This is a genomic window from Microbacterium sp. AC132 (genome assembly GCF_979258525.1).
In genome coordinates this window covers 2,592,084-2,648,745 of record NZ_OZ409862.1, presented here as the reverse complement: position 1 = coordinate 2,648,745, position 56,662 = coordinate 2,592,084, and the positions used below count along the sequence as shown (strand labels likewise).

Here is a 56,662-nt window from a genome sequence, read left to right as displayed (position 1 = left end):
ACCGGATCCCTCCGGGAGGCGCAGCCCCGCTGCACATCGTCGCTCCGCCAGGCTCCGGGAAGACGCTGCTGGGCCTGCTGCTCGCCGCACGCGAAGGTCACCGCACTCTCGTGCTGTCGCCGACGGTGACCATCCGCCATCAGTGGGTGCGCACCGCGTCGGAGCTGGCGCCGGACGCGGCGGCCGTCTCGGATGATCCCGAGCGTCTCGGCGACCTGACGGTGCTCACCTATCAGCTGCTCAGCGTGACGGGAGACGGCTCACCCTTCGACGACCTCGCCAGGGCGATCTGGACGGAGGAACTCGTCGCGAGCGGCCGCAGCGAGGCGGATGCCGCGACGTGGCTCGCCGAGCTGGCGGTGGACAACCCCGCCCGCCACCGCTCCGGCATCCGCAGTCGTGCGCGCCGACTGCGTTCGCGTTTCACCCGCCAGCGCCCTTCGGAGCTCGCTCGCGTGCTGCACCCGAACGCCGTCGCGCTCCTCGACCGACTCGTCGAGGCGGGGGTGCGCACGGTCGTGCTCGACGAGTGCCATCATCTGCTCGACCACTGGGCGATCGTGGTGGCCTATCTGGTCGCCCGCATCCGAGAGAGCGGCGCGGAGCCGACGCTGATCGGCCTCACCGCGACCCTGCCGTCGCCCGACGACGAGACCGAGTACGAGAACTACAGCCACCTGCTCGGCGAGGTCGACTACGAGGTGCCGACACCGGCGGTGGTCAAGGAGGGCCACCTGGCTCCGTATCGCGATCACGTGATGTTCACCGAGCCCCTGCCCGAAGAGGCCGCGTTCATCCGACGGCACGAATCGCTGCTGCACGACCTGATCACGCAGGTGCTGTCGACCCCCGACGCGCTGTCGTACCTCGAGCATCACCTCCAACCCGCGGACCCGCAGGACGCCTCTCTCGCCGAGACTCCGCTCGCCCGCCTCGACCGGGCCTTCGCGACGGACTTCGCCCTCACCCGGTCATGCGCTCTCGTGCTGCGCGAGGTCTCTCCGCAGCATCCGCTCATCGTCTCCGTCCCGCCGGCCCTGCTCGACCGATGCACGACCGACGACCTGCTGACGGTCCTGTCACGGTTCGCCCAGGCACGGCTGCTCTCGGATCCCTCTGCCGTGCGCCAGTGGGAGTACGTGCGGCGCTCGCTCGCGGACTTCGGGTACGCGCTGACCGACCGGGGTATAAGACGCGGTCGGAACCCGATCGAGACCACTCTGGCGTTCTCCGCCGCCAAGGACCACGTGGCCGTCGAGATCCTCCAGCGAGAACTCGCCGGCGCCGACGGCCATCGGATCCGCGCGGTCGTCGTGACCGATTTCGTCGAGCACGGCAACAGCCGCGGTCTGGCCGGTGACGCACCCGCCGGGGCGCTCCGCACGTTCGGCCTCCTCGCCGTCGACGCTGTCACCTCCCGACTGCGCCCCGTGCTGCTGACCTCGCAGCACCTGCGTGTCCGCGCCGACGACGCCGCCGACATCGCGGTCGCGCTCGGCGAACTGCTCGGCGAGCCGGTCGGCATCGCGGAGGGCATCGGTCCCGTGCGCGACCTGCAGGTGCGCGCCGCCGGAAGCGGACGAGTCGTCGCGGCCGTGTCCGAGCTGATCCGCCGAGGCGATGTGCGCCTGCTCGTCGGCACCCGGGGGCTGCTCGGCGAAGGCTGGGACTGCCCGTCGGTGAACACCCTCGTCGATCTCACGACCGTGGCCACCTCATCCGGCACCCAGCAGCTGCGGGGGCGCACCCTGAGGCTCGATCCGGCATGGCCCGAGAAGGTCGCGCACAACTGGTCGGTCGTCTGCCTGATCCCGTCGCACGTCGACCTCGACGATGCGTCCGAGTCCCTGCGACTCCGTCGTCGGCATTCGCATCTGTGGGGGCTGAGCGCCGAGGGCGACGGCCGGATCGTCAGCGGACTGGGTCATGCACTCACCGCACCCGCCGTCGAGGCGTGGACTCGTGTGCTCGACAAGGACCCGTCGACGACGATCGCGGATCTCGGCGCCCTCGTGCGCGCGCAGTGGCCCTCTCGGAGTCGGACGAGGGAGGAGTGGCGGATCGGCGAGCCGTACCGTGCCCACGAAGGGGAGACGGTGTCGATCCGTCGGACGACCCGCGCCCCACTGCTTCGCGCCGCGCAGACGGCGAGGGCGGGAGCGGTCGGCGGCTTCCTCGCCGGCGCCGCGACGACAGGCGTGCTCGTCACCGTGCTCGCGCTCTTCGGGGTCTCCTTCGCCCCTGCCTTCGGGGTCGCGCTCGCGCTGATCGGGGGCGCTGTCGCTGCGACGGCATCCGCTGTGCGCATGCTCGTCCGCTCTCTGCGCGATCGCTCGAGGCCGGCCGAGATCTACCGAGCCGCGGCGGTCGCCGTCGCCCGCACGCTGGAGGAGGCAGGACGCGTCGGGCGGATCGACGAGTCAGCGATCACTGCGCGGCCGGACGACGCCGACCCCACCCGCATCCGCATCGAGCTCGGCGGCTCCGTCTCGGACGCACGCGTGATCGCCGATGCCGTCGAGGAGCTCTTCGCACCGGTGCGCACACCCCGGTTCCTGCTGCGCATCGACGCGGCCGGGCTGCCGCGGGTCCGGGTGCTCGAACGCCTCGCCGACCGCCTCTCCCCCGGACGCACGCTTCTCGCAGTGCCTCGCCTGATCGCCCGGCGGCGCGGAGACGCCGAGCGCTTCTGCGACCATTGGCGGGCCCTGATCGGCACGTGCTCACTGCACGAGCTGAGCGGGGTGCAGGGACTCGCCCTGCTGCGTGTCGCGCGCAGCGCCGACAGCCGGGTGGACCCCGCAGAACCCCGAGCTCGTGTCTGGGGCTGATGCCCGACGCCGGTTCTCACCCCAACCGTAGGCAGCCGGGTTACGATCGGTTCACGCGCACCGCAGCGCCCACGCGAGAGGGAACGCATGCCAGAGAACCCGCCCCTGATCCCGGCCGTCGTCGACGCCGAGCAGTTCGCCGCGCAGACGTCTGCCATCGTCGAGTCCGTCGGACGGGTGATCGACGGCAAGCCGGATGCCGTGCGGAGCGCGCTCGTGTGCCTGCTCGCCGAGGGACACCTGCTGATCGAGGACGTGCCAGGCGTCGGCAAGACGATGCTGGCACGCGCGCTGGCCGCGAGCGTGGATGCGACCGTCCGCCGCATCCAGTTCACTCCCGACCTCCTCCCCGGCGATGTGACGGGCGTGAGCGTCTACAACCCCGTCGATCGCGAGTTCGAGTTCAAACGCGGCGCGGTTTTCGCGCACATCGTGATCGCCGACGAGATCAACCGCTCGTCGCCCAAGACGCAGTCGGCGCTGCTCGAGGCCATGGAGGAGGGGCAGGTGACGGTCGACGGGTCGACCCACATGCTGCCCGATCCGTTCCTGGTCGTCGCGACCCAGAATCCGCTCGAGATGGAGGGGACCTATGCGCTGCCCGAAGCACAGCGCGACCGCTTCATGATGCGCATCTCGATGGGCTACCCGGATGCGGCGGCCGAGGCGCTCATGCTGCGACAGCGAGACACCGTGAACCCGCTCGCCGCGGTGCGAGCGGTCGCCGACGCGGCGTCGATCTCGGGACTGATCGCCTGGGCGCGCTCCGTGCATGTCGCGCCGGCGCTCGAGGAGTACACGGTCGCTCTGGCGCAGGCCACCCGAGCCGACCCCAATCTGCACCTGGGTGCGAGCCCGAGGGCGACTCTTCAGCTGATCCGCGCCGCGAAGGTGTGGGCGGCGCTCGACGGACGCGACTTCGTGATCCCGGACGACGTGACCGCGCTGATCGTCCCGGTCTTCGCCCACCGACTCCTTCCCGCCCGCGGCGCGCACCGCGCCGGAGCCCAGCCGGTCGAGGCGGCCCTGCGGCAGATCGTCGAGCGCGTGCGGGTGCCCGTGACCGCGCGCTCCTGACCCGCCGCTCGCCATGCCTCGCCGTCGAACCCTCACCCTGCGGGGAACGGGTGCGCTCCTCTCCGGTCTCGGCTGCCTGATCGCGGCGAATATGCTGGGCGCGCCGATCCTCCTCTACATCGGCATCCTCCTTCTCGTGCTCACCGTCTTCTCGGTTCTCGTCGTGCGGCTGCCGCGGCGCACGGGCACCGTCACGCGGCAGGTCTCGACCGACCTGCTGACCGTGTCGGAGACCTCGCGAGTGACCCTGCGCTTCACCCTGCGGGCCCTGCGCGTTCCCCGCGGACTCTGGCGCGACGTGCTGCCGCCCGCGGTGAGCGGCGACTCGGCGGGCGAGTACCCGTCCGAGACGGGGCAGCTGACTTATCTGATCACCGGCGTCCGTCGCGGCGTGTGGCCGATCGGCCCCCTGGTGGTGCGCACCGTCGACCCGTTCGGTCTCGCCCAGCGCGAGCAGGCGTTCGGCGAGACGCGCACGGTCACCGTCGTCCCTGAGGTGTACACGCTCGCGCCGCTGACCGTCAAGGTCGGGGCCGCCGGCGGGACCGCGCACACGTCTTCGAGCCGGCTCGGGCAGGGCAGCGACAATCTCTCGCCGCGCCGCTACATCCCGGGCGACTCGATGCGCCGCATCCATTGGCGGGCGACCGCGCATCGCGGACAGCTGATGGTGCGGCAGGAAGAGGAGGAGTCCAGCCCCGACGCTCTCGTGATCCTCGACCGCAGCGCCGCACGCTGGGCGCGCCCGGGTGATGCCGAGGACCCCGCTTTCGAGACCGCGGTGTCGATGTGCGCCTCCGTCGCCGTGCACCTCGTGCAGGAGGGATACGGCGTCGATGTGATCGACAGCGGCGGGACTCTGCTGGGCACGCTGCGCGGCCACGAAGACGATCGGGACGGCCTTCTCGTCGCCCTCGCGCTGGTCGGCCCGCGCGGCGAGCCCCGCGACCTCCCGACTCTGGTCGGTGGCACACCTCCGGGTCCGCTCGTCTACATCACAGGCGAGATCGACGACGAGGATGCCGCCCTGCTGCGCCCGTCCGGAGCGGCAGCGCCGATGCTGTTCGCGACCGCACCGGGCACCGGCGTCGTCGCGGCGGCCGAGCGGAACGGCTGGCGCTTCGCGAGACTCGGCGACGACATCGCAGAGGCGTGGGAGGACGTGCTGCCCGACCGCATCGGCGGCACCGCGGACCACCGGGGAGCGACCGATGTCCCGAGCTGAACGACAGGCCGAACGCGGATCCCGCCTGTCGTGGCACCGCGAGCACGAGCTGCCCGTCGGCACCGTCCTGCCGTCGGTGCTGGCTGCGGCGGCCGGGCTCGTCGCGATGTGGCCGTTCACCTCGGTCATCGAACCCGGCAGCTGGTCGTTCGCGGTCCTCGCCGTGATCGTCGTCACGGCGCTCACGGGCATGACGTGTCGCACGCTGATGCGCGGCCGTCCGGCCTGGGCACGCGACCTCGTCACGATCGCCGTCCAGATCCTGGTGGTGATGGGCACCGTCATCCTGCTCGTCGCGGGAGACACCGCGGTGTTCGGCGTCGTGCCCACCGAAGCGACGTTCTACACCTTCCAGGCTCTCGCCGCCGCCGCCTGGGAGGAGATCGCTTTCGGTTCGGCCCCGCTCGCCGCATCACCGGGGCTCCAGGCGGTGATGGGCCTGGGGTTCGGCGTCGTCGCCATCCTGCTCGACCAGCTCGTCGCCCAGCGCGGCGCGATCCTCGCCAGCCTCCTCACCGCCGTCGTCGGATCCATGCCGATGATCGCCACTCTCGGGGGTGTGAACGTCGTCTGGTTCGTGCTGCTCGGCATCCTGATCCTCGTGCTGCTGCGGTACACGGCGGCGCAGAATCCCGATTCGCCGCGGCGGACATCCGTGGCGGTCGCCGCCGGCGTCGGCGTCGCTGCGCTCGCGGCGACGGTGATCGTCGCACCGGTGCTGCCGGTCTCGGCCACTCTCACGGGCACAGGTACGGGGGTCACCGTCGATGCGTCGCTGCGCCTCGGCGATGACCTGCGACAGCCGAACCCTGTCGAGGTGCTGACGTTGGCGACGACGGCGGACACCGCGCCCTACCTGCGACTCACGACGCTGTCGTCGTTCGACGGGCGCGTGTGGGAGCCCGATCGCGGCGACCTGCAGGCGCAGAGCGAGGGATTCGGCCCCGACGAGTGGGCGGACGACATCGAGACGACCGACCAGAACACCTCCATCCGCGTGATCCGGATGTCGAGTTCATGGCTCCCCGTGCCGTACCCCGCGACCGGCGTGCAGGGACTTTCCGCCGCCTGGCGGGTGAGCCCCGAGAACCGCACTCTCGCGTCTCGCAACGGGGATGCCGTCGGCAACGACTACACGGTGCGGTCGCTCGAGGTCTCACCGACTCTCGAGCAGATCCGCGCGCTTCCCGCCGCTTCGCCGATCGTCGACCCCGACGCCGAGCCGGTCGACCTGCCGGACGTGATCGGCGAGACCGCGGCCGAGGTCACGGCGGACGCCACGAACGACTACGACCGCTTGGTCGCGCTCCAGTCGTGGTTCCGGAGCCAGTTCGCCTACTCTCTCGAGACCCCGGTCGACGAGGGCTTCGACGGCACCGGAGCCGATGCGGTCGCCGAGTTCCTCGAGGTGCGGTCGGGATACTGCATCCACTTCGCCGGGGCGTTCGCACTCATGGCGGAGAGCCTCGACATGGAGGTGCGCATCGTCGTCGGTTACCTTCCCGGTGCGCTGACCGAGACGACGCGCGGCGATGAGGCGGTGTACTCGGTCTCGAGCGACCAGTTGCACTCATGGCCCGAGGTCCTCTTCCCCGGCGTGGGCTGGGTCCCGTTCGAACCGACGGCGTCTCTCGGGGTTCCGACGGCCTTCAGCGCCGCGGCGACGACGGGCGGGGGGACGGGCGGCGCCGCGACGCCCGCTCCGACGGCGGCTCCCAGCACCGAGCAGACCTCGGGACCGGAGCTCGAGCGTGAGGATGCCGGCGACAACGCCGGCGCGACCGGGGAGCGTCGTCAGCTCGACCCCACTCCCGTCGTGCTGACGACGCTCGGGGTGCTGGTGGTGCTGCTGATTCCCGCATTCGCTCGTCTCGCGCTGCGGTTCGCGCGACGCGGGCGCGCCCGGGACGGTGACGCCGGAGCCGCGTGGGCCGAGCTGCGGGCGACCATGCAGGATCTGCGCGTACCCCTGTCGGACGCCGAGACCCCTCGTATGCGCGGCGATGACCTCGTGAGAGACAGCGGCGTGAATGCCGACGCCGTCAGAGTGCTCGTCGCCGCAGTCGAGCAGGCGAGCTATGCGCGCCCCTCGGCGAGCGCGGCCCGAGATCTCGACGCCGCTCTGATCGATGTGACGGCTCAACTGCGCCGCAGCGTCGATCGCTGGACGAGGGTCCACGCGTTCCTGCTGCCGCGATCGCTCTTCGTCAGCCGCCGCACCGACGTGCCGCTGCTCGTCTGAGTAGTACCGCGACTGCCGAAGGTGCTGGCCAGGGGATCAGGCGGCGTGCAGCTCGCAGCGCACCGAGTCGCAGGATTCGCAGACGACGAACTGGGTGCGGCAGGCGGGGTCCGGGCAGTTCGCGGTGCGCTTGGTCGGCACACCGCAGCCGACGCACTCGCCGATGACGGCCGCGTGGTCGGAGAAGTCGACGGAGCCGCGCTTGTCGAACACGTAGAGCGACCCCTCCCAGAGGCCGTCGTCACCGTACTGCTCGCCATAGCGGACGATGCCGCCCTCGAGTTGGTACACCTCGCCGAACCCGCGGGCTGTCATCAGGCTCGAGAGCACCTCGCAGCGGATGCCGCCCGTGCAGTAGGTGACGACCGGCTTGCCTTTGAGGTCGTCGTAGGCACCCGAGTCGAGCAGCTGCACGAAGTCGCGAGTCGTCTCGGTGTCGGGAACGACCGCTCCCCGGAAGCGGCCGATCTGCGCTTCGAGCGCGTTGCGTCCGTCGAAGAACACGACCTCGTCGCCTCGCTCCCCCATCAGCTCGTGCAGCTCTTCCGGTGTGAGCCGAGTGCCGCCGCCGATGACGCCGTTCTCATCGACCCGCAGTTCGCCCGGTGCTCCGAATGACACGATCTCGTCGCGCACCTTGACGCTGAGCTTCGGAAAGTCGACGCTACGACCATCGGCGTCGACGCCGGTGCCTTCGCTCCACTTGATGTCGGCGTTCTTGAAGGGCGCATAAGACCTGAATGACCGCGCCCATTTCTTCAGCGCCAGAAGGTCACCGCCCAACGTGCCGTTGACTCCGTCCTTCGAGATGAGGAGCCGTCCGCGCAGCCCGAGCGCTTCGCCGAGGTCGCGCTGCCACACCCGGATCGCATCCGGATCGGCGAGCGGGGTGAAGACGTAGAAGAGGACGATCTTGGGGGTTGCCACCCAGAGATCCTACGTCGCACGAGCGGGAGCCCGACGCCGCAGCGGCACCCGAGTGCCGAGAAGCCGCCCGACGTGACGATGCACCGCGGGCACGAGTCCGACGTGCTCTCCGGCGTCCGCACGTGTGAGCAGCTTCGTCATCACGTACAGCTGAGAGACGATGCCGCTCTCGGTCTCGAGGTCCCGACGGAATCGCCGCGCGATCTGATCTGCCACGTGCGGAACGGCCAGGGAGTGTCCGAGCAGGAACGCCGGGTCATAGCCGCGCGGCGCCAGACCCCAGGACTCCCAGTCGGCGATCGCGAACGGCTCCCGGTGAAGATTGTTCCAGTGCAGGTCGCCGTGGCTCGCCACCCAGTCGTCCTGGTCGACGTCGAGGTCGATGCCGAAGAACACGCCGATCCTGCGGCGCATGATCTCAGAATCGAGCACGGTGCGCTCCGTCGGCGTCGCCGCGACGGCGTCGAGGTTGCGTTCGAGCGCAGTCCACCACGTCTCGTCCAGCCCGGGCGTCCGCTCGAGCACGGATGTCGGAGCGCACACCCGACCAGGAAGCAGGCTCATGAGGTCGGCCCGATACACCAGCGGCCCTTCCTCCCACGCCCGCGCGTCGATCAGTCGGGGCTTCTCGACCCCGGTGATGGTCATCGCGTCCTGGTTGCCGACCCACCACGAGCTCCTCGCCCACTCGCTTCGAGCCCAGACGACTCGCAACCAGTATGAGGAGCCGGCCCGTTCGACGGCTGAGCCGATCGACCGGTCGCGCCATCCGAAGCGTGAACGGCCGATCGCATCGAGGCCGAGGTCTGCGAGAGCGCGGGAGTGTGCCAGGCGCAACGCGGTGCGCACAGGAGTGCTGGCCACGGTGGGCAAAGGGTCTGTCGCCATGAACGTCCTTCCGAGACGAGTTCGCCGATCGGTGTCGGCTGCGCGGCCGGGCTCACACACCCGGTCCGTGCGCTCTTATATGACCGCATAGTGTCTACGTTCGAGGCTAGAGAGCATCGCTTCGCGGGCGCAAGGCTCGGACAAATCGCATACCGGTGGAGCAGCATCCCGCCGGATGATGCTCCTCACACGAGCTGGTCATGGGCTGCCCACCCGATCGGATAGACTGTTCAGGTTGTTCCTTGGTGACGTGTCCGAGCGGCCGAAGGAGCACGCTTGGAAAGCGTGTGTTGTGCAAGCAACCGCGGGTTCGAATCCCGCCGTCACCGCCAAAAAGCATGAAGGGTCTCCGCGCCAGCGGGGGCCCTTCATGCTTTTTATCGAGCGCTGGGGATTCGGGGAGGCGCGAGCGCAGCGAGCACCGGACCCGCCGCCCGGCCGAGAGCTCAGTCGAACGTCACGCCGAAGCTCTGTCCGCCCGGCTCCGCAGGGAGCGGTGTCATGCCCAGCCGCTTGTAGAAGGCGGCGGCGCCCGTGTTGTTCGGGTCCATGCCCAGATGCAGCCCCCGCACTCCGCGGCGGCGCAGTTCGGTGAAGAGCGTCTCGATCAGCTGGCGCCCGAGTCCCTGACCCTGGGTCTCGGGCAGGAGGTCGATGTGCAGGTGCGCGGGGTACTCCTCCGCGTTCGCGTCCCGGCCCGGGGCCTGCGCATAGCCGTATTCGATCATGCGATCCTCACGGGTGCTCGGCTCGTCGACCCTCGGGTACCGCTCCTGTCGCCTAGGCCACCACTCGTCGCGGAACCAGGTCGCGAAGGCATCCGTGTCGTCCGTCGCCACGATGTAGCCGATCACGCGCTCGTCGTCGGTCTCGACGACCCAGGCGAGGTCGGGGTGGCGTTCGACGTACGGCACGGCGAAGAGATCGCCCCAGAGCGAGTCGTCCGAGAAGATCCCGGTCGCGTCGGCTCCGGCATCCGCAGTCCTGACGCAGACGTCGTAGAGGGCGGCGCGGTCGGACGGACGATACGGACGGATGCGCGACAATGCTGCTCCTCGATGCGATGTGGACGGTGTCAGCCTACCGGCGCGACTGCGGGGTCGTCCCGCTGCGACGTCGACTGCACCCACGGCAGCAGCCAGGCCCCCAGCACGAGAACGACGCCGGCGCCGACCAGCGCACCGCCCAGCGTGTCGGTGGCCCAGTGCACCGACAGGAGAGTACGCGAGAGCGCCATCGCGACCACCCAGAGGATGCCGAGGATCGCGGTCCACACACGAGGGAAGACCAGCCACAGGACCATCGCGATCGTCGCCGCGTTGGCGGCGTGCCCCGAGGGGAACGATCCGTAGTCGCTCACGACGATCATGTCCTCCGGGCGCGCTCGTCCGAACAGGTGCTTCAGCAGCTGCACGGCGCCGGCGCTCGCGAGGAACGCCACAGCGGCGAACACGGCGGCCTGCCATCGCCGAGCCACGAGAAGAGCGGTGATCAGCAGCAGCGGAACGAGCAGGATCGCTATCCACCCGCCGCCGATGCTGTTCAGCACCAACGCGAACGACAGCATGGCGTCGGTGCGGTACGTGCTGATCGTCTCGTTCCACCAGGTGTCGAAGCCGGGAGGCTCGGTGTACCCGAACACGATCGCCGCTCCGAGGAGCGTCGCCGCGACGAGCATCCCTATTCCCCACCACAGCAGCGTTCGTGATCTCATCGAACCATTCTGCCGGTCGGAAGCTGAAAGTCAGGGAGCCAGCATGCCGACAGTCCGTGGGCGCACGATCAGCCACAGTGACAGGACCCCGATGGCCGCGCATCCCACCATCACGGAGGCCATGGTCGTGGCGGTGATCCCCGCACCCTGAGAGACCCAGCCGACGACCGGCGAGATCAGCCCTGCGACGCCGAAGTTCGTGGCTCCGATCACGGACGCCGCGGTGCCCGCCGCCTTGCCGTGCCTGTCGAGAGCGAGCACCTGCACGTTCGGGAAGGTGAAGCCGCAGGCCGTCATGAAGACGAACAGCGGGATGACCGTGCCCCACAGCCCGAGGCCGAGCTGATCGGTCACGATGATGGCGATGCCCGCGAGAAGCAGGACCGCCGTCGAGTAGGCCATGACCCACTGCGGTCCGAAGCGCGCGGCGAGTCGCGAGGCCGTCTGCACGCCGGCGACGACACCGAGCGAGTTGACCGCGAACAGGAGACCGTACTGCTGCGCGTCGAGCCCGTGCGTCTGCTGGAACAGGAACGGCGAGGCCGACAGGTACGAGAACAGACCCGAGAAGGTCATGCCCCCGATGATCAGCACGCCGATGAAGACGCGATCGGAGAACACCGAGCGGTAGCGCTGCATCACTGTCGCGCCGCCCTTCTCCTGGCGGCGTGCGATCGGCAGCGTCTCGGGGATGAAGACGATGGCCGACACGAGCATCACGACGCCGTACAGGGCCAGCACGACGAAGATGCCGCGCCACGGCATCAGCGTGAGCAGCCATGAGCCGATCAGCGGGGCGATCACCGGGGCGACGCCCGACACGAGGGCGAGCCGCGACAGCATCACCACGAGCCTGCGGCCGCCGAACAGATCGCGGACGATGGCCATGGCGACGACGCCGCCCGCGGCCGCTCCCACGCCCATCAAGACTCGCGCGCCGCTGAGCAGCGGAAGGGTGGGCGCGTACGCCGCCGCCGCACTGGCGAGCACGTGCAGCGCTGTCACGACGATCAGCGGGATACGGCGGCCCACTTTGTCACTGAGCGGCCCCACGACGAGCTGGCCGAGCGCGAAGCCGATCATCGTGCCCGTCAGGGTCAGCTGGATCGCTGCCGCGGTGGTCTCGAAGTCCTGCTCCAGCACCGGGAAGGCAGGCAGATACAGGTCGATCGTGAACGGGCCGAGCGCGGTGAGCGCGCCGAGCAGCACGATGTACAGGGCTCGACGGCCGTTCGAGATCGAGTCGCCGGGGTGCAGCATGATCGGCGCGGTGGCCGGGTTCGAGCCGAGCGTGCGGATCGCGCCCGTCGACGACGGGATGCGGATGCTGCCCGTGGCGGTCCGCTCAGGAGCGGGGGCGGTCGGGATGGAGTCAGTGCGTGGAGCGTCGGGCACGACGGTCCTTCCGGAGTTGGAGGGGATCAGGTGAGTCGCGAGGGATCACGTCGCGAGAGCGGCCGAATCCGCGACGGAAGTCGAATCGATTCGATCCGGGCGAAGTCTCCATGCTACAGCCCGCTCGCGCCCACCTGCGTGCGCCATCGACGCTGAGGGGTCAGCCGAGGCGAGCGAGCCCCTGCTCGAGGTCGGCGATCAGGTCGTCGACGCCTTCGATGCCGACGGACAGCCGAACGACGTTCTCGGGCACGGCGAGCGCGGTGCCCCGCACCGAGGCGTGGGTCATGTCCGGCGGGTATCCGATCAGCGACTCGACACCGCCGAGGGACTCCGCGAGCTGGAACAGCTCGGTCGATTCCGCGAACGACTTGGCTGCATCGGCACCGGCGGAGAGACCGAGTGACAGCATCCCGCCGAACCCGCTCATCTGCCGCGTGGCGACGTCGTGCCCCGGGTGAGAGGCGAGCCCCGGGTAGTACACGGTCGCGAACTCCGGGCGGCCGGCTGCCCATTCGGCGATGGCCTGCGCGTTCTCGGAGTGCTGGCGCACCCGCACCGCGAGCGTCTTGATGCCGCGGGTCGTGAGCCAGGCGTCGAGAGGCGCGGAGACCGCACCCACCGCGAACTGCTGGAACTTGACCTGCTCGAAGAAACGGTCGTCGCGGAACACGACAGCACCGCCCAGCACGTCGGAGTGCCCGCCCAGGTACTTCGTGGTGGAGTGCACGACGAGATCGGCGCCGAGCGAGAGCGGCTGCTGCAGTGCCGGTGAGGCGAAGGTGTTGTCGACGACGGCGATCGCCCCGGCCGCGTGGGCGATCTCGGCGATGAGCTCGATGTCGACGATCTTCAGCAGCGGGTTGCTGGGCGTCTCGACCCAGACGATCTTCGTCTCGGGCCGGATCGCCGCGCGCAGCTCGTCGACGTCCGACAGCTCGACCGTCGTGGTCTCGATGCCCCAGGGCGCGAGCACCTTGGTGAGCAGGCGGTAGGTGCCGCCGTAGACGTCGTTTCCGAGCACGATGTGATCGCCGGCCCGGAGGATGCCGCGCAGCAGCGCATCCTCCGCAGCGAGCCCCGACGCGAACGACAGCGCGCTCGCGCCGCCTTCGAGTGCGGCGAGCTGCGTCTCGAGCGATGACCGTGTCGGGTTGCCGGCTCGGTTGTACTCGTACCCGTGTCGGAACCCGCCGATGCCGTCCTGCACATGGGTCGAGGCCTGATAGATCGGCGGGATGATCGACCCGGTGGTCGGGTCAGGCGCCTGACCTGCGTGGATGGCTCTGGTGGCGAAGGCATGCTCGGACATGTCCTCAGCCTACGTCCGCTCCGGCGACCGCATCCGCTCCTGTTACGTCCGGCGTCCGTGCGGGATCAGCGGGAGATGTACGACAGCAGGTCCTGTCGCGTGAGCACCGTGTGCGGCTTGCCGTCGAGGGTGACGAGCAGCGCGTCGACGTCGGCGAGCGCCGCACGTGCCTGCGCGATCGGCGCGTGGATGCCGATGAGGGGCAGCCTGTCCCCCACATGATCGCCCACGGCGTCCGCGGGCTTCGCATCGCCTCGGAACAGCAGGTCCAGCAGCCCCTTCTCGTCGACCGTGCCGACCACCTCGCCCATCATGACCGGCGGCTCGGCGCTCAGCACCACCAGCTGAGAGACGTCGTACTCGGTCATCACGCCGATGGCCTCGAGCACGGTGTCGGTCGGATGCGCGTGCACCAGATCGGGGATGCCCTCCCCTAGACGGGCCGTGCGCGCGGCGAGCACGTCGCCGACGGTCTCGCCCTCCTCCACCTCGCTGAACCCGTACGAGCGCATCCAGCCGTCGTTGAAGATCTTGCCGAGATACCCGCGCCCGCCATCCGGCAGCAGCACCACCATCACGGCGTCCGCCGGAAGGTCACGCGCCACCCGCAGCGCGCCGACCACGGCCATGCCGCTGGAGCCTCCGACGAGGATGCCCTCTTCTCGCGCGAGCCGCCGGGTCATCGCGAACGACTCGGCGTCGTCGACGGCGACGATCTCGTGCGGCACGCTCGGGTCGTAGGCGCCGGGCCAGATGTCCTCGCCGACTCCCTCGACCAGGTACGGGCGCCCGGTGCCGCCGCTGTAGACGCTGCCCTCGGGGTCGATTCCGACGATGCGGACCCGATCGTCCGACACCTCCCGCAGATACCGGCCGGTTCCGGTGATCGTGCCCCCGGTGCCGACCCCGGCGACGAAGTGCGTGACGCGGCCGTCGGTGTCTCGCCAGATCTCGGGGCCGGTGGTCTCGTAGTGGCTGCGCGGCCCGTTGGGGTTCTCATACTGGTTGGGCTTGAACGCCCCGGGGATCTCGCGTGCGAGCCGGTCGCTCACGCTGTAGTACGACTCGGGGCTGTCGGCCGCCACCGAGGTCGGCGTGACGACCACCTCGGCACCATAGGCGCGCAGCACGTCGATCTTGTCCTCGCCGACCTTGTCCGGCAGCACGAAGACGCACTTGTACCCGCGCTGCTGGGCGACCAGCGCGAGTCCGACGCCGGTGTTGCCGCTCGTCGGCTCGACGATCGTGCCGCCCGGCCGCAGGTCGCCCGAGGCCTCGGCCGCGTCGATGATGCGCGAGGCGATGCGGTCCTTCGCGGAGCCGCCGGGGTTGAGGTACTCGAGCTTCACGAGAACCGTGCACTCCACGCCCTCGGTGACGTGCTGGAGCTTCACGAGGGGCGTGTCACCGACGAGGTCGACGATGGAGTCTGCGTACTTCATGTTCACAGCGTACGTGCGACGATGCCGCGACCGGGGCTGTGTTGCGCCCGATCGCGGCATCGTGTGCTCGACCTGTCTCCGAGAGCCGATCAGCCCTTGGTGGACCCCGCCAGGAGTCCTCGCACGAAGTACCGCTGGAGCGAGAAGAAGACGATCAGCGGGACGATGATCGACACGAAGGCTCCTGCGGTGAGCAGGTACCATCCCTCGCCGCGACCGGTGATCTCGGCGAGCACCTTCGTGATCGGCGAGGCGGCGCCGTCGGCGAACACGAGGGCGACGAGCAGGTCGTTCCACACCCACAGGAACTGGAAGATCGCCACCGACGCGATCGCCGGCATCGTCAGCGGAAGCACGATCCGGAAGAAGATCTGTCCGCGGGATGCGCCGTCGACGCGAGCCGCCTCGATGATCTCCCCCGGGATCTCCGACATGAAGTTGTGCAGCAGGTAGATCGCCAGCGGCAGCGCGAACATCGTGTGCGCGATCCACACCTGTGCGTAGCCGCCCGAGGCGTCCAGTCCCTGCGTCACCTGGACGCCGAACAGGTTGATGCCCCGCGAGAACGACGACAGCAGCGGCACCAGAGCCATCTGGATCGGCACGATCTGCAGCGCGAACACGAAGATGAACAGCGCGTTGCGTCCCTTGAAGTCGATCCAGGAAAACGCGTAGGCCGCCATCGCCGCGATCATGAGCGGGATGAGCGTGGCGGGGATCGTGATCACGATGGAGTTGAAGAACGACTCCAGGATCGTCAGCTGCGTCGTTCCGGACTGCAGCACAGCGACATAGTTGTCGAGCGTCAGCTGCGGGTTGGCGAAGACCGTCCACCAGCCGCTCGTCTCGATCGCGTCCCTCTCGCGGAACGACGAGATGAACAGGCCGAGCGTCGGGATCGTCCACACCACGGCGATCACGATCGACGCGACGGTGGCCCACGGACGGCTCAGGCGCTTGCGCGCGCGGCCGGCCGAGGCTTCGAAGCGTCCGGCGGTGGTGATCGCCCTCGTGCTCTGTCCGGTGTCTGAGTTCACGGTGTCGGTCATCGGATCTCCCGCTGCTTCTTGATCTGGCGCGCGTTGTAGATCACGATCGGGAGCACCAGGATGAACAGGATGACGGAGAGCGCAGCGCTGCGTCCCGCCTCGAACTTGGAGAACTGCGTGTACATCTCGTTCGCGAGCACCGAGGTGCCGTAGTTGCCACCGGTCATCGTGCGGACGATGTCGAAGACCTTCAGCGAGGCGATCGAGATGGTGGTGAGGACGACGATCAGCGCGGGGCGGATCGACGGGATCGTCACCGAACGGAATCGCTCCCACGCGTTCGCGCCGTCGAGCTCGGCCGCTTCGAGGAGCTCTGTGGGAACTCCCTTGATCGACGCCGACAGGACGACCATCGCGAAACCGGTCTGCACCCAGATCAGCACGACGATGAGGGCGAGGTTGTTCCACGGTCCGTTGAGCAGGAACTGCTGCGGCTCTCCGCCGAACCAGACCAGGATCTGGTTGAGCAGACCGATCTGCTCGAACTCCGGACCGCGGTAGGCGTAGACGAAGCGCCAGATGATGCTCGCGCCGACGAACGAGATCGCCATCGGCATGAAGACGAGGAGCTTGTAGATCTTCTCGCCGCGGGTCTTGTCGATGAACACCGCGTAGGCCAGACCGACGATGGTCGAGAGCGTCGGGACCAGGAGCACCCAGACGATCGTGTTCACGACCGAGGTGACGCCGTCGGACTGCGTGAAGATCCAGAGGTAGTTCGAGAAGCCGACGAAGTCACTGCCGGTGGAGTTCCAGAACGACGCGTAGACCGTCTGGATGGACGGCAGGATCAGGCCCGCGAGCAGCAGCAGCATGGCCGGGGCCATGAATGCCACGAGCTGGATCAGGTACCCGGCTCCGTCGCGGGAACGGTAGTCGAGGAAGAAGAACAGGGCGCCGACGGCGACCGCTACTCCCATCGCCCAGTAATAGGAGTTGAAGAACCACATCACCGCGAACGGGATGAGCAGGCACATCGCCAGGCGGATGCCGGTGTAGAGCGCGCCCTTGCGGGGCGCGATGTCGACGAGAAGCAGGATGACGACGACGACCACCGCGAACGCGATGACGACGGCGAGAGCCTGGGCGATCGGGGGCAGAGACCCGATCCATTGGAAGAACACAGTCGCGTTCATGGATTCCCCTTCATGAGACGGAGCTGATCAGCGGTCCGCGCGGCGATGCGCGGACCGAGAGGGAGAAGGTGGGCCGCCCGACGGGGCGGCCCACCTCATCCGATCAGCTGGAGGGCCAGCCGGTCTCGATCTGGGTCAGGACCTCGTCGGTCGAGGTGCCGTTGATCCAGGCGACCATGCCCTTCCAGAAGGTTCCCGAGCCGACGGCGCCGGGCATCTGGTCGGATCCGTCGAAGCGGAACGTGACCGAGTCGTCCTGGAGCAGCTTGATCGACTCCTGCAGGATCGGGTTCTCGACGGCCTCGATGTCGACGCCCTTGTTCGCAGACGTCACGCCACCGAGCGCCAGACGGCTGTCAGCCCACTCGGGGCTCGAGAGGTACTCGAGCACCTTCTGCGTCGCCTCGTCGTCGCTGAACGCGCCGACGATCTCGCCACCACCGGTGATGAACGTCTCGTCCTCGCTCTGGCTCGGAAGCAGGAACGCCCACACGTCGCCGTCCTCGGCGATGTTCGTGCCCTCGGGGAAGAAGCCCGACAGGAACGACGCCTGGTGCGTCAGTGCGCACTCGCCGCTCGCGACCGCAGGGGCCACGTCGCCGAATGCCGTGGAGTTGACCGAGCGCACGTCGCCGAAGCCGCCGTTGACGTAGGCCGGGTTGAGCAGGATCTCGCCGGTGGCGTCGAACGCCTCCTTGATCTGCGGGTCGGTGAAGGGGATCTCGTTCTTGACCCACTGGTCGTAGACGTCGGCGCCCGCGTTGCGGAGCACGAGGTCCTCGATCCAGTCGGTGCCGGGCCAGCCGGTCGCCACACCCGACTCGAAGCCGGCGCACCAGGGTGCCTTGCCGCTCTTCTCCTGGATGGTCTGGGTCAGCGTGAGCAGCTCGTCCCAGCTCGTGGGCTCCTGGACTCCCCACTCGGCGAACTTCGTCGGCGAGTACCAGACCCAGCCCTTGACGCTCGCCATGAGCGGCGCGCCGTAGAACTCGTCCTCGTAGGTGCCGAAGTCGACCCACCCCTGCGTCCAGTACTCCTTGGCGTTCGCCTCGACGGCGTCAGGGGCCGGCTTCAGGAAGTCGCGAGCCGCATAGTCCGCGAACAGACCCGGCTGCGGGAAGATCGCGATGTCGGGCGGGTTGCCGCCCTGTGCACGGGTGCCGAGCTGAGTCTCGAAGTCCTGGCTGCCCTCGTACTTGATCGTGATGTCGTTCTCCTTCTCGAAGTCCGCCCAGGACTCTGCGAGAAGTTCTGCCTCTCCTTCGACGATCGTGCCGTAGATCGTGACGGTGTTGTCTCCGCCGCCGCCTTCTCCCCCGCCGTCCGTGCCGCCGGGAGCACCACAACCGGCGAGCGCGATGCCCGCGACTCCCAGCAGTGCGATTGGCGCGTAACGCCGGGAACGCTGTGACAGACCCATGTGAATTCTCCTCTTCGAGTTTCCCGGCTCCCACGACATTCCGCGCCGCCCCTCGGCACAGAATCGGGAACCGATTCCAGGACAACCTATCGGGGTCCGACGCCGCTGCACAATAAGCCAGGATCACAGACTGACAACCATTCGCAGCGCCCTGGCACGAACCATGGGAGCGCTCCCTCACAATTCCTGTGGAACCGGTTCCTTTTCGTCCCTGCGACCCGTTACGCTGTCATCGGCGCAGGGGTGGGGGCTCGCGTCGCAGTCATGGTCGAGGAGGACCGGATGAGCACGATCGCCGACGTCGCGGCGCGCGCTGGCGTGTCGAAGGCGACGGCGAGCCGAGCACTCAGCGGACGCGGTTACGTCTCGGAAGACACCCGCAAGCGGGTCGCCGATGCTGCCGGAGAACTCGCCTATGTCGCACACTCCTCCGCGACGAGTCTCGCCACGGGCCGCACGCAGACCGTCGGAGTCATCATGCCGCCGGTCGACCGCTGGTTCTTCTCGGAGCTGCTCGCCGGCATCCAGGAATCGCTGTTCGCCCTCGACTACGAGCTCGCCCTCTACGGCATCCGCGAAGGCAGCGAGACCCGCGAGCGCCTGTTCGACGTCGTGCTGCCCGGGCGACGGTTCGACGGGATCATCGCGGTCGGCATCCAGCCCAGCGCACAGGAGCTCGAACGTCTGCACCGCTCCGAGCGACCGCTCGTCAGCGTCGGTCCGTACAGTGAGGGATCCAGTGCCGTGTCGATCGACGACATCGCCGCCGCCCGGATCGCCACCGAGCACCTGATCGAACTCGGCCATACCGATATCGCGTTCGTCGGCGGATCCACGGATCCGGACCATCTCAGCTTCGGCGACGCCCAGCGCGTGGAGGGATATCTCGAGGCTCTCGCCGCGGCGGGACTCGAGGCGGTCGCGAGGATCGCGGACAGCCGCCCGACCATGCCCGGCGGCTACGCCGCCGCCGTCGAGCTCCTCGGCGACCGCAGAGGACGCCCCACCGCGATCGTCGGCGTCTGCGACGAGGCGGCGATCGGCGCGATGATCGCGGCACGTCGCCTCGGCATCGCCGTGCCGACCGAGCTCAGCATCGTCGGAGTCGACGACCACCAGCACGCCGAGATGTTCGCGCTCACGACCATCAGGCAGTCACCGCGCGAACAGGGCCACGAGGCAGTGCGCCTGCTGCGGCAGCAGATCGACCACCCGGATTCTCCGCGCGAGCGCACCGTGACGACATCCTCGCTGGTCGTCCGGAGCTCCACCGCCGGACGACGCTGACCGCTCCTCTGCGGATCTGCGCCCCGGACGCACGAAAGCCCCGGGCGGACCCGGGGCTTTCGTGAAGCGTTCAGACGCTTCCAGGGCGAGGCATCACGCCGCGACCTGGAACGGATTACTTGAGGGTAACCGTGGCGCCTGCCTCTTCGAGGGCAGCCTTGGCCTTCTCGGCTGCTTCCTTGTTCGCGCCCTCGAGCACGGCCTTGGGAGCACCGTCGACGACGGCCTTGGCCTCGCCGAGACCGAGCGAGGTGAGCTCGCGGACGGTCTTGATGACCTGGATCTTCTTGTCGCCGGCAGCCTCGAGGATGACGTCGAAGGAGTCCTTCTCCTCAACCTCTTCAGCAGCGCCGCCGCCTGCGCCTGCAACGGCGACGGGGGCAGCAGCGGTGACCTCGAACTTCTCCTCGAACGCCTTGACGAAGTCGTTGAGCTCGACGAGGGTCAGGCCTGCGAACTGCTCGAGCAGCTCCTCAGTGGTGAGCTTAGCCATGATGTATCTCCTAGATAGGTGGGTTTGTTGAACGAGATCGTGGGTCGCTCACGCGGCCTCAGCGGTCTCCAGCTTTTCGCGAAGAGCATCGATGGTGGCAGCAGCCTTGCCCATCGTCGCCTTCATCATGCCCGCAGCCTTCGCCAGCAGAACCTCACGGCTCTCGAGCGCGGCGTACTTGTTGACCTCGTCGGCAGAGAGGGCGTTGCCCTCGAAGATGCCGGACTTGATCACGAGAAGCGGGTTGGCCTTGGCGAAGTCACGAAGAGCCTTGGCAGTGGCGACGAAGTCGCCATGCACGAACGCGACAGCCGACGGACCCTTGAGGTCGTCGTCCAGCGCGGTGATGCCAGCCTTGTTGGCGGCGATCTTGGTCAGCGTGTTCTTCACCACGGCGTACTCAGCGTCCTGACGGATGCTGTTGCGCAGCTCCTTGAGCTGGGCAACCGTCAGACCGCGGTACTCGGTCAGCAGAACGGCAGTCGAGTTCTCGAATGACTTCGTGAGCTCGGCAACCGATGCGTCCTTCTGCGCCATGGTCACTCCTTGGTGTGTACGAGGCGCCTCACGGAGGTGAGGCGCCGACCCCTGACCGCATGCAACAGAAAAGCTCCGGCGCAAGCGCACGGAGCTCTGAAAGTTCGTGTCCTGCGCGGGCCCCTGCTGAGCAGAGCTTCGATCGCCTCGCGTTCTCACGCACGACGATGACCAGCGGTCTTCGGTTGTTCCCAGGCTACCTCATCGACCGCCGACCCTCAAATCGGACGTCAGTCCCGGTGCGCCGCGCGTCCCCGGTGCCCGGCGAGTGCGTCGGCGGCCCGGATGAGACTCAGGTGCGAGAGTGCCTGCGGGGTGTTGCCGGCCTGCCGCTGGTGTCCGACGTCGTACTCCTCCGAGAGCAGGCCGAGATCGTTCGCCATCGCCATCACTCCGGCCATGAGGTTCTGCGCGTCGCCCGTGCGCCCGCTCGCCGCATACTGCTCGACGAGCCAGAAGCTGCAGGCGATGAAGGGATGCTCCCCTCCACCGAGTCCGTCGACCCCGGACTCGGTGCGATAGCGCCGCACGAATCCGTTCACGAGCAGGCGACTCTCGATCTCGGCGACGGTGCGCAGCATGCGCGGATCGTCGGCGGCGCAGTACCCGACCTGCGGCAGCAGCAGCAGCGAGGCATCGACGTCGCCGGATCCGTAGTGCTGGACGAAGTGGCCGCCCTCCGCATCGACACCGCGGTCGTCGATCTCGCGACGCAGGCGATCGCGCACGCCCTCCCACCGCTCGGCATCGCCGGCGAGACCATGCTCCCGCACGGCACGGACTCCCCGGTCGAGCGCGGCCCACATCATGACCCGCGAGTGCGTGAACCACTGCGGCTCGCCCCGGATCTCCCAGATGCCGTTGTCGGGGCGATCGATCGACGCGATCACCTGCTCGACGAGCGCGCGCTGCAAGGGCCAGGAGAAGTCCCCCTCTTCCAGACCCGCGATCCTGGCCGCCTCGAGAGCGACCAGGACCTCGCCGATCACATCACCCTGGTATTGGTCGACGGCCCCGTTGCCGATGCGCACCGGCGCTGAACCGTCATAGCCGGGGAGACTGGTCAGCTCGCGCTCGAGGAGATCGCGCTCCCCGGCGATCCCGTACATGATCTGCACCTCCCGCGGTTCCCCCGCGACGGCCCGGAGCAGCCAGCGACGCCACTGATGCGCTTCGGCGAGGAAGCCATGAGCGATCAGCGCCTCGAGCGTCAGCGCGGCATCCCGCAGCCAGACGAAGCGGTAGTCCCAGTTGCGCGAGCCGCCGAAGTCCTCGGGCAGCGAGGTCGTGGCCGCGGCGACGATGCCTCCGGTGTCCTTGTTGGTGAGCGCACGCAGCACCAGCAGAGAGCGGACGACGGCGTCGCGATGCGGGCCGTCGTGGCGGATCCCGCTCGCCCATCCCTGCCACCAGGCCCGCGTCCCGGCGATCGCCTCTTCGACGTCGAGCGGCTTCGGCGCGTGCTCATATGAGAGGAACCAGCTGAGCGTGAGGTCACGGATCTCGTCGGGGCCGACCGTCACCGTCGCCCGGTGCCGATGGTCCTCGGCGTGGAATCGCACGCCGCGCACGATCACCGACTCGGGGCCGGCCGTCGCATGCAGCGCCGGGTGATCCGGAGTGCCGACCTGCCGCACCCACGGCAGCCGACGGGAGTAGTCGAAGTGCAGGCGCAGCTCGGTGTCGAACTCGACGCTGCCCGAGACGCCGACGACCCTGCGGATGACTTCGGTGCGCGTCGGCTGGATCGGCATGAACTCGTGCACCTCCGCGACGCCCTCCGCCGTCTCCCACCGGGTGACCAGGATGAAGGTGTCCGAGAGGTAGAACCGCGTCGATGTCGCCCCGGCATCGCTCGGGCGCAGCGTCCAGCATCCGTGACCGGGGTCGCCCAGGAGAGCGCCGAACACCGAGGACGAATCGAAACGCGGAAGGCACAGCCAGTCGATGCTGCCGTCTCGCGAGACGAGCGCGCCGGTGCGGCAGTCGCTGAGCAGGGCGTAGTCCTCGATCGGAGCGGGCATCGACCGAGTCTGGCATGTTCACCCGAGGGTCGGAGCGATTACGGTGAGAACATGACCGATGCGACGACGCTGGTGATCCTCGGTGCAGGTGGCGACCTCACCTCTCGGCTCCTCCTGCCCGCTCTGGGCCAGCTGCTGAAGAGAGAACCCGCGCGTTCGGTGCGGATCGTCGGCGCCGATCGCGAGGAGTGGACGGATGCCGAGCTGCGGGCCGTCGTCGACACGGCCTTCGCCTCGATGGACGCCGAGGACGCGGCAGCCCGTGTCGACGTCACCTACGCCCGCACCGACATCACGCGCGCCGACGATCTGCGTGCGCTGTTGGGCGGCCTCACCGGCCGCGTGGCCCTCTACTTCGCAGTGCCTCCGGCCGTGGCGGCGGCGTGCATCGCCGCACTCACGCCCGACATGCTGCCCGCGGGCGCGATGCTCGTGATGGAGAAGCCGTTCGGCACCGACGAGTCGAGCGCCCGCGAGCTGAATCGCGTCCTCACCGCCCTCGTGCCCGAGACCCAGGTGTTCCGCGTCGACCACTTCCTGGGTCGCTCGACCACGCTGAACCTCCTCGGCGCACGGTTCGCGAACCGCATCCTCGAACCGCTCTGGTCTGCGGAGAGCATCGAGTCCATCGACATCGTCTACGACGAAGCGCTGGCGCTCGAGGGGCGTGCGGGTTACTACGACAAGGCCGGCGCACTGGTCGACATGATCCAGAGTCATCTGCTCCAGGTGCTCGCGGTGCTCGCGATGGAAGAGCCCGCCACCCTCGACGAGGTCGACTTCCGCGCCGCGACCGGCGCGGTGCTCCGCGCGACCACCGTGTGGGGCGACGACCCCGCCGGGTCGTCTCGCCGCGCCCGCTACACCGCGGGAGAGATCGACGGCACCGCGAAGCCCTCGTACGTCGACGAACCCGGCGTCGACCCGGGTCGGGAGACCGAGACGCTCGCCGAGGCGACCTTCGAGGTCCGCAACGCGCGCTGGGCGGGAATCCCGTTCCGGCTCCGTTCCGGCAAGGCCCTCGGAGCGCCCGCCAGAGAGATCGTCGTGCGCTTCCGTCCTGTCCGCCATCTGCCCCGCGGGCTCACCGGCACGTCCGACGGAGCGGTTCTGCGCTTCTCGCTCGGTCCCGACCGGATGTCGCTCGAGCTGAACCTGAACGCATCCGAGGACCCGCTCGAGCTGGAACGCGCGATCCTGTCCGCGGAGCTCGGCGAGGGCGCGCTCAAGGCGTACGCCGAGGTGCTGTCCGGCGTCCTCGACGGGGATCCGATGCTCGCCGTGCGGGGAGACGCCGCCGAGCAGTCGTGGCGGATCGTCGCCCCCATCCTCGAGGCGTGGCAGCGGGGCGATGTGCCGCTCGACGACTACGTCGCCGGATCCGCCGGCCCGGAGGCGTGGCCGACGCACAGCTGAGTCTCTGCCGGGGTCGAACGCCCGAGGGAACGGCCCGGGCGGCGTGTGCGGGAGGGAGAGTCGGCGACCGGGGTTACCCTCGATAGGTGACCCCCGAACTCCAAGCTCGCATCGTCGCGGACTCCCGCGACCGCGTCGCCTGGATGCGGGCACGGTCCCGCGGGATCACCGCCACGGATGTCGCCGGACTCACGAGCGAGCGGTCCATCGCCCGCGCCGCCGACTCCAAGCTCGGCGGCGGGCCCCGGTTCGGAGGCAACGCCTACACCGATCACGGACGCCGCCGCGAGCCCGAGATCGCCGCCTGGGTGGCGGCGACGCACGGCATCCTCCCCTCCTCCGCCCTGTTCCGCGCTGAGGTCGAGCACCGCCATCTCGCGACTCCCGACGGTATCGCCGTCGACGCCGACGGTCGCGTGAAGCTCGCGGAGATCAAGACCACGAACAAGGCGTTCCGCGGCATCCCCCGCACCTACCTGCGTCAGGTGTGGTGGCAGCAGCACGTGCTGGGCGCCGAGCGCACGCTCTTCGTCTGGGAGGAGCACGTCGACTTCTCCCCCATCCATGACGAACCCCGCTGCGTCTGGATCGACCGCGACGACCGCGAGATCGCGAAGCTCGTCGGCCTCGCCACAGATCTCATCGACGAGCTCTACCGGCGCACCACCGGTCAGCAGGTGCCGACCCGCATCGCGGATGCCGCGGCGGCCGCCGCCGCCAGCCGGCGCGAGCACCTGCGCGAGCGCGATGCGTTCCGCGCTCTCGCACTCGCCGACTGAGCCGGTCCGCACCGCACGAACTCACGTGCAGGACGCGTTGAGCCCGAGCAGCGCGATCGACAGCTGGCGCGAGGTCCCGGCCGACACCCAGGACGTACCGGCCAGGAGGTTGGTCACCGTCAATGTCGTGGTGCTGCCGAGAAGGTTGGAGATGAGGCTGGCAAGCAGACTCTGAGTGAGGACGGCGGTGTGGGTGTAGAGGCCGCCGGCAGGACCCGTCGTGGTGATGTTCGCCGCCGGGACCACTGCTGTCGTCGCTCCCTGGGTGAGTGTGAGCCTGACCCCGCTGGCGGGATACACCGACGTCCACACGAGCCGGACGTTCTGGAAGACGCCCAGACCGTTGTTCGCCACCGTGCAGGCGATGATCGTGGCGGGGGGAACGCGGAACGCCGTGATCGTGGCTCGACCGTACTCCGGGTCGGTGAATGCCGCGTCGGTGATCTGCGCCGGCGGCGCGAGGGCCACTCCGCAGAGCAGCGCCGCACCGGCGACTCCGGCCAGGACGCGCTGCCGCCGCACGATCACGACTCGCCTCGGTGAGCTCCGGTGCTGCGGCGGCGCCGGGTCGCACTCAGCGCAGCACCACCGGCCACCAGGGCCAGCGCCCCGCCGATCGCCCAGGGAGCGAAGGGCGCACCGCCCGTCGTCGCCAGCCCGCCGTCCGGTCCGACCGTCGCGGACTCTCCGGCGCCGCGTGCATGCACGCGCACCTGGGTGCTGCCGTCGTCCGCGCCGTCCAACGCGATGACGAGCCTGAGGTGGGCCACCTCTGTGTCGGCCATCTCGACGAGCGGCACCTCGAGGCCGTCACGAGGTATCGACCAGCCGGACTCGAGTGTGGTCGCGCCTCCCCGGCATCCGCTCTCATCCCACTCCTGCGCACAGCGGAGCACGTCCATCACCAGCGCCGCACCGCCGCTCGCACTGACTCCGACCGCCACGGTCCCGGGGTCCGGTGCCTCCGCGCTCACCGTCACATCCCACTGCACGGGCTGGCCAGGCAGGAGGCTCGACGCGGCATCCCAGTCGGCGACGGAGACCAGCCGCAGCACCTGCCCCTGCACGACCTCGGTCGAGGGTGCCGCCCACGCGGGACTCACCGCGACGAGCGCTGCGCAGACGACCGCACAGGCACCCGCGACGCACGCCACCCGCCGGTTCATCGGTCGACTCCCGCCGGATCGACCTGCTCGCGACTCTCCTTCCGGGAGCGCGGCCAGAACGCCCAGACGACGAGGACCGTCGCGCCGATCGTGAGTCCGCCCAGCACGTACGGATCGCCCATCGCGACGATCACGGTCGCGATGCCGGGGATCGAGAACAGCACGATCCGAACGGTCTGCACGGTGTACGGATACGGATCGTCGGCCGCGTTCGCGTCTCCGCGCATCGTGATCACCCGTTCGTCCGCACTCGCACCGGGAGCAATCGAGGTGATGCGGTGCGTGACCGGCAGATCGCCTGCTCGATCGACGGTGACGACGTCGCCGACCTGCACCTCGGATGCCGGGACGCTCTGGACCACCGCCACGGAACCGGCGGGAATCGTCGGCGCCATCGATCCCGTGCGGAACATGATGAGGGTGATGTTCGCCGTGAAGGCGACGATCACGAGCACGATGCAGATGACCCCTGCGGCGGCGGCGAGCCAGAGGAGGACATCGGCGAGCGCCCTCCCGAGAGTGCCTCGCGAGGACGCCGCGGCGGGTGCCGGCGACGCGGACGCATCATCGACCGTCGCCTGTTCACGCAGGCTGCGCCTCGTCGGTGCACTCATGTCTCCTCCTCACGTCATCCGATGCTCTGCCCGCAGGTCAGCTCGACACTCCGGCGATCTGCCATGTCTGGATCGCCGTCAGCCCTTGCGCGCCGTTGTCGGTCGCTGCCGGCAACGTCACTGCGAAGCAGTAGTTCACGGTCGTTCCGCCGTTGGCCGCGACCGCCTGGGTGCCGGTGCCGCCGACCGACAGCAGCGAGTTGTCGGGAACGACAGCCGTCCCGGCCGTGTAGGTCGTGCTGTTGCAGGCCGTCCCCGCGATGGCCCTCACCCCGTATCGCAGGTAGGTGCCGAGCCCTGTTCCCGCCGTCGACGTCACGCTGAGCTGCAGCGTGCCGGCCACTGACGGATTCGCGGTCCGCACGCTGAACAGCGCGTACGTGGTGTTGCCGGGAGCCATGGCCGAGAACGGTGCGCTGAACGACAGCGCCGCCGGGGTGCCCACCGGGTGGCTCGAGAACGTGGCACCGTCTGTCGCCCCGACGATGTCGAACCGCCCGGCGGTGAAGGTCGCATTGCCGTATTCGGAATCGTTCCAGGCGGCCAGGGTCATCGTCGCGCCGACGCCGAACACCAGCCCGCCCGCGAGCACAGCGCGTATCCGACGGGAGAGCAGTCGCTTCCCCTCCCGCATGCCTCTGCGGGTGTCGGCCATGATCAGTCCGCAGTCGAGGTGGCCGTGAACTCCCAGGTCGCGGTCGCGGCGGCGCCCTGCGTGAGACCGCCGCCCGCGGTCACCGCGAAGCACAGCTGCACAGGCGTTCCCGCAGTCCCTGCCGGTGCGCCCTCGGCGAGAGGAACCGACGTGGCTCCGGTCTGAGCGCTCAATGTGGTCCCCGTCGCGACGACGGTTCCTGCCGCCGTGGCGTCGCACACGTCGCCCGCGTCGATGGCCGTCACGGTGTATGAGAGATTGGCCTCGTTGCCCCCCGTGCCCGCGGTGATCCCCGACGGCACCAGCGTGGCGCCGTTGGTGGTCGTGCTGTCGAGACGCACCCAGAACGGTGCGTAGACGACATCGCCCGGAGACATCGACGACGCCACGGCGGGCAGCTGGAAGACGAGCGCCGCTGCAGTGTCCCCCAGATCGACGTTGTGATCGTCGTACCCGTCGGTCGCGCTCGTCGTGGATCCCTCCAGATTGAACGAGCCTGCGGTGAAGGTGCCGGTCGCGAACTCGGAGTCGTTCCATGCCGCGAGCGTCACCCCGATACCGACGCCGAGCACCAGCCCACCGGCGAGCACTGCCAGAACCTTGCGTTGCGTGTCCTTCTCAGCCATGACATTCCCCCTCAGGAATCTCACGAGACGCAGATGGCTGGGGATGGTCGCCCTTCGCGGCCTGCATCCGGTACTCGTGTCGTTCCCGACAGCTTTGTCCACTTCCTGCGCCTGTTCAAGGCCTTCCGCGTCACGATTGCGCATTCCGGCTCACGAATTGCGCAGAAACGTCTATCGGTTTCTGTGACCGATCGGATGGTTGCAGTTCGTCCAGAGCTGCAGCTCAGCTCGCGAGAACACGCTGCGCCTCGACGGAGACTTCGGCCGCGATGGTGTCGAGCAGCGCGGAGCGCAGGTTCCACTGCTGCCAGTACAGCCTGACTCGCAGCGGCGGCCCGCCGAGCGGCACGAGCTCGCGCTCCTTCTGCAGGAGCGGCAGCATCCCCCATCCGAGGCCGAGCCGCACGGCGAGCGCGTAGTCGTGCGACGCGGGCACGTAGTGCCGAGGAGCCCCGTGGTGCGCGACCCCCATCCGCTCGAGCCATTCGTGCTGAAGCGTGTCTCGTCTGTCGAAGTCGACGAAGGGCGCCGCGCTCAACGCCTCTCTGGTGACACCGGACGAGAACCAGCGATCAGCGAACGCCGGTTCTGCCATCGCGTGATACTCCAGCACGCCGAGCGGTGCGACGGAGCACCCGGCGACCGGCGCCGCCTCACTCGTGACCGCCGCCATCACCGTGCCGGACTCGAGCAGCCGAGCCGTGAAGTTCTGGTCGTCGCGGTGCAGGTCGAAGTCGAGGTCGTGGGCTGCAGAGAGCCGTGCGAGCGGAGGCAGGAACCACGTCGCCATCGAGTCCGCGTTCACGGCGAGCGGTATGCGGGTGCGGGGCGCCTCGTCGCCCTCGAGGCCGAGTTCTGCGAGGGCATCGTGCTCGAGGAGTGCCAGCTGTCGTGCGAGCCGCACGACAGCCTCGCCCGCCTCGGTGAGACGGGCAGGCTTGGTGCGCACGACGAGGACCCGTCCGAGCTGCTCCTCGAGCGTCTTGAGCCGCTGGCTCACGGCGGAAGGAGTCACACGCAGCACCCGCGACGCCGCGTCGAGGGTTCCCTCGTCGGCCACGGCGGCGACAGTGGCGGCAAGCTCCGGATCGATCTTCACATTAGCCATGCTAATGGCGCACAAGGAATCATCGCTGGTGCTCATGTCCGTGGCATCCGTACCGTGGACTCATGCTCTCCGTCTTCTCGGGTCTCGGACTCGGCCTCTCCCTGATCGTCGCCATCGGCGCGCAGAACGTGTTCGTCCTCCGTCAGGGCATCCGCAGAGAGCACGTCCTGCCGGTCGTCATCATCTGCGCCGCGTCCGACGCCCTGCTCATCGCCGCCGGCGTCGCGGGACTCGGCTTCGTCATCTCCGCAGCCCCGTGGCTCGTGGTCGTCGCGCGCTGGGCGGGGGCCCTGTTCCTCCTGGCCTACGGCATCCTCGCCGCCCGCCGCGCCTGGAGGGGCGGGGAGGAGCTGCGAGTCGACCGGACCGGTGCGGAGGGCTCGGCGCCCGGGTCGGGCGGCGGAGCCACGACGGCGACCCGCACCGCGCTCGCTCCCGTGATCGCGACGGTTCTCGCCCTGACCTGGTTGAACCCGCACGTCTACCTCGACACGGTCCTGATGCTCGGGTCGATCGCCGCGACGCACGGCGACGAGCGCTGGCTGTTCGCCGCCGGAGCGATCGCCGCCAGCATCCTGTGGTTCACCGCGCTGGGGTTCGGCGCCCGCTATCTCGGCCGCTGGTTGCGCACGGAACGAGCGTGGCGCATCCTCGACGCGCTGATCGCCGTCGTCATGATCACCCTGGCTGTCAGCCTGGTGCTGCCGGTGCTCGGCGGCTGACCCTGCGTCGCAGACGTGAGCGGACGCCCGTCAGTCGCCGTCGAGGGGCCGAAGGATGCGAGTGAGGAACCTCTGGGTGCGCTCATGCTGCGGCGCGCCGAAGATATCGGCCGGCGCGCCCTGCTCGACGACCACACCCGCGTCCATGAAGAGCACATGATCCGCCGCCTCGCGCGCGAAGCTCAGCTCATGCGTCACCACGACCATGCTCCACCCCTCGTCGGCGAGCTCCTTGATCACGAGCAGGACCTCCCCCACGAGCTCGGGGTCGAGTGCGCTCGTCGGCTCGTCGAACAGCAGGAGGTCGGGACGCAGCGCGAGAGCGCGGACGATGCCGACCCGCTGCTGCTGACCGCCGGAGAGCTCGTGAGGTCGAGCATCGGCCTTGTCGGCGAGCCCCACGCGGGCGAGCAGGACGCGGGCCTCGGCGACCACCTCGGCCTTGGGTCTGCCCTGCACCCGCCATGGTCCCTCGATCACGTTCTCGAGCACCGAGAAGTGCGGGAAGAGGTTGTGATGCTGGAAGACCATCGCCGACCGATCACGCAGCGCGAGACGCTTCTGCGCGCGCGTGCGCTTCGACACCGGATCCGACGGGGCGAAGTCGATGTCGGGGCCCCCGGCCACGACGATGGTCCCGGCATCCGGCGTCTCGAGCCCGTTGAGCGCACGCAGCACCGTCGTCTTGCCCGATCCGCTCGGACCGATGAGCACGACGACCTCTCCGCGGTGCAGCGTGAGGTCGATGCCGCGGAGCACCTCGTTGTCGCCGAAGCGCTTGTGAAGGCCGCGGGCGGTGAGCAGCGCGTCGGCGGTGGACCTGGAAGAGTGCGCCGGATCAGTGAGCGACATTGCGATCGAGTCTCCTCTCGAGTGCGCTCTGGCCGAACGACAGCACCAGGCAGATCACCCAGTACACGAGCGCGGCAGCCAGGTAGACGACCATGAACTCCAGGGTCGCCGCCGCGATCTGCTGCGCCACCTTGAAGAGCTCGGTGACGAGGATCAGCGAGGCCAGCGACGTGTCCTTCACCAGCGAGATGAACGTGTTGGACAGCGGAGGCACCGAGACCCGCGCTGCCTGGGGAAGGATCACCCGCGTGAGTGTGCGCGTGCGATTCATGCCGACCGTGTACGCCGCCTCCCACTGCCCCTTCGGGACGGAGAGGATGGCGGCGCGCACCACTTCGGCCCCGTACCCGCCGACGTTCAGCGACAGTGCGATGATCGCGCTGGTCCACGGATCGAGCTTGAGTCCGATCGATCCGAGCCCGTAGAAGATCACGAACAGCTGCACGATCATCGGCGTGCCGCGGATGACCGAGATGTAGAACCTGGCGATGCCCGACAGCACGGGATTGACCGAGATCCGCATCAGCGCTGCGCCGATGGCGAGCACGAGACCCAGCGCGAAAGAGATCAGCGCGAGCGGAACCGTCACCGTCACCCCCGCGAGGGCGATCGGTCCGAGCGAGTCGAAGAACAGCTGCCAGGGATTCTCCATGGGTTACTGGGTCACGTCTTCGCCGAAGTACTTGTCGCTGATCTCGGCCAGGGTGCCGTCGGCACGCAGCTCTTCCAGAGCGCCGTCGATCGCCTCGACGAGGTCCGTCTTGTCCTTGGTGAAGACGAATGCCTGCTCACCGGCCTCGTCGGTCTCGGCGGCGATCTTCAGGCCGGACGGGCTGTTGGTGGTCTCATAGTCGAGGAAGGTCAGCTTGTCGTTGACGGTCGCATCGACGCGGCCCTGACGCAGCAGCTCGACGGCCTGCGCCCACCCCTCGACGCCTTCGACGGTGGCACCGGACTCGGTCGCCAGCTCGTACCAGTTGCTGGTGAGAGACTGCGCCGTCGTCTTGCCCTCGAGGTCGTCGAACGACGAGATCGAGTCGTCGTCCTCGGCGACGACGATGACTCCCGGCGAGACGGTGTACGGGGTGCTGAACAGGTACTTCTCCTGGCGCTCCTCGTTGATGCTCACCTGGTTGGCGATCACGTCGAAACGGCCCGCGTCGAGACCGGCGAAGATCGCATCCCACTGGGTCTCCTGGAACTCGACCTCGAGGTCGAGCTTGTCGGCGACCGCCTGGATGATCTCGACGTCGAATCCGGTCAGGTCGCCGGTTCCGCCGTCATCGTGGAAGCTGAACGGACGGTACGTGCCCTCGGTGGCGACCGTCAGCGTGCCGTCCGTGACGAGGCCGAAGCCGGATCCGCTCTCACTCGAGCTGCTGTCGGCAGGCGTGGTGCTTCCGCTGCACGCGGTGAGTGCTGCTGCTGCGACGACCAGTGCGGTGACGGCGATGATGCGACGGGACATGTGACCCTCCTGGGGTGCGGTGAGGCGCGAGTGCTGTGGCGCGGAACTCATTCACAGTACGCGGCATCGGACCGGCATCCCAACATCCGATGACGTCCGATGTCGTACTGCACGCAGAAAGGCCCCCGCAGAATGCGGGGGCCTTTCCGGAATCACACTCAGATGGCGTTGACGTCCAGCGGGATGCCGGGGCCGAACGTGGTCGACACGGCGCCCTTCTGGATGTAACGGCCCTTGGAGCTCGACGGCTTGAGGCGGACGATCTCCTCGAGCGCTGCGCCGATGTTCTCGTCGAGCTGCTCGGCCGAGAACGACGACTTGCCCACGACGAAGTGCACGTTGGCGTGCTTGTCGACGCGGAACTCGATCTTTCCGCCCTTGATCTCCTCGACGGCCTTGGCCGTGTTGGGGGTCACGGTGCCGGTCTTCGGGTTCGGCATGAGTCCACGCGGACCCAGGACCTTTCCGAGACGACCGACCTGGCCCATGAGCTCCGGGGTCGAGACGGCCGCGTCGAACGCGGTCCAGCCTGCGGCGACCTTCTCGATGAGCTCGGCGCCGCCGACCTCATCTGCACCTGCGGCGATCGCTGCCTCGGCCGCGGGGCCGGTGGCGAAGACGATGACGCGGGCGGTCTTACCGGTGCCGTGGGGCAGGATGACGGTGCCGCGCACCATCTGGTCTGCCTTGCGGGGGTCGACGGCGAGCTTCAGCGCGACCTCGACGGTCGAGTCGAACTTCGACGAGCCGGTCTCCTTGGCGAGGGCGACTGCCTCGGTGGGAGTGTAGAAACGGTCTGCCTCGATCTTCTCGGCGGCAGCCTTGTAAGCCTTGGACTTCGTAGCCATGATTATTCTCCTCAGCCCTCGACCGTGATGCCCATGGAACGGGCGGTGCCGGCGATGATCTTCGAGGCAGCCTCGATGTCGTTCGCGTTCAGGTCGGCCTGCTTGGTCTCGGCGATCTGACGGACCTGGTCCTTGGTGATCTTCGCCACCTTGACCGTGTGCGGCGTCGACGAGCCCTTGGGCACGCCGGCGGCCTTCTTGATGAGCTCCGCGGCCGGCGGGGTCTTCAGGATGAACGTGAAGCTGCGGTCCTCGTAGACGGTGATCTCGACGGGGATGACGTTGCCGCGCTGCGACTCGGTCGCGGCGTTGTACGCCTTGCAGAACTCCATGATGTTGACGCCATGCTGACCGAGCGCGGGGCCGATCGGCGGCGCCGGGTTGGCTGCACCGGCGTTGATCTGAAGCTTGATCAGGCCGGTCACCTTCTTCTTCGGTGCCATATCCTCTTCCTTTCATCGAACGGATGCCGGTTGCATCCGCTCTCCCGCGAACCCGGCATCTCCGGGCTGCGGTCGTCTGCGCGCACGCCGAAGCGGCACACAAACCAGACAAGTCTACCTGATGCGGAGCGGGCCCGGGAACGCGAGAACGGCCGCCCCGAATGGGACGGCCGTTCTCGGAGAAGCGTAGGTCAGACCATCTTCGTGACCTGGTCGAACGACAGCTCGACCGGGGTCTCGCGCTCGAAGAGCGACACGAGCACCGTGAGCTTGCCGCTCTCGGGCTTGATCTCGCTGATCGAACCGGGAAGACCCGCGAACGAGCCCTCCTTGATCGTGATGGTCTCGCCGACCTCGAAGTCGACCTCGGCCGGAAGCGGACGAGCGACGGCGAGGCCGCCCTTCGACGCGATGTTCTTGGCGGTCGGGACGTCCTTGACCTCGACGAGCGACTTCAGCATGTTGAAGGCCTCTTCGAAGCGCAGCGGCGTCGGGTTGTGGGCGTTGCCCACGAAGCCGGTGACGCCAGGCGTGTGACGCACGACCGACCAGGTGTCCTCGGTGAGCTCCATGCGCACGAGCACGTAGCCGGGGATGCGCACGCGGGTGACCATCTTGCGCTGGCCGTTCTTGATCTCGACCACGTCTTCCATCGGGACCTCGATCTGATAGATCTCGTCCTCGACCTCGAGCGTCGACTTGCGCTGCTCGATGTTGGCCTTGACCTTGCGCTCGAATCCGGCGTAGGAGTGGATGACGTACCACTTGCCCGGAAGCATCCGCAGGTCGAGGCGGAACGCCTCATACGGGTCTTCCTCGGCGTCGTCGCCCTCTTCGGACTCATCGTCGTCGGACTCGGCCACGGCGTCATCGTCGCCGTTGATGTCGGGTCCGTCGTAAGGGGTAACCTCGTCGGCCTCAGCGGCCTCGAGCTCGGCGGTCTCTTCCGCCACAGAATCGTTCAGGACCTCAGCGGCAGCCTCAGACTCGGCCGCTTCGTCCAGGTTGAGAGCGTCGTTCACGATCGCGTCCGCCTCCGGGTCGTCGATTTCGATGTCGTTGTCGTCGTCCTGCACATCGGCGTCGGCGTCTCCGTCGACGTCCTCGATGTGGAGGGCGACATGTTCGGCCGAGGTGACCGACTGCTCTTCCGCAGCGAGCACGTTGCCCTCCTGGGCCTCGTCCTCTTCGCTGGACTGCTCAGCAGCAGTCGCCCAGTCGGCGTCGTCGGAATATCGTTCAGACACGTTGTTTCTTTCCAATCACTGCGGCCAGGGCCGCGAGGGCGTCAGGCGCCCGGGACCCCGAAGACGATGTGCGTGACCCAGGCGAACAGGGTGTCGAGTCCGTAGACGATGCCCATGACGATGAGAACGAAGACGAGCACCACTGCGGTGAACTTGACCAGTTCCTTGCGGGTCGGCGTGACGACCTTGCGCAGCTCGGCGATGACCTGACGGAAGAACAGGGCGATCCCTGCGAAGAAGCCCGCGATGCCACGCTTCTTCTCGCGGGTGGCGCCGGCCGCGACGACCTCGCCGCGCGGTTCGTCCTGATCCATCCTGAATGTACCTTTCGTGTGTCAGCGTGTGCTGACGCGCAGGGCGGACAGGAATCGAACCTGCAACCTGCGGTTTTGGAGACCGCTGCTCTGCCAATTGAGCTACCGCCCTAGAGACCGGGAGGTCTCGGGGTGTCATCTCCATCCTGCCATCGTTACCCGACCGCAAGGACCGGGGCACGGCGAAAGAATGCAGACAACAACTGCTCGTCAAGCATACGGCATCCGTCGGTCAGCGCCGAACCGGGCCCGCTCTCGTCGTTGTTGTTAGGCTCGGCGGGCGGACGAAACGGGAGGGGGCGCAGTGAGCGCTGACGTGCAGCAGTTCCAGGTGGACCTGCGCGGTGTCGTCGACCTCCTGAGCCGCCACATCTACTCGAGTCCTCGCGTGTATCTGCGCGAACTGCTGCAGAACGCCCGCGATGCGATCACCGCACGGCGCGAGGTCGACGGGCAGGGCGGGAGCATCCGCATCACCGCGCTGACGGACACCACGGGCGAGTTCGTCCTGCGCGACGACGGGATCGGCCTGACCGCCGCCGAGGTGGGGGATCTGCTCGCCACGGTCGGCCGCAGCTCGAAGCGCGACATCTTCGACCTCCCGCGCAGCGACTACCTCGGTCAGTTCGGCATCGGCCTGCTGAGCTGCTTCATGGTCGCCGATTCGATCGTCATCCGCTCGCGCAGCGTCCGGGGCGGCCCGGCCGTCGAGTGGACGGGCAGCGCGGACGGGACCTTCCGCGTCGTGGAGATCGACGACGATCTGCCGATCGGCACGAGTGTGCATCTCCGCCCTCGTTTCGACGCCGACGAGCTGCTGCGCCCCGCGGCCGTGCGAGAGCTGGCCACCGCCTTCGCCGAGTTCCTCCCCGTGCGGGTGATCCTCGACTCTGCGAGCGGCGACGTCGACATCACCCGGCGCGCGCCGTTCCTCGACCCCGCCGACGACATCGACGGCGCCGTGCAGTACGGGCGCGACCTGCTCGGTGCGAGCCCGCTCGACGTGATCGAGCTCAGCGAGCCGGCCACCGGCACACGGGGACTCGCCTACGTCCTGCCCTACGCTCCCCGCCGGGCGCCCGCCAGGCGACGCGCATGTATCTCGGCAGGATGCTCCTGGGCGAGCGGGTCGACGACGTGCTGCCCGAATGGGCGTTCTTCGTGCGCGCCGTGGTCGATTCGACCGGCCTCGCCCCGACGGCGAGCCGCGAATCGCTCGTCGACGACGCGGCCCTCGAGCGTGTGCGCGAGCAGCTCGGTGCCGGCATCCGCCGCTGGGTGCTCGAGCTGGGCCTGCGCGAACCGCACAGACTCGCCCAGTTCGTGGCGATCCACGAGGTCGGTCTGAAATCGCTGGTGCGGCACGACGACGAGCTCGCGCAGTTCATCACGCGCTGGCTGACCCTCGAGACCACCCACGGAACGATGCGCATCGGCGACCTCGTCGAACGATACCCGCACGTGCGATTCGCGCAGTCGGTCGACGAGTTCCGCCAGGTCGCAGGGATCTCCCCCGGGTCCGAGGTGCTGGTCAACGGCGGCTACCTGTACGACGCGGACCTCGTGCGGATGCTGCCGGAGCTCTACCCGCACGTGACGATCGAACTCGTCGACGTGGCCGGGGAGCTCGATCGTCTCGACCCTCCGCCGCTGGACGACCGCGACGCCGCGCTGGCCCTCGAGGCCCGCGCCGGCGGCGTGCTGACCGCATCCGGCTGCTCCGTCACCGTGCGGTCGATCGACCAGCCCGAACTCGCAGCGCTGTACGTCGCCGACCCCGAGGTGCTGCGCAGGATCGACCGCGGCCGCACCAAGGGCATCACCGGATCGCTGTGGGGCGGGGTGCTCGACCGCATCGACTCGACCCTCTCGGCCTCCCGCGACGACGATCTCAGCGCGCGCCTGTGCCTGAACTGGTCGAACCGCGTCGTGCGCGCGCTCGTCCGCGTGCAGGACGACGCGGTGTTCGCCCGCACCGTGCAGCTGCTCTACATCCAGGCGCTGCTGGCGGGACACCATCCGCTCTCCGACGCCGATCGCGCACTCATGTCGACCGCGCTCTCGGACCTCGTCTCGCTGTCCGCCGGCATCGAAGCGGATTCGATCCCCTTCGACGACGCCCCCTGATCTCGCTCCGACCGCTCGCTCCGACCGCTCGCTCCGTTCGAAGGATCCCCCATGACCAGTCCGAAGAAGCGCTTCTCTCAGCTCATCGAAGAGATCGACCGCACGCCCTGGGGTCCGGCGGAGCAGGCGCTGGTGGCGGATGCCGTCTCGCTCGCCGTCGAGCTCGGCGACGAGCGGCTCGAGTACGAGGCGCGGATGAGGCAGACCGCCTCTGCGAACATGAACGGCGCGACCGACGTGATGCTGAACTCGTTCGCGTGGTGCCTCGCCCGACACGACTCCGACCCGCAGCGCTTCCCCGCCGACCTCGACTACGGCGGCGCCGATCTGATGTGGCAGTTCAAATGGATGGCGTCTTCTCTGCGTTCGTCGCCCGCGTTCTCGACCGAGCAGATCACCGCGGTCCTCGACGACATGGAGACGCACTATCGCAAGGCCGGGCTCGGCATGAGCGGAGTGCTCACGGCCCGATTCGAAGACGCCTGGGACGCCGGTCGACTCGACGACGCCGAGGCGCTGCGCGCGCAGCTGGAGGCCACGCCCCGAGACGACCACAGCCACTGCGACGCCTGCGGACGCAGCCAGTTCGCCGGCTTCTTCGCCGAGACCGATCGGGATGCCGAGGCCATCCGACTCGTCGAGGAGATGCTCGAAGGCGGCTTCTCGTGCGGCGAGGAGCCCGAGCACGCACTGTCGCGCGTGCTCGTGCCCTACCTTCGTGCCGGGCGCTTCGACGAGGCGAGGAGCGCGCACCTGCGCAGCTACCGGCTCGCGAAGGACAACCCGGACAACCTGCGGATCGTCGCCCACAACATCGTGTTCGCCGCCCTCACCGGCAACGAGGCACGCGCGCTCGCGCAGGTCGAGCGTCACATCGGCTGGCTCGCTCACGACGGACTCAACGTCGATGCCCACTTCGCCGCGCTGGCGGCGTTCGCCTTCGCCCTCGATCGTGTGACTGCGGCGGGTCACGGCGATGCCACGGTGCGCGGTGCCGACTCCCCCGCGCTCGAGGAGTTCTTCGGCGAGCACGACGGAGCATGGGGTGCCGCCGAACTCGCCGCCACCGCGTGGGCTGCCGCCGAGCGCATCGGCTCGGACTTCGATCTGCGGGACGGCACCGAGGGCCACGACCGCAGCCTCACCCGCCTGCGCGCTCTCGCCGACGAGCACTACGACGTGCCCATCCGTTCGGATGCCTTCGTCACGGCTCCGGACGCGGCGACACCCGACGATCCCGACGCGTGGTTCGAACGGGTCATGAACCTCGCCCAGTTCGGCGCGGAGCACGAGACGTTGCGGGCCCTGCCGCACGCGCTGAGCGTCGAGGACCCCTCGAAGCTCGCCGAGCTCCTGTCGATGCGCCTCGGCATCCTGATCGCCCTCGACCGAGCAGAAGAGGCTGCCGACCTGCTGCCGGCGCGGATCGATGCTCTGCGCGCCGCAGGCCTCGACGCACAGGCCGATCTCGAACTGCGCCTCGGTCTCGCGACCTTCGGCCTGAACACCCCCGAGGCTGCGGCGGCGCTCGAGGACGAGCTCGCGAACACGGACGCTCTGCCCGCATGGTCGCGCGGAGACCTGGCGATCAGCCGCGCGTCGCTGCACCTGCACGCGGATGAACCCGGCGCCGCCCTCGACATGGCGGAGATCGCGGCTCGCGCCTTCGCCGAGGCCGAGGACGCGCGCCTCTCGAACACGACGACGCTCGTCGCCATCTCGGCCGTGCTGCAGAAGGGCGACATCGAAGCGGCATCCGCTCTGCTCGATCGCTTCTTGGCCCAGGACGATCTCAGCATCGGTCATCGCGCGCAGGCGCTGCAGACGCGCGCGAAGGTGCGCGGCGGAAGCGAGTCGTTCGCGGAGGGCGCTGCGGATGCCGACGAGGCGACCCGTCTTCTCGCCGGGCTCGGTGCGACCACGGCCCTGGCCGCCGCGCACCTGCTCGCGGGGGCGCTCTGGGAGGACGCGGGCGACCCGGAGAAGGCCGTCACCCGCTACCGGGTCACCTCGCGGCTCGTCGCGCAGGAGGGCGGCGACCAGGCGGGCGCGGACTTCCGGCTCGCGCGCGCGATGCTCTCGGCCGGGGACGCCGAGGTGGCGGCCGAGCTGTTCGGACAGGTGCTCGAGCGCGAAGAGCAGGCCGAGGTGCCCGCCGCCTCCCGAGCGATGACGGCGTCTCTTCTCGCGCGCGCCCTCGGATCGGCCGGCGAGTTCGGACAGGCTGTCGGTGCATTCGGGTATGCGGGCGAGCTGTTCGGCGAGGCGGAGGAGCATGCCGACCAGGCGATGGCGCTGACCGAGCGCGCCAAGATCCTCGCCCGGTTCGACGAGCACGCGGAGGCGATCGCGACACTCGAATCGGCATCCGAGATCGTGCGCCGGGCCCCCGAGGCGGTCGGCGCCCTCGCTGACGTGCTGCACAACCTCGGACAGGCTTATGCGGCCACACAGGACGACCGCGCCTTCGCCCTCTTCGACGAGGTCGCCGCGCTCGCTCAGGAGCACGAGGCGGCGTGGCTGCTCGCCGACGTCACCGACTCGCGGGGCCGGGCGCTCGCCCAGTTCGGCCGCACCGACGAGGCCGTCGCCGCTGCGCTCACCGCGGCCGACGGATTCGCGGCGATCGGGGATGCGGGCTCGGCCGGCGGCTCCGAGCTGTTCGCCGCCCGTCTGCTGGTCGGCGACGACCGCGCTGCGGACTCCGTGCCGATCTACCGCAGCGCCCTCGAGCACTCCGACGGCTACCCGCCGCTGCAGCAGGTCTCGGCGCTCGAACTCGGCAACGTGCTCGAGGCGCTCGGACGCCACGGCGAGGCGACCGAGGTGCGGGCACTCCTCGACAGCTGACTCAGAGGAACTGACGCCAGTTGGCCCGCGCGAGGTCGAGCAGCTCGTCTCCCTTGCCCGACATCACCGTGCGGATCGCGTACAGAGCGAAGCCCTTGACCTGCTCGGCCTCGATCGCCGGGGGCATCGACAGCTCCTGGCGCTCGGTCACGACGTCGAGCAGCGCAGGGCCGTCATGCGCGAGCACCTCGCGGACGGCATCCGGCAGGTCCTCGCTGTTCTCGACCCGACGGGCGAAGATCCCCATGGCCTCGGCGATGGCCGCGAAGCTCGGGTTGTCGAGCGCGGTGCCGTAGTTGACGAAGCCCGCGGCCTTCATCTCGAGCTCGACGAAGTTCAGCGACGAGTTATTCACGACGACGGTCTTCACGGGCAGCTTGTTCTGCGTGAGCGTGAGCAGTTCGCCCAGCATCATCGCGAGCCCGCCGTCGCCGGCGAGCGCGACCACCTGACGAGCCGGATGCGAGACCTGCGCGCCGATGCCATGAAGCAGCGCATTCGCCATCGACCCGTGCGTGAACGAGCCGATCAGGCGTCGGTTCTCGGTCATCGACAGATAGCGGGCGGCCCACACGGTGGGCGAGCCGACGTCGGCGGTGAAGATCGCGTCATCCGCGGCCTGCTCATCGAGCAGCCGGGCGAGGTACTGCGGATGGATGGGGCGGCCCGCCTTGGTCGGCGTCGCGAGGTCGTCGAGCTTGGCCCTGGTCTTGCGATAGTGCGCGGTGGAGTCGTCGAGGTGACCGCGGTCGTTCGTCTCGGCGAGTCGCGGCAGCAGCGCCGTGACGGTCGCGCCGACGTCGCCGACCAGGCCCAGATCGAGCGGATGCCGTTTGCCGAGCTGCGAGCCGCGGATGTCGACCTGGATCGTCGTGGCGTGCTCGGGATAGAACTGCTCGTAGGGGAAGTCGCTGCCCAGCACCAGCAGCGTGTCGGCGGCTTCCATCGCCCGGTAGCCGGAGGCGAAGCCGAGCAGCCCCGTCATGCCGACGTCGAACGGGTTGTCGTACTCGATGAACTCCTTGCCCCGGAGCGCGTGCACGATCGGCGCACCGAGTCGGTCGGCGAGTGCGATGACCTCGTCGTGAGCCCCCTCGACACCCGCGCCTGCGAGGATCGTGGTCTTCTTCGAGGCGTTGAGCAGCGTCGCCGCGCGCGCGAGCTCGTCTCCGCTCGGCACGATCACGGGGTGGGAGCGTTCGATGACCACGGCTCGGTCGTCGGCGATCTCCGAGAGTGCGACGTCACCGGGGATCACGAGCACCGCGACCCCGCGCTGCTCGATGGCGGCGCGCATCGCGATCTCCAGCAGGCGCGGCATCTGCTTGGGGTCGGCGACGTACTCGACGTAGACGCTGCACTCGCGGAAGAGCTCCTGCGGGTGGGTCTCCTGGAAGTACCCCGTGCCGATCTCGGTGGTGGGGATGTGCGCGGCGATCGCCAGCACCGGCACCCGCGAGCGGTTCGCGTCGAAGAGTCCGTTGATCAGGTGCAGGTTGCCCGGACCGCACGAACCGGCGACCACCGCGAGCTCACCCGTGAGCGAGGCATCGGCCGCCGCCGCGAATGCCGCGGACTCCTCGTGCCGCACGTGCACCCAGCGGATGCCGCCGTCCTTCCGGAGGGCGTCGGTGAACCCGTTGAGGGAGTCGCCCGGGAGGCCGTAGACACGGTCGATCCCGTTGGCGCGGAGGGTCTTGACGATGTTCGCTGCGACGGTTGCCATGCTTCCAACCTACGCCCGGGTGGCGCGGAGGGATCCGGCATCCGTCGAACATCCGCTCTCCGGATGCCGCACTGCGGAGACGATGATGGGGGCGGATGCCGTGGCATCCGCCCCCATCAGGGAGAGTCGCTCAGCCGATGCGGATCAGCTTCTTGTTGACGAACTCGTCGGCGGCGAGGTGACCCAGCTCACGCGACGTGCCGCTGCGCTTGATGCCGCCGAACGGCAGCTCGGGGCTGTCGGCCAGCACCAGGTTGACGTAGACCATGCCCGCCTCGATGTTGTCGGCGACACGCTCGGCCTGCTCGGCATCGGTCGTGAAGACGTACGAGCCGAGCCCGAAGGTCGTGTCGTTCGCGAGGGCGACAGCGGCATCCTCATCGGCGACCCGGTAGACGACCGCCGCGGGGCCGAAGAGCTCCTCGCGGTAGACGTTCATGTCGGGCGTCACGTCGGCGAGCACGGTCGGGGCGAAGAACGCCCCCTCGCGGGTGCCGCCGGTCAGCAGCGTCGCTCCCTGCTCGACGGCCTGGTCGATCTGCTTCTGCAGGTTCTCCGCCGCCGTCTCCGACGAGACCGGGCCGAGCACGGTGTCGTCGAGCGTCGGGTCGGTCGCCTGCACCGATGCCATCGCGGCCGTGAACTTCTCGACGAACGAGTCGTACAGGTCGTCGACGATGATGAAACGCTTCGCGCCGTTGCACGCCTGGCCGTTGTTGTCGAGACGCGCGTCGACGCCCGCCTGCACGGTGGCGTCGAGGTCGTCGGTCGAGAGCACGATGAACGGGTCGGACCCGCCGAGCTCGAGCGCGACCTTCTTGAGGTTGCGTCCGGCGATCTCGGCGACCGCTGCGCCTGCGCGCTCCGAGCCGGTGAGCGAGACGCCCTGCACGCGCGGGTCGGCGATCATGTCGGCGATCTGCTCGTTGGTCGCGAGGACGTTCTGGTACGCGCCCGTCGGGAATCCGGCGTCGTGGTAGATCGCCTCGATCGCGGTCGACGACTCCGGGCACTGCGGAGCAGGCTTCAGCAGGATCGTGTTGCCGACGATCAGGTTCGGCGCAGCGAAGCGGACGATCTGATAGGCCGGGAAGTTCCACGGCATGATGCCGACGAGCGGTCCGAGCGACGACCGGCGCACGATCGCCGAGCCCTCGCCGAGGATCGCGATCGGCTGGTCGGCCATGATGGCCTCGGCCTGGTCGGCGTAGTACTCGGCGATGTCGGCGGCGAAGTCGACCTCTCCGAGGGCGGCCTCGCGGGGCTTGCCCATCTCGCGCACGAAGACGTCGGCGAGCTCCTCGCGGCGCTCGCGGTGCAGCTCGGCGGCGCGACGGAGGAGCGCTGCGCGCTCAGCCACGGTCGAGGACCGGGACCATTCGCGGTGCGCCTCGTCGGCGGCCGCGACGGCCTCCTCGATCTGCGCATCCGTGAACGTGTCGAAGGACGCCAGCGTCTCTCCGGTGGCGGGGTTGATGACGGCGTAATCGGTCATGTTCTCTCCTCCTCTGGCCGACCGGTCAGGAGACCGGGATCAGCGTGTACTTGGTGGACAGGTACTCGTGGATGCCCTCGAGACCGCCCTCGCGGCCGACGCCGGACTGCTTGACGCCGCCGAAGGGGGCTGCGGCGTTCGACACCACGCCCACGTTGAGACCCATCATGCCGGTCTCGAGCCGGTCGATCATCCGCTGCCCGCGCTGCAGGTTCTCGGTGAACACGTACGAGACCAGTCCGTACTCGGTGTCGTTGGCGAGACGGACGGCCTCGTCCTCGTCCTCGAAGGTCGCGATCGCGAGCACCGGGCCGAAGATCTCCTCGCGGAGGATCGCCGAGCCCGCCACCACGTCGGTGAGCACGGTCGGCTCGTAGAAGGTGCCCGTGCCCTCGACGGCCTTGCCACCCGCGAGCAGGGTCGCGCCACGCTCGACGGCGTCGTCGACGAGCTCGCCGGCCTTCGCGACGGCATCCTCGTCGATCAGCGGGCCGATGGCCACGCCCTCTTCGGTGCCGCGGCCGATCTTCATCGCGTTGACGCGCTCGGTGACCTTGCGGCCGAATTCCTCGGCGACGTCCTTGTGCACGATGAAGCGGTTGGCAGCGGTGCACGCCTGGCCGATGTTGCGGAACTTCGCGGCCAGTGCGCCGTCGACGGCCTTGTCGAGGTCGGCGTCGTCGAAGACGACGAACGGCGCGTTGCCGCCGAGCTCCATCGACACGCGCAGCACGCCCTCAGCGGCCTGGGCGATGAGCTTGCGGCCCACCTCCGTCGAACCGGTGAACGACAGCTTGCGCAGGCGCGGGTCGGCGATGATCGGGGCCGAGAGCGCCGACGACTTGGAGGTCTGCACCACGTTCACGACACCGGCGGGGAGGCCGGCCTTCTCGAGCAGCGACGTGAAGAACATCGTCGTCAGCGGCGTGAGTGCCGGGGGCTTGATCACCACGGTGCAGCCGGCGGCGAGCGCCGGCGCGATCTTGCGAGTGGCCATCGCGAACGGGAAGTTCCACGGCGTCACGAAGAACGAGGGGCCGACGGGCCGCTGCGAGACGACCATGTGGCCGGTGCCCTCCGGGTTGATGCCGTAGCGACCGCTGATGCGCACGGCCTCCTCGCTGAACCAGCGGAGGAACTCGCCGCCGTAGCCGACCTCGCCGCGCGCCTCGGCGAGCGGCTTGCCCATCTCGAGGGTCATCAGCAGCGCGAGATCCTCCTTGTGCTCCTGCACGAGGTCGAATGCCCGGCGCAGGATGTCGCTGCGGGTGCGAGGTACGGTCGCGGCCCATGCGTCCTGCGCGGCGACTGCCGCATCCAGCGCGCGGATGCCGTCACCCGGGGTCGCGTCGGCGATCGTGCGGATGACCGCACCGGTCGCGGGGTCCTTCACGTCGAACGTGCCCCCGGTCTCGCCGTCGATCCACTCTCCCCCGATGAAGAGGCCGGTGGGGATGCTGTCGAGCAGCGCCTGCTCAGTCTGAGTGCTCATGGAATCTCTTTCTGTGGGGAGGATGGGATGCCGGTGCCGCGGGATTCCGTCAGCGCCGGCGGTTGCTCGCGGGAGCATCCATGCTGAGGGTCTCGCCGCGGAAGAACGCCGGGCGCTTGATGGACTGCCAGATCATGATGACGATGCCGATCACGATGATGCCGACGCCGAGGACGAACACGAGTCCGAGGCCCCCGATGTTCGATCCGCTGCCGTAGGCGGGGTCCATCGAGTCGATGAGCGTCGTGACGAACAGGACGGCGAGGATCGCACCGCCGACGAGCGGGAACAGGAACGTGAAGAAGAAGCTCCTGGCGGAGTCGAACCACTGCTTGCGGAAGTACCAGACGCACGCGAACGCGGTGAGGCCGTAGTAGAAGCAGATCATCATGCCGAGCGACAGGATGGTGTCGGTGAGGACGTTCTCGCTGACGAGGCGCATCACGGCGTAGAAGACGGACGCGACGACGGCCGACACGATCGTCGAGTAGCCCGGCGTGAAGAACCGCGGGCTGACCCGTGCGAACTTCTTGGGCAGGGCGCCGTAGTGCCCCATCGCCAGCAGCGTGCGAGCGGGTCCGACTGCGGTCGACTGCAGCGAGGCCGCCGAACTCGACAGCACCGCGAGCGAGACCAGGAACGCCAGCGGTCCGAGGATCGGATCCGAGAGCGCGAAGAACACGTTCGCCGAGATGTCCTCGTTCGCGAGCCCGTAGTCGCCCGTGCCGACGCCGGCGAACATGATGAGGCCGATGGCTAGCAGCAGGTAGAGGGCGACGACGACGACGACCGTGACCATCGCGGCGCGCCCCGGCGTCTTGGCCGGGTCCTTCGTCTCCTCGTTCATGGTGAGGACGACGTCCCAGCCCCAGAAGATGAAGATCGACAGCGAGAGCCCTGCGGCGAAGGCGCTGAAGGACGGAACCTCGAACGGGTTGAACCACGACCACGAGAAGGGGGTCGGCTCGGGAGCGTCTCCGGAGACGGCCTTGACGATCGCGACGGTGGCGAAGACCACGAGCACGAGCACCTGGAAGCCGACGAGGATGTACTGGAACTTCTGCGTCGTCTGCATGTCGCGGTACGACACGAGCGTCGCGCCGAGCATGAAGAGCAGGCACACGACGACGTTGATGATCGGGTTGAACGCCAGGTCGGCGATCTCGGGGTTTCCGCTGAGCTGGGCGATCAGCAGGAAGAGGAACTCGACCGCGATGCCGGCGAGGTTCGACAGCACGATGACGGTGGCGGCGATCAGGCCCCAGCCCGTCATCCAGCCGATCCACGGCCCGAACGCCCGCACTCCCCACGTGAACGAGGTGCCGGAGTCCGGCATCATGCGGTTGAGCTCGCGGTAGCCGAAGGCGGTCAGGAGCATCGGGATGAAGCCGACGAGCATGATCGCGGGCACCTGGGTGCCGACGACGGCGACCGTCGGGCCGAGCGATGCGGTGAGCGTGTAGGCCGGCGCGATGGTCGAGACGCCGATGACGACGGCTCCGAGCACTCCGACGGCACCCGCGCTCAGCCCCTTCTGCGAGATGCCGGTCGTCACACCGGATGCGGGCTCCGTCGCCCGGTTCGTGCTGCTCATCAGCGGACTCCTGCTTCGGCGCGGGTGCGCGGGACGACGATCATGGGAACGGGCAGTTCGTGCAGCATCTTCGCTGCGGTCGAGCCCAGGAACAGGCGGCGCGGCTGCGCCAGGCGACTGGAGCCGACGAGGACGACCTCGCCGGGGAGCCACGAGAGGTTCGCGACGGCATCTTCGACGGTGTCGCCGGGGGCCTCTTCGACCTCGGCCTTCAGCTCGTCGGGCAGCAGGCTCTTGGCGACCTCGAGCACGTCGTTCGCGTGCGCGTCGCCGACCACGCGGATCGCGCCGGTGTCGAGACCGGGCGGCACGTCGAACGGCACGAGCGAGACGAGGCGCAGGCCGACACGGGACTCGGTGGCGATCGCGGCGGCCTCGTCGAGGAGGTTGTCGGCACCCGCGCGGTTGCCGACCGCGGCCGTCACGCGAGGAAGCACGTGATCGTCCTGGTCCGCGGTGCCCGCGGGGGCGAGCGCGACGGGGATGGTCGACGAGTGCAGCAGCTCCGACGCGACGCTGCCGAGGCGGTGGCGGCCGAAGATGCTGCCGCCGGCCGTGCCGATGACGATCAGCCTGGCGCCGAACTCCTCGCCGGCGGCGATCAGCCCTTCGGCGAAGGACTCGCCGAACCGCACGTGGCCCGTGCGGGTGAGCTCCTGCGGCAGTCGGACGACCGCATCCTCGAGCCATTCCTTCGCCTGGCGGCGGATGTGGTCCTCATACGCCCGCTCGGGGGGAACGGCCGCGCTGCGGGTGCCCTCCGACGGCAGCACGATCACGAGGTGCAGCACCGCGCCGAGGCTGCGGGCGAGCCGCGCGCCGAGCGCTGCGGCATCCGCTCCCGCATCCGTCGCGGTGTAGCCGACGACGACCGCCCCGGTCATCAGCCGACCTCGGCGGTGTCGCCGGCGGCGCGCGTCGCTTCGACGATGTTCGAGGCGACGAGGTGCCCCATGCGGATCGCGCCGTCGACGTGCTGATATCCGGCGCCCGCCATGTCGCTGCACGCGAAGTGGATGGGGCCGACGGCCGAGCGGAGGTCGGCGCCGTAGCGGTGGAGTCCGCCCATGTCGAAGCTCGCCGCGTACGCTCCGCGGGTCCACTCCTCCGTGCCCCAGTCGCTCTCGTAGTAGACGACCGGGTTCTTCGCCTCGTCGCCGTAGTAGTGCGAGAGGGACTCGAGGATGCGCTCCTTGCGCTCCTCGGCCGACAGCGTGAACAGGTCGTCGGCGTTCTGGTCGCTGACGAAGCCGACCAGGGTGCCGCGCTCGTCGCCGTGGTTCGTGTTGTCGTACGCCTCGTGCGCGAGCTCGTACGGGCTGAACGCGGTGCCGCTGAGGCCCTGCTCGCGCCAGAACGGGCGGTCGTAGACGGCGTGCACCTTGATGACGAAGCCCATCGAGATGTGCTGGTGCATCTGGTGCTGGCGCCGGGGAAGCGGCGGGACGAAGGCGATACGGCTGTAGAGCACCGGAGCATGCGCGAGGATCGCGAAGCGGGCGCGCACGGTGGTGTCGTCGGTCGTGGCGGTCACACCGTCGACGCCCCATTCGAGCGAGCGCACCGGCTGGTTGAGGATGACGTCGTCGCCCAGGCGCTCGGCGAGCAGCAGCGGCACCTTCTGCAGACCGCCCACCACCCGCTTGTCGAGGATGAAGTCGGCGTCGACGAGGTTGGAGTACGACCCGGCGGATGCCGCCATGAGCAGCGACTGCAGCAGCGAGAACGAGTGCGTCGGCTTGGTGAGCATCGCGGAGCCGGTGGCGAAGGCGAGATTGCGCACGGCCTCGTCATCGTCGGTCTGCACACGCAGCCAGGCGTCCCAGGTGATCGAGTCCCATTCCTTCGCGAGCGGGTGCTCCCACGGGCGGTCGGGGTCGATCTCGGCGACCATGGCGTCGAGGCGCTCGGTGATCTCGGCGATGACGGCCTCGGTCTCAGCGGACACCGGGAACATCTCGCCGGTGAAGCGATGCGTCTGCCCGTCCGGACCGACGTAGACGCTGTCGCCCTCGCGGTAGCGGCTGTAGGTCTCGAGCCCCAGCTCGTCGATGGTGTCCTTCAGGGCGTCCTGGTCGGGCGAGACCCACTGGCCGCCGATCTCGAGCATGGCGCCGTCGATGACGTCGGTCCACAGTCGTCCGCCGACGCGGTCACGCGCCTCGAGTACGGCGACCGACAGGCCGGCCTTGCGCAGGTCGTTCGCCGCCGTGAGCCCTGCGGCTCCGGCTCCGACGATCAGCACGTCGCGAGTGATCTCAGCCATCTGCTTCTCCTTCATTGGAAAGGTTGTGCCGGCCGCGACTCGAAATCCCCCGATCCTCGTCGCGGCCGGACGTGTGGTGGCAGTCGCGGACGAACCGCGGCTGCTGGTCTGTCAGCCCGCGGTGGCGGCGAGCGCGGCCGCGACGACGTCGAGGCCCTCGTTCAGGAGGTCGTCGCCGATCGAGAGCGGCGGGAGGAACCGGATGACGTTGCCGTAGGTGCCGCACGTCAGGACGATGACGCCCTGCGCGACGCAGGCCTTGGCGACCGCGGAGGTGAGGGCGGCGTCGGGCGCGTTGGTCTCGGGGTCGACGAACTCGGCGGCGATCATGGCGCCGTGGCCGCGGATGTCTCCGATGCGGGTGTCCTTCTCCTGCATGGCTCCGAGGCGTGCCGTGAGGATCTCGCCGATCTCGCGAGCGCGCTCGATCACGCCGTCGTTCTCGAACACATCGATCGCGGCGAGCGCCGCAGCGCAGGCGATCGGGTTTCCGCCGTAGGTGCCGCCGAGGCCGCCTGCGTGCGAGGCGTCCATGATCTCGGAGCGCCCCGTGACGGCGGCGAGCGGCAGACCGCCCGCGATGCCCTTGGCGGTGGTGATGAGGTCGGGCTCGATGCCGAAGATCTCGCTCGCGAACATGTGGCCGGTGCGGGCGAAGCCGGTCTGCACCTCGTCGGCGATGAACACGACGCCGTTCGCGCGGCACCACGAGGCGATCGCCGGGAGGAAGCCCTCCGCCGGGACGATGAAGCCGCCCTCTCCCTGGATCGGCTCGATGATGACGGCGGCGAGGTTGTCGGCGCCGATCTGCTTCTCGAGCTGCAGGATCACGCGGGCGGCGGCCTCTGCGCCGTCGAGACCGTCGCGGAACGGGTACGACATCGGCGCACGGTACACCTCGGGGGCGAACGGGCCGAAGCCGCTCTTGTACGGCATCGACTTCGCCGTCAGCGCCATGGTGAGGTTGGTGCGGCCGTGGTAGCCGTGGTCGAAGGCGACGACGGCCTGGCGACCGGTGTGCTTGCGGGCGATCTTGATCGCGTTCTCGACAGCCTCGGCGCCGGAGTTGAACAGGGCGCTCTTCTTGGCGAAGTCGCCGGGAGTGAGGCGGTTGAGCGCTTCGGCGACACCGATGTACGACTCGTACGGCGAGATCATGAAGCAGGTGTGCGTGAACTGCGCGGCCTGCGCGGCCACGGCTGCGGCGATCTTGGGGTGCGCGTTGCCGACGGTCGTCACGGCGATGCCGGAGCCGAGGTCGATCAGCGAGTTGCCGTCGGCATCCACGACCACTCCCCCGCCGGCGGCGACGGCCGCGACGGGAACCGTGTGCCCGACGCCGGCGGCGACGGCATCGGCCTTGCGGGCGAGGATCTCGGCCGAGCGGGGGCCGGGAAGGTCGGTGACGAGACGACGCTCCTGGGGGAGGTCGGGTCCGCCGAGCGGGACTGCAACAGCTGCGGTGTCGAGGAGAGCCATGTCCGTGAGCGTACGACCGCATCCGACGTCGGCGCATTCGCCCGGCTGTACAATCTGGGAGAGATCATCGCCCGACCGTATAAGCGCTGATCCGGATGCCGAGAGGACCGCAGCGCATGGACGACGCCGAACAGCCCACGCTGCGCGCTCTCTTCCGGCGCCGCGATCTCGGGCTCGTGCTGATCTCGGACGCGGACGGCCTTCCGGACGGCGCCCTCGATCGCCCCTTGCGGTGGGTGCACAGCTCCGACCTCGCCGACCCGACGCCGTTCCTCGCCGAGGACCTCGCACTGCTGACGACGGGCACCCAGTTCGACGTCGGCACCGATTTCGACGTCTACGTCGGGCGGCTGGCGGATCGCGGGGTGCTCGGCCTCGGATTCGGCACGGACGTGCACCGTGCCGCGATCCCCGACGAGCTGATCCTCGAGTGCGCACGCCGCGGGATCCCCCTCTTCGAAGTCCCCTATCGCACGCCCTTCATCGCCGTCGCCCGCGCGCACTCCGAAGCGATCGCGGCGCAGGCCTACGCCCGCAGGTCGTGGGCGCTCGACACCCAGCGCGCACTCGCACTGGCCGCGCTGCGCCCCCGCGGACTCGACGCGACCGTCGCAGAGCTCGGCCGTCGCCTGGATGTCTGGGCCGGAATGTACGACGCGTCCGGCGCCCTGCAGCTGTCGCACCCCCGATCGGCCGTCACTGCAGGACGACTGACCGAGCTCGGCGAACGGGTCACCGAGATCCTCACCCGTGGGCTCGAGGCCGGGCAGTCGCTCACGATCGACGATCAGACGTTCACGCTCTTCACGGTGGGGCGCGGCGGACACCTGCGCGGGGTGATCGCGTTGGCTGTCGATGCGCTCGACGCCGAGGCGCGCACGGTCGTGACATCGGTGATCGCGATGGCCGGACTCGCGCTCGAGCAGAGCGACCAGCTCGCCCGCAGCAAACGTCGGCTGAACTCGCAGCTGCTGAGCTCGCTGCTCGACGACGATCCGTCCCTCGCGCGGAAGGTCCTCGGCTCGATGCCCTCTGCACCCGTGGTGGTCGCGATCGCCGCGGATGCTCCGACCGGCCCGTTCGCCGACTGGTGGGATCGGCGCAGGGCCGAGCACGGCACCGCCAGCTTCCTCGCCGAATCATCCGAGGGCGTGGTGCTCTGCCTGTCCATGGCCGATGACGCACTGCTCGACGAGGTCGCCACCCGGTTCGGCATCCGCATCGGCGCGTCGGGGTCAGAGTCGTACGACGCGTTCTCCCGAGCCCACGCACAGGCGCTCGCGGCGCTGCGCCAGCAGTCCGGCGCCGGGGTGTTCCACTTCGCCGATGCCGCCGGATCCAGCATCCTCAGCGCACTGGCCACGGATGAGGCCCGACTGGTCGCCGAATCGCGACTCGCGCCGATCCGCGACCACGACGCGCGATCCGGCGGCGACCTCGAACGGTCGCTGCGCACCTGGCTCGAGCACGATGCGAAGGCGGATCCTGCGGCGGCGGCACTCGGTGTGCACCGCCACACGCTGCGGTCGCGGATCGCCCAGGCCGGAGCGCTCCTGGGAAGCGACCTCTCGTCGTTCCCCGCCCGCGCCGAGCTGTGGACGCTGCTGCAGACCGCACGGGACTGAACCGGGGTCCTCGACCGAACGGCCGGCGGTCCCCGCCCGGCGGAGTGGGCGGATGCCGGGCCTCCGCCATCCGCGCGCCCTTCAGTCGGGCCGTCGTTCGGCGGGGTGGAGGTAGCGCCCGACGAACTCCTCGAAGAGCGGGACCATGTCGACGGAATCGTCGAGGAGCCACTGGAGCTGGATGCCGTCCATGACCGCGCTGATCAGCCGGGCCGCCCGAGCGGGGTCGATGTCCTCGCGCACCTCTCCGTCGGCCTGACCTCGCCGCAGGATCTCTTCTGCGGCCACGGCGCGCTCGCGGTATCGGGCGGCGAAGTCGGCGTGCGACGGGTGGTCGGGGTCTGTGGCCTCCGCCGAGACGATCGCGTAGAGCGCGGTGAGACCCCGCGAGGTCTGGTTGTGCGCGACGACGCGCGTGGCCTGTTCGATCAGGGTGTGCTCGGCAGGGTCGCCCGCCGCCTCTCGTACCTTCTCGTCACGCTGGTGGAGCACCTCGGCGAAGAGCTCCTCCTTGCCCGCGAAATGGTGCAGCAGGCCGGTCGGCGTCACACCGACGCGCTTCGCGATCTCCCGCAGGGATCCACCGTGGAATCCCGTGCGGGAGAACACCGCGAGCGCTTCGTCGACGATCGCCTGCCTGCGCGCCTGGCCGGTGGCGTAGGGACCGCGAGGCCGTCGCGCCGCCATCGGCTGCTCATCCGTGCTCATGCGCCCGTCCTGTCTCTCGGCGCGAACGCGCGGACCTCAGCCGTGGTGGCCGTTCCCCGTTCCCCACGACGAGCCGAACACCTGCTGCCGCATGGCGGGCCGCAGGCGCTGCTCCATGTCGCGATCCACGAAGTAGTCCTTGAGTGTATCTTTCGTGAGCTCGTTGCCGATCGCGGCCATGATCATCGACTGGTCGAGCGACAAATAGCGCTCGGCGATCGTGCCGCTCTTCACCGCCACCGCGTCGAAGAACCCGCCGGGGCCGTAGGCGCCGAGGTCCGTCTCGATGCCGCGCAGGTTGTCGAGCGCGCCCGTGCGATCATACGGAAGCGCCAGGAACGCGGCATGCGGCGTCACGACCCCGTCACCGAACTCCGGAGCGGGATCGGTGCCCGTGGTGCATCCGGGCCTGTCGATGTCGACGTCGGTCTTCTCCGCGTCCGAGGTGTACCCGTCCGCCCGCATCCCGGCTACGTCGACCCCGTACTCCGCGTACCCGCCGAACGGGTCGCTCGCGGGTGAGAAGCCCCAATAGCCGTATCCGGCCTCGTCCAGCCCGTGCTGCTTCTGCACGGCGACGGTGATCGGGTGGTTGAGCTTCCACGAACGCGGACCCCACGTGGTCTCCGGCACGAGCAGGTCGGGCATCAGCGACTCGAACATGCTGCCACCCCAGCTCGGCACGAACGACATCCCGTCATATGCGTAGGCGCCCTCCCACACCTCGACGCCGTCATAGGTGCGGTACTCGCCCTGGGGGAGCTGCTCCTGCCACGCCCAGTCGCACCCGGGAGGCATCGTGCGATGCGTGCCGTACAGGGCCGTGGCCGGGATCTGACCGTTCGCGATGCCGAGGTAGGTCGCGATGCGGCTCTCGCTCACGGTCGTGTCGTAGTGGTGGCACGTGTAGAACGCGGTGTCCCCCGAGCCGTTGTACATCGGCGCCTCGACGCTGCAGTCCGGCGGAGCCGCATCCCAGAAGCCCCCGCGGTTCGTTCCTGCAGGGAGTCCTGCCGCGCCTTCGGGGTCGAAGAACGCCGCGAAGTCCATGGAGTCGTACAGCGCGTCCGCCTGCTGCGCGAGGTCGGGCTCCGCTTCGCGGACGATGCGCAGTGCGGCGGCGAGCCACCCGTTGTCGACCGTGCTGAGGAACGGGTGCACCGGGTCTCCCGAGTCGGGCCATGTCGTGAGCTTCTCGCCGGTCGTCGGCGAGTACCAGTTGTAGAACATGCCGCTGGCGTCGTTGCGCTCGAGGGTTCCGAGCGTCTCCAGCGTCGTCGACATGCGATCGCGCGCCTCCTCGTCGCTGATGACTCCGAGGTCGCGAGCCGTGACCGTCGACCACAGGTATCCGCCGATGTTCGTCGGCGAGGTGTAGGCGCTCGGCGTCTCGAGGTCGCCGCTCACGTTGTCGGCGGGAAGGCCGGTCTCCTCATCGGTCATCGCGTCGAGGGAGTGCCAGGTGTCCACCGCCCAGCGGTTCAGGTCATCGGTGCCGGGGCGTCCACCGCCGGCCGTCGCGGGCCCGGCGACCGTCAGGCCCGCAGTCACGAGTCCGATCGTCGCCAGCGTGCTCATCCATCGCTTCATCGTGTCTCCTCATCGAGAACGGCGCCGCCGAGCGCGGCGCTCCGACCTGCGAAAACCTAACAGGTGTTCGTTGTTCGCTCAACCCTCTCCTCGTGACAGGAAGGCGACCGGGATCCACGCCGCGTGCGGGCGCTCAGCGCGGCGCGTGCGCCTCGAGGAACTCGTACACATCCGTCGTGTCGACGCCCGGGAAGGCCCCGGTCGGCAGCGTGGCGAGCAGAGTGCGCGGGGTCCTGACGTTCGGCCAGGAGTTCTCGCGCCACCGCCCTTCGAGGTCGGCGGGCGCCCGGCGGCAGCACACCTCGACCGAGTGCTTCGAGACTCCGCGATGCGGGGTGTCGCGCCCGACGAACCACTTCGTGTCGTCGAATCGCACGCCGACGCTGACCGAGTGCAGTCCCTCACTCGACGCCTCGACGCGGGCCGTGCACCAGTAGGTGCCGTTGCCCGTGTCCGTGTACTGGTAGTACGGGTTGAAGCGGTCGTCCTCGTCGAACACCACGCGGCTGGTCCATCGGCGGCAGCACATCTGCCCCTCGATCGATCCGAGGCGATCGGTCGGGAAGTTCACGTCGTCGTTCTCGTACGCCTTCGTGATCGTGCCCGACTCGTGCACCTTGAGGAAGTGCACGGGGATGTCGAGGTGGCGCGTCGCGAGGTTCGTGAATCGGTGCGCGGCGGTCTCGTACGACACCGAGTACGCGTCGCGCAGATCCTCGATCGAGATCGCCCTGCGCGTCTTCGCATCCTTCAGCGCCGGCACGACGTGGGCCTCCGGCACCAGCAGCGCCCCGGTGAGGTAGTTCGTCTCGACGCGCTGGCGCAGGAACTCGGCATAGCTGCGCGGCTCGGAGTGACCGAGGATGCGGCTGGACAGCGCTTGCAGCACCGCGGTCCGGGCATCCCCCTTGGCCGGGACGCTGCTCGAGAGGTACAGACGTCCGTTCGCGAGGTCGGCGACGCTGCGGGTGGTCTGCGGCAGGTCCGGGGCGTAGTGCAGGGTGAATCCGAGGTACGCGGCGATCTCGGAGGCCGTCCGCTGGGTGAGGGGTCCGCCAGGGTGCCCGACCGCCGCGAGGATCTCCGCCGCCTTCGTCTCGAGATCGGCGAAGTGGTTGTCCTGCCGCCGCATGAGGTGGCGGAGCTCGACGTTCGCGCGCCTGGCCTCCTCGGGAGTGGCCGCGCGCTCATCCTTGAGCCGGTCGATCTCGCCGTGCAGTGCGAGCAGGGCCCTGAGCGCGTCCGTCGGCATGCTCTTCGCGATCCGGAAGGGCTCGATGCCGAGAGCCTGGAACGTCTGCCCCTTCATGGCCCGTTCGAGGGCGATCTCGATCGCACTGCGTTCATCGAGCGGCTCGCCCTCGAGCAGCGCGTCGATCGTGACGCCGAGAGCGCGCGCGATCGACTGCAGCTGCGTGAGCTTGGGCTCGCGCTTGCCCGTCTCGATCATGGACATCTGGCTGGGCGCTCGATCGACCGCCGCCGCGAGGTCGTCGAGGGTCATCCCGCGCGCCGTGCGCAGCTGACGGATGCGGCGTCCGATCGTGAGGGCGTCGGCGTCTTCTTCGACCGCTGGAGTGCTCATGCGGCCGATTCTGTCACAGAAACAGAATTTCGGCTGATCTTCACTCCCCGATCGGCCATCGACGGGTGCGAAGTTCACACACAGTGGAAACACGCCACCCGGCTTCACGGTCCGGGCATCCAACGGAGGAGACACCATGACGAACACCGCCCAGAACCACACCCCTCGCCCCGCAGGGCTGCGCGCCGGGGACCAGGTTCAGACGGCCGCCGAGCTCCGGGAGATCTGGGAGACGGATCCCCGCTGGGACGGCGTCGAGCGCACGTACACGGCAGAGGACGTCATCCGCGTCCGCGGCTCGGTCCGCGAGGACGCGACGCTCGCGCACCGCGGAGCCGAGAACCTGTGGAACCTGCTGCACACCGAGGACTACGTCCGGGCACTGGGCGCCTACACAGGCGGGCAGGCGGTGCAGCAGGTGCGGGCGGGCCTCAAGGCCATCTACCTCTCGGGCTGGCAGGTCGCGGCCGACGGCAACCTCGCCGGTCAGACCTACCCCGACCAGTCGCTGTACCCCGCCAACTCGGTGCCGGCGGTCGTGCGTCGCATCAACAACGCGCTGATCCGTCAGGACCAGCTCGAGCACGCCGAGGGCGACGTCACGCAGGACTGGCTCGCGCCGATCGTCGCCGACGCCGAGGCGGGCTTCGGAGGACCGCTCAACGCCTACGAGCTCGCGCAGTCGCTGATCCAGGCCGGCGCCGCGGCCATCCACTGGGAGGACCAGCTCGCGAGCGAGAAGAAGTGCGGCCACCTCGGCGGAAAGGTGCTCGTGCCGACGCAGCAGCACATCCGCACCCTGAACGCCGCGCGTCTCGCCGCCGACGTGGCCGGAGTCCCGACGGTGATCATCGCCAGGACGGATGCC

At 69.0% G+C, this 56,662-nt stretch carries 47 protein-coding genes, 2 tRNA genes and 1 pseudogene (2 of these 50 only partly in view); 13 read left to right on the top strand and 37 right to left on the bottom strand.

Annotation, left to right across the window (positions count from 1 at the left end; genetic code table 11):
- The 4 genes from ACZZZQ_RS12635 to ACZZZQ_RS12620 form a co-directional block, all read left to right on the top strand.
- On the top strand, nt 1-2,831 hold the 3' portion of the coding sequence (locus ACZZZQ_RS12635; protein ID WP_463507689.1) for a hypothetical protein. The gene continues 79 nt to the left of window position 1, outside the view; only the last 2,831 of its 2,910 coding nucleotides appear in the window; the start codon falls outside the window, past its left edge; the stop codon is at nt 2,829-2,831.
- 87 nt (nt 2,832-2,918) lie between these two features.
- Nucleotides 2,919-3,908: an AAA family ATPase gene (locus ACZZZQ_RS12630; RefSeq protein WP_056279820.1), complete on the top strand. Its 990-nt coding sequence runs from the start codon at nt 2,919-2,921 to the stop codon at nt 3,906-3,908.
- A gap of 13 nt (nt 3,909-3,921) precedes the next feature.
- Nucleotides 3,922-5,133: a DUF58 domain-containing protein gene (locus ACZZZQ_RS12625; protein WP_463507688.1), complete on the top strand. Its 1,212-nt coding sequence runs from the start codon at nt 3,922-3,924 to the stop codon at nt 5,131-5,133.
- Complete coding sequence (locus tag ACZZZQ_RS12620) at nt 5,120-7,375, top strand: transglutaminase TgpA family protein (RefSeq protein ID WP_463507687.1); 2,256 nt, start codon at nt 5,120-5,122, stop codon at nt 7,373-7,375. Before ACZZZQ_RS12625 ends, ACZZZQ_RS12620 begins: the two co-directional genes overlap by 14 nt.
- Before the next feature lie 36 nt (nt 7,376-7,411).
- Here ACZZZQ_RS12620 and trhO read toward each other — a convergent pair whose 3' ends face one another.
- Together trhO and ACZZZQ_RS12610 are read right to left on the bottom strand one after the other, a co-directional pair.
- Nucleotides 7,412-8,302 carry an oxygen-dependent tRNA uridine(34) hydroxylase TrhO gene (gene trhO / locus ACZZZQ_RS12615; RefSeq protein ID WP_072591645.1) on the bottom strand — a complete coding sequence of 297 codons (891 nt, stop codon included), beginning with the start codon at nt 8,300-8,302 and terminating at the stop codon, nt 7,412-7,414.
- Nucleotides 8,303-8,311: 9 nt separating this feature from the next.
- Nucleotides 8,312-9,190: an aminoglycoside phosphotransferase gene (locus tag ACZZZQ_RS12610; protein WP_157538284.1), complete on the bottom strand. Its 879-nt coding sequence runs from the start codon at nt 9,188-9,190 to the stop codon at nt 8,312-8,314.
- A gap of 244 nt (nt 9,191-9,434) precedes the next feature.
- Here ACZZZQ_RS12610 and ACZZZQ_RS12605 point away from each other — a divergent pair.
- Nucleotides 9,435-9,522 (top strand) — tRNA-Ser (locus tag ACZZZQ_RS12605).
- Between the two features lie 114 nt (nt 9,523-9,636).
- On the opposite strand, the gene ACZZZQ_RS12600 is transcribed toward ACZZZQ_RS12605, so the two are convergent.
- The 8 genes from ACZZZQ_RS12600 to ACZZZQ_RS12565 form a co-directional block, all read right to left on the bottom strand.
- A complete protein-coding gene (locus ACZZZQ_RS12600) occupies nt 9,637-10,236 on the bottom strand; it encodes a GNAT family N-acetyltransferase (protein WP_187250358.1) in 600 nt (199 codons plus the stop codon).
- Nucleotides 10,237-10,265: 29 nt separating this feature from the next.
- Entirely contained in the window at nt 10,266-10,904 is a 639-nt protein-coding gene (locus ACZZZQ_RS12595) for a phosphatase PAP2 family protein (protein WP_072591647.1), read from the bottom strand.
- 30 nt (nt 10,905-10,934) lie between these two features.
- The gene (locus ACZZZQ_RS12590) at nt 10,935-12,299 is read right to left on the bottom strand and encodes a multidrug effflux MFS transporter (RefSeq protein WP_394194683.1); all 1,365 of its coding nucleotides are present in this window, start codon (nt 12,297-12,299) and stop codon (nt 10,935-10,937) included.
- Between the two features lie 160 nt (nt 12,300-12,459).
- Nucleotides 12,460-13,611: a cystathionine gamma-synthase gene (locus ACZZZQ_RS12585; protein WP_463507686.1), complete on the bottom strand. Its 1,152-nt coding sequence runs from the start codon at nt 13,609-13,611 to the stop codon at nt 12,460-12,462.
- A gap of 65 nt (nt 13,612-13,676) precedes the next feature.
- Complete coding sequence (locus ACZZZQ_RS12580; protein ID WP_463507685.1) at nt 13,677-15,053, bottom strand: cystathionine beta-synthase; 1,377 nt, start codon at nt 15,051-15,053, stop codon at nt 13,677-13,679.
- An 89-nt stretch (nt 15,054-15,142) separates the two neighbouring features.
- Complete coding sequence (locus ACZZZQ_RS12575; RefSeq protein WP_463507684.1) at nt 15,143-16,102, bottom strand: carbohydrate ABC transporter permease; 960 nt, start codon at nt 16,100-16,102, stop codon at nt 15,143-15,145.
- A complete protein-coding gene (locus tag ACZZZQ_RS12570; protein WP_053097425.1) occupies nt 16,099-17,238 on the bottom strand; it encodes a carbohydrate ABC transporter permease in 1,140 nt (379 codons plus the stop codon). Before ACZZZQ_RS12570 ends, ACZZZQ_RS12575 begins: the two co-directional genes overlap by 4 nt.
- A gap of 103 nt (nt 17,239-17,341) precedes the next feature.
- Entirely contained in the window at nt 17,342-18,658 is a 1,317-nt protein-coding gene (locus tag ACZZZQ_RS12565; protein WP_053097426.1) for an ABC transporter substrate-binding protein, read from the bottom strand.
- 282 nt (nt 18,659-18,940) lie between these two features.
- On the opposite strand from ACZZZQ_RS12565, the gene ACZZZQ_RS12560 reads away from it, so the two are divergent.
- Nucleotides 18,941-19,945 (top strand): LacI family DNA-binding transcriptional regulator, encoded by a 1,005-nt coding sequence (locus tag ACZZZQ_RS12560; RefSeq protein WP_053097427.1) that lies wholly within the window; start codon nt 18,941-18,943, stop codon nt 19,943-19,945.
- A gap of 115 nt (nt 19,946-20,060) precedes the next feature.
- Here the strand turns inward: ACZZZQ_RS12560 and rplL are convergent, their stop codons facing one another.
- The 3 genes from rplL to ACZZZQ_RS12545 form a co-directional block, all read right to left on the bottom strand.
- The gene (rplL, locus tag ACZZZQ_RS12555; protein ID WP_042539579.1) at nt 20,061-20,438 is read right to left on the bottom strand and encodes a 50S ribosomal protein L7/L12; all 378 of its coding nucleotides are present in this window, start codon (nt 20,436-20,438) and stop codon (nt 20,061-20,063) included.
- A gap of 48 nt (nt 20,439-20,486) precedes the next feature.
- Nucleotides 20,487-20,975 (bottom strand): 50S ribosomal protein L10, encoded by a 489-nt coding sequence (gene rplJ / locus ACZZZQ_RS12550; RefSeq protein WP_053097428.1) that lies wholly within the window; start codon nt 20,973-20,975, stop codon nt 20,487-20,489.
- A gap of 230 nt (nt 20,976-21,205) precedes the next feature.
- On the bottom strand, nt 21,206-22,999 hold the full coding sequence (locus ACZZZQ_RS12545) for a glycoside hydrolase family 15 protein (protein WP_463507683.1): 1,794 nt from the start codon (nt 22,997-22,999) through the stop codon (nt 21,206-21,208).
- A gap of 51 nt (nt 23,000-23,050) precedes the next feature.
- Here ACZZZQ_RS12545 and ACZZZQ_RS12540 point away from each other — a divergent pair, with 51 nt between their 5' ends.
- Nucleotides 23,051-24,415, top strand: a complete 1,365-nt coding sequence (locus ACZZZQ_RS12540) for a glucose-6-phosphate dehydrogenase (protein ID WP_463507682.1) — start codon at nt 23,051-23,053, stop codon at nt 24,413-24,415.
- Nucleotides 24,416-24,501: 86 nt separating this feature from the next.
- Nucleotides 24,502-25,194, top strand: a complete 693-nt coding sequence (locus tag ACZZZQ_RS12535; protein WP_053097431.1) for a YqaJ viral recombinase family protein — start codon at nt 24,502-24,504, stop codon at nt 25,192-25,194.
- 21 nt (nt 25,195-25,215) lie between these two features.
- On the opposite strand, the gene ACZZZQ_RS12530 is transcribed toward ACZZZQ_RS12535, so the two are convergent.
- The 6 genes from ACZZZQ_RS12530 to ACZZZQ_RS12505 all read right to left on the bottom strand — a co-directional run bounded on the left by ACZZZQ_RS12530 (nt 25,216) and on the right by ACZZZQ_RS12505 (nt 29,354).
- Nucleotides 25,216-25,722 (bottom strand): hypothetical protein, encoded by a 507-nt coding sequence (locus ACZZZQ_RS12530; protein WP_056279802.1) that lies wholly within the window; start codon nt 25,720-25,722, stop codon nt 25,216-25,218.
- On the bottom strand, nt 25,719-26,360 hold the full coding sequence (locus tag ACZZZQ_RS12525; protein WP_053097433.1) for a hypothetical protein: 642 nt from the start codon (nt 26,358-26,360) through the stop codon (nt 25,719-25,721). The genes ACZZZQ_RS12530 and ACZZZQ_RS12525 overlap by 4 nt, the downstream gene beginning before the upstream one ends.
- Nucleotides 26,357-26,974: a signal peptidase I gene (locus ACZZZQ_RS12520; RefSeq protein ID WP_053097434.1), complete on the bottom strand. Its 618-nt coding sequence runs from the start codon at nt 26,972-26,974 to the stop codon at nt 26,357-26,359. Before ACZZZQ_RS12520 ends, ACZZZQ_RS12525 begins: the two co-directional genes overlap by 4 nt.
- Before the next feature lie 37 nt (nt 26,975-27,011).
- Nucleotides 27,012-27,629 (bottom strand): SipW-dependent-type signal peptide-containing protein, encoded by a 618-nt coding sequence (locus ACZZZQ_RS12515; protein ID WP_056279798.1) that lies wholly within the window; start codon nt 27,627-27,629, stop codon nt 27,012-27,014.
- Between the two features lie 2 nt (nt 27,630-27,631).
- A complete protein-coding gene (locus ACZZZQ_RS12510; RefSeq protein WP_463507681.1) occupies nt 27,632-28,255 on the bottom strand; it encodes a SipW-dependent-type signal peptide-containing protein in 624 nt (207 codons plus the stop codon).
- Between the two features lie 223 nt (nt 28,256-28,478).
- Nucleotides 28,479-29,354 (bottom strand): LysR family transcriptional regulator ArgP, encoded by an 876-nt coding sequence (locus tag ACZZZQ_RS12505; protein ID WP_320490271.1) that lies wholly within the window; start codon nt 29,352-29,354, stop codon nt 28,479-28,481.
- Nucleotides 29,355-29,425: 71 nt separating this feature from the next.
- On the opposite strand from ACZZZQ_RS12505, the gene ACZZZQ_RS12500 reads away from it, so the two are divergent.
- Nucleotides 29,426-30,085: a LysE/ArgO family amino acid transporter gene (locus ACZZZQ_RS12500; protein WP_463507680.1), complete on the top strand. Its 660-nt coding sequence runs from the start codon at nt 29,426-29,428 to the stop codon at nt 30,083-30,085.
- A gap of 30 nt (nt 30,086-30,115) precedes the next feature.
- Here the strand turns inward: ACZZZQ_RS12500 and ACZZZQ_RS12495 are convergent, their stop codons facing one another.
- The 8 genes from ACZZZQ_RS12495 to ACZZZQ_RS12460 all read right to left on the bottom strand — a co-directional run bounded on the left by ACZZZQ_RS12495 (nt 30,116) and on the right by ACZZZQ_RS12460 (nt 35,369).
- Nucleotides 30,116-30,937, bottom strand: coding sequence for an amino acid ABC transporter ATP-binding protein (locus tag ACZZZQ_RS12495; RefSeq protein ID WP_463507679.1), 822 nt, complete (start codon nt 30,935-30,937; stop codon nt 30,116-30,118).
- Nucleotides 30,924-31,589, bottom strand: a complete 666-nt coding sequence (locus ACZZZQ_RS12490) for an amino acid ABC transporter permease (protein ID WP_053097440.1) — start codon at nt 31,587-31,589, stop codon at nt 30,924-30,926. Before ACZZZQ_RS12490 ends, ACZZZQ_RS12495 begins: the two co-directional genes overlap by 14 nt.
- 3 nt (nt 31,590-31,592) lie before the next feature.
- Entirely contained in the window at nt 31,593-32,405 is an 813-nt protein-coding gene (locus ACZZZQ_RS12485) for an amino acid ABC transporter substrate-binding protein (protein WP_285364039.1), read from the bottom strand.
- A gap of 158 nt (nt 32,406-32,563) precedes the next feature.
- Nucleotides 32,564-33,253, bottom strand: a complete 690-nt coding sequence (rplA, locus tag ACZZZQ_RS12480) for a 50S ribosomal protein L1 (protein ID WP_053097442.1) — start codon at nt 33,251-33,253, stop codon at nt 32,564-32,566.
- Nucleotides 33,254-33,264: 11 nt separating this feature from the next.
- A complete protein-coding gene (gene rplK, locus ACZZZQ_RS12475; RefSeq protein ID WP_053097443.1) occupies nt 33,265-33,696 on the bottom strand; it encodes a 50S ribosomal protein L11 in 432 nt (143 codons plus the stop codon).
- 191 nt (nt 33,697-33,887) lie between these two features.
- Complete coding sequence (nusG, locus tag ACZZZQ_RS12470; RefSeq protein ID WP_056279788.1) at nt 33,888-34,943, bottom strand: transcription termination/antitermination protein NusG; 1,056 nt, start codon at nt 34,941-34,943, stop codon at nt 33,888-33,890.
- Between the two features lie 41 nt (nt 34,944-34,984).
- Nucleotides 34,985-35,257, bottom strand: coding sequence for a preprotein translocase subunit SecE (gene secE, locus ACZZZQ_RS12465; RefSeq protein ID WP_042539545.1), 273 nt, complete (start codon nt 35,255-35,257; stop codon nt 34,985-34,987).
- Between the two features lie 39 nt (nt 35,258-35,296).
- Nucleotides 35,297-35,369, bottom strand: a tRNA-Trp gene (locus ACZZZQ_RS12460).
- Nucleotides 35,370-35,561: 192 nt separating this feature from the next.
- On the opposite strand from ACZZZQ_RS12460, the pseudogene ACZZZQ_RS12455 reads away from it, so the two are divergent.
- Nucleotides 35,562-37,384, top strand: a pseudogene (locus tag ACZZZQ_RS12455) (HSP90 family protein).
- 51 nt (nt 37,385-37,435) lie between these two features.
- Nucleotides 37,436-40,234, top strand: a complete 2,799-nt coding sequence (locus tag ACZZZQ_RS12450) for a hypothetical protein (protein WP_463507678.1) — start codon at nt 37,436-37,438, stop codon at nt 40,232-40,234.
- A 1-nt stretch (nt 40,235) separates the two neighbouring features.
- Here ACZZZQ_RS12450 and poxB read toward each other — a convergent pair whose 3' ends face one another.
- From poxB to gabT, 7 genes are all read right to left on the bottom strand, one after another.
- Nucleotides 40,236-41,960: a ubiquinone-dependent pyruvate dehydrogenase gene (gene poxB / locus ACZZZQ_RS12445; RefSeq protein ID WP_230100385.1), complete on the bottom strand. Its 1,725-nt coding sequence runs from the start codon at nt 41,958-41,960 to the stop codon at nt 40,236-40,238.
- Between the two features lie 130 nt (nt 41,961-42,090).
- Nucleotides 42,091-43,455: an NAD-dependent succinate-semialdehyde dehydrogenase gene (locus ACZZZQ_RS12440; RefSeq protein ID WP_463507677.1), complete on the bottom strand. Its 1,365-nt coding sequence runs from the start codon at nt 43,453-43,455 to the stop codon at nt 42,091-42,093.
- 25 nt (nt 43,456-43,480) lie between these two features.
- On the bottom strand, nt 43,481-44,947 hold the full coding sequence (locus tag ACZZZQ_RS12435) for an NAD-dependent succinate-semialdehyde dehydrogenase (RefSeq protein ID WP_463507676.1): 1,467 nt from the start codon (nt 44,945-44,947) through the stop codon (nt 43,481-43,483).
- Nucleotides 44,948-44,996: 49 nt separating this feature from the next.
- Nucleotides 44,997-46,541 (bottom strand): APC family permease, encoded by a 1,545-nt coding sequence (locus ACZZZQ_RS12430; protein ID WP_056279777.1) that lies wholly within the window; start codon nt 46,539-46,541, stop codon nt 44,997-44,999.
- The gene (locus ACZZZQ_RS12425; RefSeq protein ID WP_053097452.1) at nt 46,541-47,425 is read right to left on the bottom strand and encodes a universal stress protein; all 885 of its coding nucleotides are present in this window, start codon (nt 47,423-47,425) and stop codon (nt 46,541-46,543) included. Before ACZZZQ_RS12425 ends, ACZZZQ_RS12430 begins: the two co-directional genes overlap by 1 nt.
- Entirely contained in the window at nt 47,425-48,807 is a 1,383-nt protein-coding gene (locus ACZZZQ_RS12420) for a flavin monoamine oxidase family protein (RefSeq protein WP_363521250.1), read from the bottom strand. Before ACZZZQ_RS12420 ends, ACZZZQ_RS12425 begins: the two co-directional genes overlap by 1 nt.
- A 111-nt stretch (nt 48,808-48,918) precedes the next feature.
- A complete protein-coding gene (gabT, locus tag ACZZZQ_RS12415) occupies nt 48,919-50,286 on the bottom strand; it encodes a 4-aminobutyrate--2-oxoglutarate transaminase (RefSeq protein ID WP_463507675.1) in 1,368 nt (455 codons plus the stop codon).
- Nucleotides 50,287-50,402: 116 nt separating this feature from the next.
- On the opposite strand from gabT, the gene ACZZZQ_RS12410 reads away from it, so the two are divergent.
- Nucleotides 50,403-51,911 (top strand): PucR family transcriptional regulator, encoded by a 1,509-nt coding sequence (locus ACZZZQ_RS12410; RefSeq protein ID WP_072591661.1) that lies wholly within the window; start codon nt 50,403-50,405, stop codon nt 51,909-51,911.
- An 81-nt stretch (nt 51,912-51,992) separates the two neighbouring features.
- Here the strand turns inward: ACZZZQ_RS12410 and ACZZZQ_RS12405 are convergent, their stop codons facing one another.
- From ACZZZQ_RS12405 to ACZZZQ_RS12395, 3 genes are all read right to left on the bottom strand, one after another.
- Nucleotides 51,993-52,619, bottom strand: coding sequence for a TetR/AcrR family transcriptional regulator (locus ACZZZQ_RS12405; RefSeq protein ID WP_053097456.1), 627 nt, complete (start codon nt 52,617-52,619; stop codon nt 51,993-51,995).
- 36 nt (nt 52,620-52,655) lie between these two features.
- Nucleotides 52,656-54,209, bottom strand: coding sequence for a glucoamylase family protein (locus ACZZZQ_RS12400; protein ID WP_372983957.1), 1,554 nt, complete (start codon nt 54,207-54,209; stop codon nt 52,656-52,658).
- Nucleotides 54,210-54,342: 133 nt separating this feature from the next.
- Nucleotides 54,343-55,794, bottom strand: coding sequence for a helix-turn-helix domain-containing protein (locus ACZZZQ_RS12395; RefSeq protein ID WP_463507674.1), 1,452 nt, complete (start codon nt 55,792-55,794; stop codon nt 54,343-54,345).
- Nucleotides 55,795-55,930: 136 nt separating this feature from the next.
- Between ACZZZQ_RS12395 and aceA the strand changes: the two genes are divergently transcribed.
- Nucleotides 55,931-56,662, top strand: the 5' portion of a protein-coding gene (gene aceA, locus ACZZZQ_RS12390) for an isocitrate lyase (protein WP_053097459.1). It continues 594 nt past the right edge of the window; 732 of the gene's 1,326 nt are visible here — the first part of the coding sequence; it begins with the start codon at nt 55,931-55,933; the stop codon falls past the right edge of the window.

What these genes read in the sequence shown, in the direction of transcription:
- ACZZZQ_RS12510 (WP_463507681.1), bottom strand. Translation starts at nt 28,255, where the DNA reads ATGGCTGAGAAGGACACGCAACGCAAGGTTCTGGCAGTGCTCGCCGGT.
- ACZZZQ_RS12625 (WP_463507688.1), top strand. Translation starts at nt 3,922, where the DNA reads ATGCCTCGCCGTCGAACCCTCACCCTGCGGGGAACGGGTGCGCTCCTC.
- ACZZZQ_RS12580 (WP_463507685.1), bottom strand. Translation starts at nt 15,053, where the DNA reads ATGAAGTACGCAGACTCCATCGTCGACCTCGTCGGTGACACGCCCCTC.
- ACZZZQ_RS12500 (WP_463507680.1), top strand. Translation starts at nt 29,426, where the DNA reads ATGCTCTCCGTCTTCTCGGGTCTCGGACTCGGCCTCTCCCTGATCGTC.
- ACZZZQ_RS12525 (WP_053097433.1), bottom strand. Translation starts at nt 26,360, where the DNA reads ATGAACCGGCGGGTGGCGTGCGTCGCGGGTGCCTGTGCGGTCGTCTGC.
- ACZZZQ_RS12420 (WP_363521250.1), bottom strand. Translation starts at nt 48,807, where the DNA reads ATGGCTGAGATCACTCGCGACGTGCTGATCGTCGGAGCCGGAGCCGCA.
- ACZZZQ_RS12425 (WP_053097452.1), bottom strand. Translation starts at nt 47,425, where the DNA reads ATGACCGGGGCGGTCGTCGTCGGCTACACCGCGACGGATGCGGGAGCG.
- ACZZZQ_RS12545 (WP_463507683.1), bottom strand. Translation starts at nt 22,999, where the DNA reads ATGCCCGCTCCGATCGAGGACTACGCCCTGCTCAGCGACTGCCGCACC.
- ACZZZQ_RS12520 (WP_053097434.1), bottom strand. Translation starts at nt 26,974, where the DNA reads ATGAGTGCACCGACGAGGCGCAGCCTGCGTGAACAGGCGACGGTCGAT.
- rplJ (WP_053097428.1), bottom strand. Translation starts at nt 20,975, where the DNA reads ATGGCGCAGAAGGACGCATCGGTTGCCGAGCTCACGAAGTCATTCGAG.
- ACZZZQ_RS12560 (WP_053097427.1), top strand. Translation starts at nt 18,941, where the DNA reads ATGAGCACGATCGCCGACGTCGCGGCGCGCGCTGGCGTGTCGAAGGCG.
- rplK (WP_053097443.1), bottom strand. Translation starts at nt 33,696, where the DNA reads ATGGCACCGAAGAAGAAGGTGACCGGCCTGATCAAGCTTCAGATCAAC.
- ACZZZQ_RS12485 (WP_285364039.1), bottom strand. Translation starts at nt 32,405, where the DNA reads ATGTCCCGTCGCATCATCGCCGTCACCGCACTGGTCGTCGCAGCAGCA.
- ACZZZQ_RS12395 (WP_463507674.1), bottom strand. Translation starts at nt 55,794, where the DNA reads ATGAGCACTCCAGCGGTCGAAGAAGACGCCGACGCCCTCACGATCGGA.
- ACZZZQ_RS12540 (WP_463507682.1), top strand. Translation starts at nt 23,051, where the DNA reads ATGACCGATGCGACGACGCTGGTGATCCTCGGTGCAGGTGGCGACCTC.
- ACZZZQ_RS12565 (WP_053097426.1), bottom strand. Translation starts at nt 18,658, where the DNA reads ATGGGTCTGTCACAGCGTTCCCGGCGTTACGCGCCAATCGCACTGCTG.
- gabT (WP_463507675.1), bottom strand. Translation starts at nt 50,286, where the DNA reads ATGGCTCTCCTCGACACCGCAGCTGTTGCAGTCCCGCTCGGCGGACCC.
- ACZZZQ_RS12630 (WP_056279820.1), top strand. Translation starts at nt 2,919, where the DNA reads ATGCCAGAGAACCCGCCCCTGATCCCGGCCGTCGTCGACGCCGAGCAG.
- ACZZZQ_RS12575 (WP_463507684.1), bottom strand. Translation starts at nt 16,102, where the DNA reads ATGACCGACACCGTGAACTCAGACACCGGACAGAGCACGAGGGCGATC.
- rplL (WP_042539579.1), bottom strand. Translation starts at nt 20,438, where the DNA reads ATGGCTAAGCTCACCACTGAGGAGCTGCTCGAGCAGTTCGCAGGCCTG.
- ACZZZQ_RS12620 (WP_463507687.1), top strand. Translation starts at nt 5,120, where the DNA reads ATGTCCCGAGCTGAACGACAGGCCGAACGCGGATCCCGCCTGTCGTGG.
- ACZZZQ_RS12405 (WP_053097456.1), bottom strand. Translation starts at nt 52,619, where the DNA reads ATGAGCACGGATGAGCAGCCGATGGCGGCGCGACGGCCTCGCGGTCCC.
- ACZZZQ_RS12435 (WP_463507676.1), bottom strand. Translation starts at nt 44,947, where the DNA reads ATGAGCACTCAGACTGAGCAGGCGCTGCTCGACAGCATCCCCACCGGC.
- ACZZZQ_RS12495 (WP_463507679.1), bottom strand. Translation starts at nt 30,937, where the DNA reads ATGTCGCTCACTGATCCGGCGCACTCTTCCAGGTCCACCGCCGACGCG.
- ACZZZQ_RS12570 (WP_053097425.1), bottom strand. Translation starts at nt 17,238, where the DNA reads ATGAACGCGACTGTGTTCTTCCAATGGATCGGGTCTCTGCCCCCGATC.
- poxB (WP_230100385.1), bottom strand. Translation starts at nt 41,960, where the DNA reads ATGGCAACCGTCGCAGCGAACATCGTCAAGACCCTCCGCGCCAACGGG.
- ACZZZQ_RS12610 (WP_157538284.1), bottom strand. Translation starts at nt 9,190, where the DNA reads ATGGCGACAGACCCTTTGCCCACCGTGGCCAGCACTCCTGTGCGCACC.
- ACZZZQ_RS12490 (WP_053097440.1), bottom strand. Translation starts at nt 31,589, where the DNA reads ATGGAGAATCCCTGGCAGCTGTTCTTCGACTCGCTCGGACCGATCGCC.
- ACZZZQ_RS12410 (WP_072591661.1), top strand. Translation starts at nt 50,403, where the DNA reads ATGGACGACGCCGAACAGCCCACGCTGCGCGCTCTCTTCCGGCGCCGC.
- rplA (WP_053097442.1), bottom strand. Translation starts at nt 33,253, where the DNA reads ATGGCTACGAAGTCCAAGGCTTACAAGGCTGCCGCCGAGAAGATCGAG.
- secE (WP_042539545.1), bottom strand. Translation starts at nt 35,257, where the DNA reads ATGGATCAGGACGAACCGCGCGGCGAGGTCGTCGCGGCCGGCGCCACC.
- ACZZZQ_RS12515 (WP_056279798.1), bottom strand. Translation starts at nt 27,629, where the DNA reads ATGGCCGACACCCGCAGAGGCATGCGGGAGGGGAAGCGACTGCTCTCC.
- ACZZZQ_RS12450 (WP_463507678.1), top strand. Translation starts at nt 37,436, where the DNA reads ATGACCAGTCCGAAGAAGCGCTTCTCTCAGCTCATCGAAGAGATCGAC.
- ACZZZQ_RS12440 (WP_463507677.1), bottom strand. Translation starts at nt 43,455, where the DNA reads ATGACCGATTACGCCGTCATCAACCCCGCCACCGGAGAGACGCTGGCG.
- ACZZZQ_RS12595 (WP_072591647.1), bottom strand. Translation starts at nt 10,904, where the DNA reads ATGAGATCACGAACGCTGCTGTGGTGGGGAATAGGGATGCTCGTCGCG.
- ACZZZQ_RS12430 (WP_056279777.1), bottom strand. Translation starts at nt 46,541, where the DNA reads ATGAGCAGCACGAACCGGGCGACGGAGCCCGCATCCGGTGTGACGACC.
- ACZZZQ_RS12400 (WP_372983957.1), bottom strand. Translation starts at nt 54,209, where the DNA reads ATGAAGCGATGGATGAGCACGCTGGCGACGATCGGACTCGTGACTGCG.
- ACZZZQ_RS12585 (WP_463507686.1), bottom strand. Translation starts at nt 13,611, where the DNA reads ATGTCCGAGCATGCCTTCGCCACCAGAGCCATCCACGCAGGTCAGGCG.